We start from the raw sequence: 55,403 nt of genomic DNA, 5'->3' as shown, positions 1-55,403 counted from the left end.
AACCCTCGCCTCTCAGGGGATGATTCACGGCGGCGTTAAATACACTCTGGCGGGCGCGCTCAGCGGCGCCTCCGAGGCCATTGCCGACATGCCTGGCCTGTGGCGTAGCTGCCTGAAAGGCGAGGGCGAAGTGGACCTGCGTCAGACGCGCCTGCTGAGCGATCACTTTTACATGTGGTCGGCATCCGCCGCCGGCCGGCTCACCAGTTTTTTTGCCAGCCGGGCCCTGCGCGGGCGAGTGGAAAAAGTCCCACCCGCCGAGCGCCCGCCGCTGTTTGATACGCCGCAATTTAGTGGCAGCCTGTACAAACTGGTGGACATGGTGGTGGACGTTCCCTCGCTGATCGCCAATTTGGCCGGCAACAACAAAGGTTTGCTGTTTGCCCTTGGCGATCATCAATGGCAGCGCCGGGGCGATAAGGCCGAGCTTCAACTCGCCGACGGCACTCGTGTGTGCGCGCGGCACTTTGTGCTCGCCGCCGGTCGCGGGAATGCCGCTGTGCTGGAAAAACTCGGAGCCGACCAACCGCAGCAGCAACTGCGCCCGCTGCGCCAACTGGTGGTTCGCCACCACCACCCCTATGCGTTCTACGGCCATTGTCTCGGAGCGGACAAGACCCCGCGGCTGACCATCTCCAGCCACCCTGCCGACGATGGCGCCATGATCTGGTACTTGGGCGGCTCGCTCGCCGAGGAGGGCGCGCGAATGAGCGATGATGCCCTGATCGCGGCGGGGCGCCGGGAACTGGCGCAACTGTTTCCCTGGCTTGACTTTAGAGACGCGGATTTCTCTACGTTATATATTGAAAGAGCCGAGCCCCGGCAGCCCGGCCTCACGCGCCCCGACCAGGCCTTTGCCGAGCTGGCCCAGGGTCTCGACAATGTGATCGTCGCCTGGCCTACAAAACTGACCCTGGCACCGAACATGGCGCGTCGGGTAATGGCGCTGCTGCCCGCGCCAATCGAAGCGGAGGCGGGTATCGAGCAATTGCAAGCCAGGCTCGGTACACCGACCCTTGCCCCCCTACCCTGGGAGACACCATGAACCACTTCAGCCAACGGCCACTCGGGCAAACCGGCCTGTGCGTCAGCGCACTGGGGCTGGGAACGGTCAAGCTCGGCCGCAATCAGGGAGTCAAGTACCCCTCGGCCTTTGAGTTGCCCTCGGATGAGGCGGCGGCTGAGCTTATCCGGCTCGCCAACGACTGCGGCATTAACCTGATCGATACCGCACCCGCCTACGGCACCAGCGAGGAGCGCCTGGGCAAACTGCTTGGCGCCGGCGCTCGCAACTGGGTGATCTGCAGTAAAACCGGTGAAGAGTTTGAAAACGGCCAAAGCCGCTTTGATTTCAGCGCCGCTCACACTCGCAAAAGCGTAGAGCGATCGCTCAAGCGACTCAACCGCGACTGGCTGGACTTGGTACTGGTCCACTCCAACGGCGAGGACGTGGACATCATCGAAAACAGCGGCGCCTTTGACGCTCTGGCCCAACTCAAACAGCAGGGACTGATTCGCGCTTTCGGCATGTCCACCAAAACCGTGGAAGGCGGCCTGCTGGCCGCGCGCGAGTCCGACTGCGTTATGGTCACTTATAACCCGCAGCATACTCTCGAGCAGCCGGTACTGGATGAGTGCCAGCGCCTCGGCAAAGGCGTTTTTCTGAAAAAAGCCCTCGCCAGCGGCCATTTGAGCGGCGATGATGCCGACCCGGTGCAACACTGCCTGGATTTTGCCTTTGCTCACCCAGCGGTGACCAGCGCTATTGTCGGCACCATCAACCGCCACCACTTACGTGATAATATCGCCAAAGCCAAACACAGCCTCAGCGGAGCCTAGCATGACAGACCCCCAAGCCAGTGACTGGCTGGATGAGATAAAGTGGGACGATCAGGGCCTGGTGCCCGCCATCGCCCAGGACTACCAGAGCGGCCGAATCCTGATGATGGCCTGGATGAATCGCGAAGCCCTGGCCCTAACCGCCAGCGAAGGGCGTGCGATTTACTGGTCGCGCTCGCGCGGTCAGTTGTGGCGCAAGGGCGAAACTTCCGGTCATGTGCAAAAGTTGCACGACCTGCGCCTGGACTGCGACGCCGACGTGATTCTGCTCAAGGTGGAACAACTGGGAGGCATTGCCTGCCACACCGGGCGCGAAAGCTGCTTTTACCGCAGCCTCGACGACAGCCAGTGGCGCGCGGTGGATAAGGTGCTGAAAGACCCAAACGAGATATACCAATGAGCGAGCAAAACGACATTCTGGCAGAGCTCACACGCATTCTGGAGCAGCGTAAAGGTGCCGGCGCGGGCGAGTCTTACGTCGCCAGCCTGCACCAGAAAGGCCTGAACAAGATTCTCGAAAAAGTGGGTGAAGAGGCCACCGAGACCATTTTGGCCGCCAAGGATGCCGAGCGCTCCGGCGACAAGCGCGAACTGATCGCCGAGACCGCCGATTTGTGGTTTCACTCGCTGGTGATGCTCTCGCACCTGGATGAATCAGCCGAGAGTGTCCTGAACGAACTGGCCCGGCGCTTTGGCGTATCCGGGCACGATGAAAAAGCCGCGCGGTCCAAGTAACACCGCCCACCACATACAAGAGGGTAGACACATGGGTTTTAGTCCCTGGCAACTGTTAATCATTCTGGTCATCGTCGCCTTGTTGTTCGGCACCAAGCGCCTGCGGGGTATGGGGTCGGACTTGGGCGAGGCCATCAAAGGCTTTAAGAACTCCGTCAGCGACGACGACAAATCCGAGCAGCCCAAGCAGATCGACGCAGAGAAATCCGACGCTGTCGATACCAGCAAAAGCGACGATAAAACCGAAAGTCGTTAAGCCCGGAGCCGCGCGTGTTCGACATAGGCTTTTTTGAGCTGCTGCTGATCGCCATCGTCTCGCTGGTGATCATCGGCCCCGAGCGCCTGCCGGAAACGGTGCGCGCGGTCAGCCTGTGGATTGGCCGGCTCAAACGCAGCCTCCGGGAAACCCGCAGCGAAATCGAAAAGCAAATCGGTGCCGATGACATCCGCCGCCAGCTGCACAACGAGGAAATTATGCGCAATCTCGAGGCGACCCGGCGCGATATCGAAGGCGCTATGGAGCCCGAGCGGGCCAAGCGCATGCACGACCACTACCAGGGCCCAGAAGAAGCGCCGGACCACGCGCATCAAGAACACAGCAGCCGCTCAGATGAGCCACCCAAATCATGAGCGACTCCAGCGATAAAGAACTGCCACTGGTGCAACACCTGATTGAGCTGCGCAATCGGCTGTTGCGCGCGCTTCTGGTCACGGGCCTGGTGTGCGCCTGCCTCATGCCCTTTTCCAGCGAGATTTACGACCTGATCTCCGACCCGCTGGTGGCCTATTTACCCGAGAACAGCAGCATGATCGCCACCGAGGTGGCCTCGCCCTTTCTCACGCCCTTTAAGCTGACGCTGTTCGCCGCCTTTGTGCTGAGCGTGCCCTTTATTCTCTATCAGGCCTGGGCGTTTATCGCCCCAGGCCTCTACCGCCATGAAAAGCAGCTGGCACTGCCGATTCTCGCCTCCTCGGTGGTGCTGTTTTACGCGGGCATGGCGTTCGCATACTTTGTCGTCTTTCCGCTGGTGTTTGGCTTTTTTACCTCGGTCGGGCCCGCGAACGTCGCCATAATGACCGACATCAGCCGCTACCTGGATTTTGTCCTCAAGCTGTTCTTCGCCTTTGGCGTCGCCTTTGAAATTCCCATTGCTGCCATCATGCTGATTCTCGCAGGCGTTATCACCCCCGATGGCATGGCACAAAAGCGCCCCTACGTGATCGTTGGCTGCTTCATCGTGGGTATGCTGCTCACCCCGCCCGACGTCATCTCCCAGACACTGCTGGCCGTGCCCATGTGGTTGCTGTTTGAAGCCGGGGTATTTTTTGGTCGCATTCTGCACCGGCGGCGCGCCGAGGACTCAGACGCCGCCTCCTGAGCGCGGGCGGCCAGCTACACCGCCCGCTGCGCAAACACCTCCACTACCGTTTCCTTGTGCGCGCCCCAGCGATTCCAGCCCAGTTCATGGAAGTAAAATGCCACGGTATTGATGGCCGGCTCGATAAGTGCCACAGCGCTGCCAACCAGGATGTCTCCAGTCAGTAAGTAAGTCACCGTAAACGCGACGGTGAAGTGCAATACAGCAAATGTAATTGTCTTGATCATGACCGCCTCCGGTTAATCTTTGACTCCACGTTGATAATAACGATTCTCATGATCACTTATTAGCCAATTAGCTCAATAGTGTCAATTGCCTGAAACTATTAATCGTTTTGACGTAATACTTCCCTAGAATAGCGCCGATAGTCATCGCGGGGCTGGTCTCAATTTGCGCAGTGTAAAGGCTGCTGCTATACCCATTAATAGCGAGAGCGTTATAAAAACGGCCATATTAGAACTGTCCGGGCCCATTGCACCCGCTTTGATCGTATTGCCTGCAGGCTACCGCCCGTCAGGATACCCAGTAAGGGACGTCTAAGTGCTAAAACTGAAAATCTCCCACAAGCTGCTGCTGATTGTTGTGATTGCCCTTGTGGCTTTTGTCGTCAGCCAGGGCTACACCCTTGCCGTAGAGCGGGGCAATGCCAAAAGACTCGAAGACGTACAAGAGCGGCTCTATCCCACCCTGGAGCTGACCACGGTCAATCTCGCCACTTTGCTGCTGATGGAGCAGTACATCAATTCAGCTGTGACCACGGGCGACACTGAACCACTGAACGATGCCAACAAACAGTATCAATTGATTCAAAGCAATTTGGGGCGACTGGAGAGTCTTGGCGAGCGGGACAAGGCCAGAGCGGTGGGCGATATGCTCGACACCTGGTACCAGACGGCCACGGGCATTGCCCGCAGTTTTATCGACGGCACCGTGGACTTTTCCAAGGTTGCTGACGATGCCAGGCGCAACGCCGAGCGCCTTAACCAGCTGCGCGAGCAACTGGACACCATGAAGCAGCAAACCGAAAACAATTTTACCCAATCGATCGGCACCACTTTGCAGGGCTCCGCAACTGCCGGCAAGATTTCGCTGGGTATCTCAATCATCGCCATTATTGTGCTGGTCACTATCAGCCTGCTGATCAGCCGCTCCATTACCCGCAACCTTGAGCAGGTCTCCCACTCGCTTGGGGAAATGGCCTCGGGCGAAGGCGACCTCACCTCCCGGATCCACTATACCGGTTCCGATGAAATCCGCGGCCTGGTGAATAACTTCAACGCGTTTGTCGAAAAGCTGCACGCCTCCTTCGCCGAGGTCCTTAAAGACGTAGCCTCATTGAGCGAGGTATCCGCGCGCCTGACCAACACCAGCGGCGACAATGTGCGGGAAATTGCCGCCCAAGCCAGTGCCATTTCCGCTACGCGCACCGCCATTGAAGAATTGATGACCAGCGTTCAGGAAGTGGCCGAGTTCGCCAGTAACGCCTCGATTCAGGCCGGGGAAATCAACCAGACCGCCGAGCAGGGTCAGATCACCCTGAACACCAACGTCAAAACCATTACCGAACTGGCCGGCGACGTCAAAAATTCCGCTGAGGTGGTCAACAAGTTCGACAGCTTTAGCGCCGATGTCGGCAAGCTGCTCAACACCATTCAAAACGTCGCGGAGCAAACCAACCTGCTGGCCCTTAACGCAGCGATTGAAGCCGCGCGCGCCGGAGAGCACGGCCGCGGCTTTGCGGTGGTAGCGGACGAAGTGCGCGACCTGGCCGTACGCACCCGCCAGGCAACTGAGGAAATCCACACGGTCATCAGCGAGCTGCAACAAGTGTCGCAGAGCGCAGTCACCGCCATGGAGGCCAGTGTGGAAAGAGCCAACTCCGGTGTAGAGGCGACTCAGCAATCAGAGCAGGCTCTGAAAACCATTCTCGCCAGCGTGCGTGAGATCAGCACCTTTAACGATCAGATTGCCGCGGCCACCCACGAACAAAGCGCCACCTTTAACGAGGTGATGTCGCACGTTACCGACATTCATCAAAACACGGAAACCGTTACAGACAGCACCAGTGCCATGAATGGAATCTGCCAGGATATCGATGATATCTCCAAGCGTCTGGGTGCCGTCGCATCACAATTTAAGGTTTAAAAAAACCTACAAGGAGAGCACCATGATTGCCTACCGCCACACCCGAGTACTGAGCTGCGCCAGCATTGCCGCCTTGCTACTGGCCTGTGCCAGTGCCAACGCCGATGACCAGGAGCGCATTGCCGCCCTGGAGCAGCAAGTACAATCCATGCAACAACAGCTGAACAAACCGGTGGATGACAAATTGCGATTTAACGGTTTTTTCAGCGTTGCCTACGGCCTTGCCAGTAACGATGCCGACTACGCGGGCTACTTAGAAGAAGGCACCTTTGAAAACGAAAGCCTGTTTGGCTTGCAGGGTGTTTTCTCTATCAGCGATAAAACCGAAGTCACCATGCAGCTGGTCGGCCGCGGCAACGAGGATTGGGAGCCGGCACTGGAGTGGGCCTACATCAGCCACCAATTTACCCCCAGCTTTAAGGCGCGGGCCGGCAAGATGCGCCTGCCGCTGTTTATGTATTCGGACTCACTGGAAGTGGGTTACGCCCAGCCCTGGTTGCGCCCGCCCGAAGAAGTTTACGGCGCAATACCGGTAACCAGCTATACGGGCATCGACGGTCTCTACGACATCAACTTTGACATGTCGACATTGACCCTGCAGGCCTTTGCCGGAGAGTCAGAGGAAGACATTACTCAATCCGGGCAGGAGGTTCGCCTTGAGGTCAACGACCTGTTCGGTGGCTCGGCGACCTGGACCGATTTCACCTGGACCCTGCGCGGCAACTACGCCACGACCGACATCAGCACCGGCGGCGAGGATTTGGCCACGGATTTTTACGGTCTCGGCTTTGGCTATAACAACGGCAGTCTGCAAATATTGTCGGAGTTTACCCGCCTGGAAATTGAAGGGGCGACACCCGATGCCGACGCGGGCTACCTGACCCTTGCCTACACCTTTGGCTCGCTTACACCTTACGCCACCTACTCTATTCGCGAGACCAAGGACGACGACGAACGCCCTTATACCCGCGCGTTTATTTTTTCGGCGATTTCCAACCCCCAGAGTCCTCTGTTTGGCAACACCGCCGCCATTGCCTTGTCGGATGTGCAAAACACCGAGCGCAGCGCCTACAGCCTCGGGGTACGCTGGGATGTGATGAGCAACGTCGCGCTTAAATTTGATGTCACGCGGGCCTCGGATTTCGGCGATACCGGTGGCGGCCTGGCGGGTAACACGGCACCGGTGGTGCTCTACGATGACGTCGATGTCTATTCCATCAAACTCGACTCGGCATTTTAGGGAGGACGCACGATGAAACATTTACTGCTCGCCCTGCTACTCTGCGCGCCCGCGGCCCTCGCTGACGTGGTGGTCATCACTCACCCCTCAGGCCCGGACAGCATGGATGCCAACCAGGTGCGCGACCTTTTTATCGGTCGCAGCAAACAACTGCCCAATGGCCAGAGCGCCGACCCCATTGATTTAGCCGAGGGCCAACCACTGCGCGAAGAATTTCACACCAAAGTCACCGGTCGCTCGCAGGCCCAGCTCAACGCCTTTTGGTCCAAGCAGGTGTTCACGGGTAAAGGCCAGCCGCCGCGAACGCTGGATTCCACCTCAGCGGTCAAAGCGGCAGTGGCCAGTACGCCCGGGGCTATTGGTTATATCAACTCCGGTGAAGTGGACGGCACGGTCAAGGTTGTACTGACGCCCTGAGACTTCTGTCATTCCCCTAACAAGCCGGCGATAACGCCGGCTTTTTTATTCAAACCACTGCCACAGCAACAAGCCGAGCAGGACCAAAGAAACACACTGCCAGAACAACACCGGGTTGCGCTCGATCAAAGGGGGCCGACTTTTTTGTAAGAACGCCTGATTGGGTTTGCGCAGATCCGTGACAAACTCACTCAGCAATGAATAGCGTTTGTGCGGTTTCACCTGCACGGCTTTGCGCACGGCTTGGTCCACCCAGTCGGGCAGATCGCGGCGTTTTAGGCGCATGGAGCGGTATTGCAGTTTTTGCTGCGCACGGGGATCGCGCGCCTTGGCGACGGCGGTGCCATAGGGTAGGTCGCCGGTGAGCAGCTGATAGCAAATAACCCCCAGAGAGAAAATATCCGATCGTGCACTCGGTTCCTCACCAGAAAAATACTCCGGCGCGGTAAATTGCGCTGTGCCGTGAATGCGGCCATCCAGAGGGCGCGTCTCCGCGACACCGGCCACCCGGGTTGAACCGAAATCAATAATTTTCACCGTGCCGTCGCGCTCGAGCATGATGTTGTTGGGGCGCAGGTCCTGATGAATCATCTCCTGGCGGTGGAAGGCCTGCAGGCCGCGGGCAATCTGCTCCATCAGGTTGCGCACCTGTTCGAGATCCGGAACCGCATGATCGCGCATCCACTGCGCCAGTGTCTGCCCCTCGATGTACTCAGTCACCAGATACAGGTAGCGGCGCTGCCGCTGCAGCGCTGGCGCTTTCAGCACATGCAGGTTATCAATACGCCGGGCGATCCAGTCTTCCATTAAAAACCGCTCCAAATATTCGCGGTTACTGCGCTCCTCCACTGACGGCGTTTTAATGACCAGCTGCTGGCCCGTATGCAGATCCTCGGCAAGGTACACGTGACTACGGCTACTGATGTAAATATCGCGCAAAATTTTATAGCCATCAAACTCCATACGCGGCTGCAGCTTCGGTGGTAACGGCAGACTATCCAACTGCTGCTGAACTTCATGGGCAGACTGGCCGGGCAACTGCTCAATGCGCAGCAGTTGTACACTCAGGTTATCGTCACTGCCATTCGCCAACGCAGTATCGACCAGCTGGCGAGCCGCGGCATCGAGATCGTCACCACACCCGGCAAGGACGCCGAACACTTGCTCGGCGTTGATAAATTCATAGACGCCATCGGTGGCCAGCATAAAACAATCGCCCGGCTCCAGGCCGCACTGGCGATAATCCACCTCGAGCGTCTGATGCACGCCGAGCGCGCGGGTCAGGTAACCCTCATCGGCACTGAGACGATGGCGATGATCCTCAGTCAGAGGCTCCAGAGTCCCATCCAACAGCCGGTAAATGCGGCTGTCCCCACAGTGAAACAGGTGCGCGGTATTGGACTTAATCACCAGTGCGCAGAAGGTGCAGATGTAGCCCTTATCGCGATCAAAACGGTAGGGGCTGGCTCGGGTTTGCGAATACAACCAGGAGTTGGTCGCCTGTAATACTTTGCGCACCGAGTTTTTTACCGACCAGGCATCGCTGGTGCAATAGTAGTCCGCGAGAAAACTGGACACTGCCGTCTCACTGGCCACTTGACTCACACCACTGCTGCTGATGCCATCGGCGAGCGCTAAGGCAACACCCTTGCCGCTGAGCATGGGCTCTTGCGGAATACAGGCACCAACAAAGTCCTGATTGATTTTTTTCAAGCCTTTGTCGGTGCATTGTCCAAGGCGGACTTTTAAACAATCCTTCATTGAGGCCGCAACGGCGCTCAGCGACTCAAGCTGCGCTCGGGGCTGGTGCGCACGTGCGTGTAGTAGAGCGGTAAACCCACCAACAGAAAACCGCCCACCAGGTTACCCAAGGCGGTGGGCAATTCGTTCCATAACAGATAGTCGCTGACGGTAAATTCACCGCCCATGATCATGGAGAAGGGGAACAAGAACATATTGACGATGGAGTGTTCAAAACCCATGTAAAAGAACAGCATGATCGGCATCCACATGGCAAACATTTTACTGGTGGCTGAGGTGGAGATCATAGCGCCGACAACGCCCATGGACACCATCCAGTTACACAACATGCCCCGGATAAAAATGGTCATCCAACCTTCAAATCCATGAGCCTGGTAGCCCACCGTGCGCGACTCACCAATACTGCCAACTTTGGCGGCCAGCTCACCGCCGTCCACGTTGTAGCCATAGGTTAGAATAAACGACATAAAAAACGCGACCGTCAGGGCGCCGGCAAAGTTACCAACAAACACCAGGCCCCAGTTGCGCATCACCTGCCCAAAGGTGACACCCGGGCGCCTGTCGATTAAGGCCAGAGGCACCAGTGTAAAAACGCCGGTGAGCAAATCAAACTTCATCAGGTACAACATGACGAAACCGACGGGGAACAAAATAGCGCCGACCAGCGGGTTTCCGGTATTCACCGTAATGGTGATGGCAAACATCGCGGCCAGAGCCAGGATGGCGCCGGCCATAAAGGCGCGGATCAGGGTATCTTTGGTGGACATATAGACTTTCTGCTCACCGGAATCGACCATCTTGGTCACAAACTCTGCGGGTTCTATATAAGCCATGGCACTCTCTCGTTAAGGGACAACAGTTTACCCAGCCCTTCGCAAGCACTGTGCCATCATCAAAATTTACCACAACCCCATGAAAAATAAGAACATTATTATTTATGCACCACTTTAGGCCGAAACTATCGTTTCATTTTAGTGCCCGACCCGCCCAACGCTGCTCCACATTGGAGCAATCCCCCCTAATTTTGGCAGGAAATCCCGGTCCACCTTCAGCTTGGAAAAATCCAAACCGAGCCATAAATTTTTTATGAGCGAAAAAACTGAGAAAGCCGGGATAATTGCACCAATTAAAGACAGAGACCAAATAGAGCACCAATATAATGCTCGCCAAAGCGCGTCTTTATTTGTGTTTTTGAGATAGGCGCACAACCAAGGAGCGGTCTAACGCTCCATGCGGAAAATAAGATCCGCACTTTGAACCTCGCCGGACTCGGCCTCGAGGCGCAGGTTGTCACTGATAAAGTAGGTCACGCCAACGGTGGAGATGCTGTCAAACAGGCCAATGGCGTAATGTACGTACAAGTCTTCCGTGAGGTATTTGCCGAGCCATAGGCGGCTGTCTTTCACATCGTCTTCGGATTTGATGGTCAGCTCATCCAGACCAAAACGCCCGGCAATGTCATCGGCCAGAAACTGGCCGCGCTTGATACCCAGCTTGGCAATGGCGTTGACCAGCATGGATGCCTCGCCAGAGGAGGCGCCGTCGAGCGGCTTGCCGGTAAAGAGCATGGACATGGCATTACTCTCTGTCTGCTGCGGGCGGGAATAAATTTCCGTCACCGGTTTTTGCAAAGTACCCCCAATGATCAGACCCACCTGCACGTCATCCACTTCACGTGTGGCGGTGACGTTCAGGCCAGGATCATCCAGCGGCCCCTGGAACGATAAGGTACCCCGCTCGATGGTGAGGTCCTGGCCGTAGGCCTGGAAGCGGCCATCGATAATATTAATGCTGCCCACAGCATAGATCGCCCTGCTGGGCGACTTGTCGATGGACAGATCGCCACCCAGACGCGCCTTAAAGCCGGCGGCATCAAAGGTGACCTCGTCGCCCAGCACAATATCCAAATCCATATAGACCGGCAGTCGGCCGTTGCCCGAGGCACTGGTATCGGCGTCAATCACCACCACATCGTCCGAAGTCTGGGTGGCGGAAACCGGCAAGGTATTAATCACCGCATGCGCCTTGGGTACCCGGGTGCTGCCTCTGATCTTAATGCCCGAGGTGCTGGCCTCCACAGTCACATCCGGTGTCACCCATAAATTGAGCGCAGGAATGTTCATCACATGGGCCTGTTCTCCGTCAATCTCCGCTATGACCTGCCAGTTATCGCCCACTAAGTCGGTCGCGTTCACCACCAGGTCCAGATTGCCCTCACCGGCTTTGGCATTGGCGGTCACCTCCAGCGCCTGCTGGTTGCCCTGAGCTCTGGCGTTGAGCCCCGAGAGACTGACCCCCAAAGACGGCAGATCAAAGGCCCCGTCGCTCAGGCGGGCGTCCACCGTCAACTGCGGCTGGGCAAGGCTGCCGGCGATGTCCGCATTGGCCGACAGACTGCCGGTAATATCGCGCACCGCCGGCAGCAGAGCCTCCAGGGGCGAAAGATTATCCAGAGCCGCCACCACCTCACCGCGCAGATTCTCGCCGCCGGCACCGGCCTGCAACTGGGCATTCACCTCGCCGTAGCCCTCAAAGGCCAGGCGCGAGCGGGCTTGCAGCTGCCCGTCCTTCTGACTCATGGACAGGGTGAGTGCGCTGACGGGATAGCGATCACTCTCCTCTTCGCTGACCTGATGAATAAAGGCACCGTCCACGGCCTGTAAATCTGCCGAAATGACCGGCGAGCGGCCGGGTACCCAGGACAACTCGCCGCCGCCTTGCAGATAGCCCTCGACATCCACTTCCTCTTTCAGCCAGCGTCGCAGAAGTGCCAAAGGCAGCCGCTCGACACTAAAGGCCGCCTCGGCGCCGTTTTCACGGTCCCAATGACCCTCGCCGCACAGCTTGGCCTGCAGCTGGGTATCGGTCCGGCGCTGCTCGGTTACCAGGCAGGCGCCACTGAGCGCCACCCGGTCTGCGGCCAGGGTAAGCTCGGCGGCATCGGCCAGGCTCAGAGGGCGTGAGTAGCCCGAGCGCAGCTGTAAGCTGCCCAGGGCACCGTCCCAGCGTTCGCCATCCCAACCACCGGCGGCATCAAGGCTGAGTTGAGTTCGCTCATCCTGCTCCAGCGCCAGACTCACATTGTGCTGACCGGGGTTGCCGTTAAACGTCAGCTCGGCGCTTGCCAGTGCCCGCCCAGCCAGCTGCAGATCGGCGGCCTCGGCGGCCAGCAGCAGCTGGCGGTTGGCGAGATTAACCAGCTCGGACTTCACCGAAAGCTGGGCGGCGCTGTAGTCCTGCCAGCGCAAGTTGGTTCCACTGGCGCTACCGGTTAGCTGTGGATCGTCTCGACTGCCCTTGAGCTGCCCTTCCACCACCAACTGCCCGCCGATAGCGGGGTCAATTTGCTCGAGCAAGGGCGCCCGCACGGACCAGTCAATGTCAAAGCGCTCACCCAGCCGCCCGTCAATGTGTGCTTGATTGGCACCGATGGACAGAGACAGATCGGTAAACCGCATTTCCTCGGGCCGGTAGTTCACCTCACCCGAACCGGCAACGGCGAGCGAGCGCAAGGTGCCATCGAGAGAATGCAGGGCAGTGTCCAACTCGAGCTCACCGTCTTTGAACTGACCACGACTGCGAAATTGCCCACGCAGATTGCCCGGCCAATCCGATACCAGCACCGCCGGGTTCACCCCCTCGGCCTGAGCATCCAGGTGCCAGCTCAACCCTTCGCGCCAAACCAGCTCACCAGTGCCTTCAAGCTCGGCCTGATCGACGCCAAGCAGTATGCGCGACAATTGCAAATGGTCGGTATCACCGCTCGCCTCCAGCTCCAGCGCCAACCCGGGGTAACCCTGAGCTTGATAGTCGCCGACAAAAACGGCCCGGTAGTCGTCAATCCAGCCTTCAAGCGACAGACGCCCGCCCGCGGTCATTCCCGCCACAGCCGGCATATCCAGCCAGTAATTCGCCAGCGCCTGAAGCGGCGCATCTATTTGGGCCTCCAGGGCGGGCTCCCCTTCAACGCCCGTGCTCCAACGGCCCTCGGCCTCAAGCTCAGCCGGCGCCATCAGCGCCAGGGAGAAATCCAGTGCGGTGAGATCCCCTTTTGCCTCCAACTCACCTTTGAGGTCGCGGTCGATCAAAACGTCGGGGATAAAACGCGAAATGTCGTCAGGCGCTGCCGTGTCGGGCCGTGGCACCATGGCCACGGCCAGGGTCGCCTGCAAGTCGTAGGGGTAGGCGAGGGCGATATCACCGCTGAGCTGGGCCGTTTGCCCGGCGCTTTGCGCCTGGACTTCATCGAGCGTCAACGCCCGCGGCCCGTAAGATAAACCACCTGTCAGGGACTCCAGCCGGTAGCGATGATCCCCCTGAACGAGCAGTGCTCGGCGCAGTTTGAGATCACCGACACGCACCACCAGTGGTATCCCAAGATCAGGCCAGGCGAAATCTTCAGCGCTGTCTTGCTCCTTGTCCGCCGCGGGGGTGAGCTCAACCGTCAAGCCATCGAGGTGCAAGTGATCGACCAGCAAAAGCCCCCAGATAGCTCCGGCGGGGTGCCAGCGCACCGAGGCGCTTTGCAACTGAACATCGACGACACCGGCTTGATAATGTAGATCGCTCAATTGCACACCGTTGAGCAGTGTGCCATCGCGGTAAGTAAAACGCGCGCCGGTCAGCGCTTTGGCCTCGTCAAGAAGCCACCGGGTACCAGGCTCGGTGGCAATCAACACCGTGGCCACGCTGATCAGCGACATGATCAGCACCACCACAAACAAAATACCGCGCAGGATCCACCGTTTCATTACAAGTCGGGCCCCACGCTGAAGTGCAGCCGCCAGCCCTCATCACCGTCGAGAGCCTTGGCCACATCGGCGCGCACCGGCCCCACCGGAGACACCCAGCGAATGCCCACACCAACGCCCCGGTAGGGCTCCAGATACCCTTTATTGAAAGCCGTGCCCTCATCGTAAAAAGCCGCCAAGACAAAATCGCCGTAGACCTTGCGGTCGTACTCAATGGAGCCTGTCAGTAACCGCGAGCCACCAATTACAATGTCATCATCGTTTTTCGGGCCCAGGGTTTTGTAGTCGTAGCCGCGCACGCTGGCGTCACCGCCGGCAAAAAAACGCTGGGAGATAGGCAGCTTGTTGAAATCGTCCACTTCAGTGATACCGCCTTCACCACGGAACAAAAGCCGGCCCTCGCCGAGAGGCAGAATCAGTTTGGCCCGACCGTAGACCTGAGCAAAGTCCGTGCTGGAGACAAAGGCGTCGCTGGCGCCTTTTACCCTGAACAGTAAATTCCAGCCCGAGCGAGGGTACTTCACATCCTGCACCGAGGTGTAAGAGGTACTGTACATCGGAATGACCAGTTCAGAGGTGCGGGAAGGGTCCTCGCCAAACGAGTACTCCTCTTCCTCGTAGCTCAACCCCAGGTTATTCAACCAGGAGCTGGTTTCCCAGCGCGAGTAGTTGGCGCCGGTGACCAGCCGGTTGCTGACCGACTTGTTGATGTCTTCCTGGGAGAAACCGGTGTACAGGCGCAATACCTCGTAGGCCGGGCGCTTCATAGGAATGGAATAGCCCACCTGGTAAGTGGTAATCACCTCCGAGGCGTTCACGTTGGCATCCAGACTGTGTCCGGCGCTATTGAGATAGCGGTTCTCGTAGCCGAGCAAAATGCGCGGGCCGGTATCCGAGGCGTAGCCGGCACCGATGGAGTAACTGTGCTTGGGGCCGCCGATCAGCTTGATATTGATCGGCACTTCACCATCGCTGAGCGAATTGAGCTGCGGCTCCACACTCACTGAGCCAAAGTAGTGGCTGGCCTGCAACTCACTTTTGAGTTTGACCAGTTCCTCGGAGCGATACTCCTGGCCGCGCTCGAGGGTAATGTAACGATCGATCAGCTCGTCGCTCAGAATGTCGTGCTCGACACTCACCTCGCCGATGCGATAGCGCTCGCCGGTATCCAGTATCAGATTGACCCGCGCCGTGTTGCGCTCGCGCGACACCAGTACCTCGGCGCGAACATACTCGGCATCGAAATAACCCTGAGTATTGGCCACCTGCAGAAGGCGACTTTTGTAGGCATCGTAGCGGCCGTGGTTAAATTGCCGCCCCTCTCGCAGCGTCTTATCGTCACGTACATTGGTCAACGCCTGATTGTCGGCCCCAGGGCCCTCAAGCACGACATTCACTTGGTCGTAGACCACGGCGGGCCCTGGGTTCAGCACTATGCTCAGGCGCCAACACTCCTCAGTGCGCTCAAAAGACTTTTCCGTACTCAGGTGATAGTAGCCCAGCGCCCGGGCGGCCTCATCGATCTTGCGGTCGAGCTCCTGCCCCAGCGCCCTTACGTGCCAGCGGGCGAGCCGGCAGGATTGACCTTCAATGTCCAGGTAGGCCTTTATATTTTCCCGCAGAGCCGAGGTACCGCCTGTTAACTCCAGCGATGGCACCGCGGCCCCCGCATAGCCGGCAAAAAGACACAGCGAGCACAACAGTAGATGTGCCCGGTATTTTGGTATGAATGATCGGAACAATAACAACACGAATATTTTTAATCCGGACTCTAAGCGCCGGCATCAGCCCCGCGCTTGATGTTCTCCCTGTGCGGCTCGCGTGCAAGGCTCAACGACGTTTACCGCGACGCGCCATGGTACTACGCCACTGCCACAACAGGGCAAAAAATAGTATCCCTGCAAAATACTCACCAGCTGCCACTGTGAACTCACAAAACCCTTATAATCACGCTTTTTCAGGGGCTAATCATTCGGGCCCGGGAGGCTCCATGCTCAGTTACCGTCACGCTTACCACGCCGGCAACCACGCCGATGTACTCAAACACTGCGTGTGGCTGTGTTGCCTGGAGTACTTACAGCGCAAGGAGACAGGGCTGCGTATTATCGACACCCACAGCGGTGCCGGCCTCTATTCACTGACCGCGGAGCGTGAAAAAAATCGCGAATTCGATACCGGAATTGGCAAAATTTACAACCAGCCGAATCTGCCTGAGCCGCTCGCCCACTATCTGGCGAGCGTGCGCGAGAGCAATCGCAAAACGCTGGCACTCTACCCGGGCTCGCCGCTGCTAACCAGTCACCGGCTCAGGCCTCAGGACGAACTTTGGCTGCACGAGCTGCACGGCGCCGACCATGCATTATTGCGGAAGAACCTGCAGGGCAAAAAACGGGTGTACGTTAAGTGCGAGGATGGTTTTGCCGGGCTCAGGGCGCTGGTGCCGCCCCCGACCCGTCGGGCTCTGGTGCTGATTGACCCCTCCTACGAGATCAAAAGCGACTACCAGAAAGTCGCCGAGGCCCTGACGCAGGCCAGCAGGCGTTTTGCCTCGGGCTGCTACCTGCTCTGGTATCCGGTGGTGGACAGAGCCCGGATCGACACGCTGGAAAAACAGCTGCGCCAGAGCGGAATCGGCGGTATCCAGCTATTTGAATTGGGGGTGCGGCCGGACAGCCCCGGCCACGGCATGACCGCCAGCGGGATGATAGTCGTGAATCCTCCGTGGACGCTCTGGTCGCAGATGGAAGAAACCTTGCCCTGGCTTGCCGCTGAGCTCGGCGAGAACGGCCAGGGCTACTATCGCCAAGAAACAATTAGCGAATAGCGCGCGTCAAATGACAAAGTCCTCCTCATCCAGCGCGGTGACCGCCTGATGATGCGAGAGGTAGACGCGGCCTGTGAGCGAATCGAGAAAGTCACTGCGCTGGAGCCGATCCATCACAGGACCCTTTACCTCGGATAGATGCAGGCGCACACCACTGGCGTTCAGTCTCTCGTTAATGGCCTCCAGCGATTCCAGGGCGCTCAGATCAATGGCGTTGACCGCACTGCACTGCAAGATCAGGTGACGCAGGTGCGGCTGCTCGGCCACCAACTGATACAGACGGTCCTCCAGAAAACGGGCGTTGGCGAAGAACAGGCTTTCATCCACTCGCACGGAGAGCACATGTGGCTGGGTCACCACGGGGCGCCGGTCAACGTTGCGGTAGTGCGCCGTACCCGGCACCAGACCCACCACAGCGATGTGCGGTCGCGAGGCTTTAATCAGGTAGATCGCCAGCGAAGCGGCAACCCCCGCGCTTACGCCCCACTCCACCCCGAGCAATAAGGTGACGACAACCGTTGCGCTCACAGCGATAAAGTCGGCCCGCGCGAAGCGCCAGGCGCGCCAGAGAATGGACAGGTCGATCAGCGACAGGACCGCCACCACAATGGTCGCGGCCAAGGTGGCCTTGGGCAAATACGCCAGCGCCGGGGTGAGAAACAGCACGGCCAGAGCCATGCCCATGGCCGTGTAGATGCCCGCAGCCGGGGTGCGCGCACCCGCCTCAAAATTCACCACCGAGCGGGAAAAACCACCGGTCACTGGAAAACCCTGGCTGACACCGGCCGAAAGATTTGCCGCGCCCAAAGCGATTAACTCCTGATCCGGGTCTATCCGCTGGCGCCTTTTTGCCGCCAGTGTCTGCGCTACAGACACAGATTCGACAAAGCCGATCACGGCAATCAGTAGCGCCGGCCCTGCCAATTGCTGCCAGAGACCCATAGGTAACTGCGGTATTGCCAGCGCCGGCAGCGCAGCGGGCACCTCACCCACCAGGGCGACCCCGCGGCCGGCCAGATCCAGCCACCAGGCGAGCCCGGCGCCGACCACCACGGCCACCACGGGCCCGGCTTTGGCCATCAGTGCTGCCGTGCGCTCGGCCATACCCATACGCACCAGAAGCGGCGCCAGGGCTGCGCGCACCCAAAACAAAAACAACAGGGTCGCCCCACCGAGCAATGCCGTCGTCAGGTTGAACTCCGTCTTTAGCTGACCAAGACCGAGCAGCAACTCGGGCAGGGTATCGCCGGCCAGGTTCATACCGGTCAGGTGCCTGAGCTGACTCAAGGCAATAAGAACACCCGAGGCGGTAATAAACCCCGCAATGACCGGATGGGAGAGAAAGTTGGCGAGAAAACCCAGGCGGAGAAAACCGAGCAACAACAGCATGGCGCCACTGACCAGCGCCAGTGCCGCCGCCGCGGCCAGAATATGCGCCGGCTCGGCCAGCCCCAGACCGCCGACCGCGGCCGCCGTCATCAGCGAGACCACCGCCACCGGACCCACCGACATGGTGCGGCTGGTACCCAGCAAACCGTAGAGCAACAGCGGCAACAGCGAGGCGTAGAGCCCCACTTCCGGAGGCAAACCGGCAAGCAGCGCGTAAGCCAGCGACTGCGGAATCAGCATGACAGTGACGATAGCCGCCGCCAGCAGATCATCCACCAGAGCCGCGCGCGAATACTCGCGCGACCAGTCCAGCACCGGCAGATAGCGCGACACCTGTTTTCGGATCATTCGGCTAATGGGTCGACTCCTCCCGGGTGGCCGGCTCACTTTGCGTCAGCCATTCGCGCCCTTTGAGCATAGCCTGCCAGTAGACAGGCGGCAGGATTCTCTCCTTGAGCCACCAGGCCAGGCGGGTCGGGCGGGTACCATCGAGCAGCCAGGGTGGGAAGCTCGGCAGCAGCTTGCCCCCATAGCCGAACTCCGCTAGGACAATTTTGCCCCGCTCTACCGTCAGCGGACAGGAGCCATAGCCGTTGTAGTGGCGCGGCTCACAGTGGTAGCCAATCGCTGCCAGCAGATTGGTTGCGACAATCGGCGCCTGGGCTCTGGCCGCCGCCGCGGTTTTGGCATTGGGCGCATTGATCACATCGCCCAGCGCCCAGACATTGCCATAGCGCTGGTGCTGCAAGGTCGCCGGGTTCACATCCACCCAACCGGCCTTATCGGCCAATGCACTGTGGCGCACAAACGCCGGGGCGCTCTGAGGCGGACACACGTGCAGCATCTCAAAGGGCACCTGTTCCCGATGGCTTTCACCCTCGGCGTTGGTCACGACAAAGGTCGCGATCTGCCGCGGGCCGTCCACAGCCACCAAGTTGTGTTGAAAGTTCAGGTCTATGTTATAGCGACGCACATATTCCATCAGCGCCGGCACATACTCGCTGACGCCAAACAACACAGCGCCGGCATTGTAAAAGCCGACGCTGATGTCACTGAGCAGGCTTTCGCTCAACCAATAGTCCGCAGACAGGTACATGGCTTTTTGCGGCGCACCGGCGCACTTGATGGGCATCGGCGGCTGCGTAAAAACGGCCCGGCCGCCTTTCAACCCTTTCACCAGCGCCCAAGTGTAAGGGGCGAGGTCGTAGCGATAATTGGAGGTGACGCCGTTTTTCCCCAGTGTGTCCTCCAGACCTTCAATGGCCGACCAATTGAGTACCAGCCCTGGCGCAACCACCAGCTGCTGGTACTGCAGCGTGCGACCATCGCTCAGGGTCACGCGGTTATCCTCGGGGGCAAACGCTGTTACCGCCGATTGAATCCACTCCACACCCGGCGGAATGATGCTGGCCATATCCCGTCGTGTTTTTTCCGGGCTGAATACCCCGCCGCCCACCAGAGTCCAGCCGGGCTGGTAAAAATGGTTGCTGGCCGGCTCAACGATAGTAATACCCACAGCGCTCTGACGAGCTTTGATACTCGCAGCCACCGCTATGCCCGCTGCGCCGCCACCGACAACCAGAATGTCGCGCTGCTCGGTTGTGGTAGGGGAAAACCGCTCAAGGGTCGGACCGAGATCAAAACCCAGTGTCTGCACCTGAGACATAAGGCCCGCCTTGTCGGCGCCGCCGAGCCATTGATCGACGGCCCAAAGGCTGGCGCTGCGATTACCAGTGCGGCAATAGGCGAGGGTTTTGCCCGGCGCGCTCGCCAACAGCGCCGCCATACGGGCGGCTTCGGCGCGCCCGAACTGGCCCGGCACCACAGGTAAATAGTGTGCGCGTATCCCCACTGTCTCGGCCGCACGGCGGATTGCCTCGAAAGGCGGCTGCCCTTCGGCCTCGCCATCGGGACGGTTGCAAATCACATCCGTAAAACCCTGCTCGGAGAGAGCGGACACGCGATCCGGCCCTATTTGGGCACTGACCCACAGCGTGGGTGTGAGTTGTTGTTCACTCATGGTTGGGGGCCTCTGTTATGGAATTTTTTATTGTCGGCTACAAGGTGTTGAGCGGTACTTTCAAAAACACCTTGCCATCGTCGTCGGCCGGGGGCAGATGCCCCGCGCGCATATTCACTTGCAAGCTCGGCAGGATAAGCCTGGGCATGCCCAGCGTCTTGTCACGGCTTTCGCGCATGGCAACAAATGCCTGCTCACTGATACCGTCCTTGACGTGAATATTGTGCGCTTTTTCCGCCGCTACCGAGGACTCCCAGGCCACGGCCCGGCCGTTGGGCAAGTAGTCATGACACATAAACAGTCGCGTCTGCTCCGGCAATGCCAGAACCCGCTGGATAGAGCGATAGAGTGTCGCCGCATCACCGCCGGGGAAATCGGCGCGGGCTGTGCCGCCGTCTGGCATAAAAAGTGTGTCCCCGACAAAAGCCGCATCGCCAATCACATGCGTCATACAGGCGGGCGTGTGACCAGGCGTGTGCAGGGCGTAAGCCGTCATGCTGCCAATGGCGTAGCTGTCGCCGTCTGCGAACAGGCGATCGAACTGCGAACCATCGCGGGCAAAGGCCGTACCCTCGTTAAAGATCTTGCCAAAGGTCTCCTGCACCCGGGTGATTTGATCGCCAATACCAAGCTTGCCGCCCAGCTTTTCCTGGATATAGGGCGCCGCCGATAAGTGATCGGCATGGACATGGGTTTCGATAATCCACTCAAGCTGCCAGTCATTGTCGCGAATGTAATCAATGATCTGATCCGCGCCGGTAAAGCTGGTGCGGCCCGAGGCATAGTCAATGTCCATCACCGAGTCGATGACCGCGCAGCTGGCGCTGGCAGGGTCTTTGACCACATAAGAAAAGGTGTTGGTAGGCTCGTCAAAAAAGGCAATTACCACGGGTTTAACGTGAGTTGGCGGATCAAAGGGTAGCGTGCGGCTTGTCATAGGCTTCACCTCCAAGGCTGTTACCTTTGCCTTAGCAACCCACAGGCCAAACATGCCTTGCACGCCAAAGTACCGACAACCCATTGAAATAAAAGTTATTTTTTCTGATTTCGAAAATCGATCAGGCAAATCACCAGCGGCTTTGCCATAATTGACACAACCGCCAGACACAACTGACAGTATGCAACTGATCGCCCGAGACACAGACCATAACGCCGCCCGGATGCTCGACGGCTACGACTGCCCGGCCATTTTGATGAGCGCCGACTACCAGGTGCTGGCCGCTAACGATTTGTACACCGCCACTTTTGGCGCTATCGACCCCAAACGCACGCCTCACTGCTATCAGGTCTCCCACGGTTATGACCGCCCCTGCGACCAGGCGGGCGAATCCTGCCCCTTGGCAGCGTGCAAGCAATCCGGCGCCAAAGAGCGCGTCCTGCACATCCACAACACGCCTCGCGGTCGCGAGCACGTGGATGTGGAGATGCTGCCCATCAAAGGCGAGCAAGGGCAGTTAAAGTACTTTGTCGAGTTGCTCAAGCCAGTGCAGACCGCCAGCGTTGAGGCGTCAGCGCAAAAAATGGTCGGGGCCAGTGCCGCGTTTAACAAAGCGGTGGACCTGATCAATCGGGTGGGCCCGAGTGAGGCCTCGGTGTTGCTGCTGGGCGAATCGGGAACCGGCAAGGAGCTGGCCGCCCGCGCCGTCCACGATGCCAGCGCGCGCCGCGACAACCCCTTTGTCACCGTCGAGTGTGCCGGGTTGACCGACAGCCTGTTTGAAAGCGAGCTCTTCGGTCACCTCAAAGGCGCGTTTACCGGGGCCAGCTTTCGCAAGCAGGGCCTGATTGAGGCCGCCAGGGGCGGTACTCTGTTTCTCGATGAAGTGGGCGATATCCCCCTGCCTCTGCAAGTCAAATTGCTAAGGCTGATTGAGTCCGGCACCTACCGGCCCATCGGCAGTGTGCAGGTGCAAATGGCCGACTTCCGGCTGGTCTGCGCCACCCACAAGAACCTCAAAGCCATGGTGAGCGCCGGCGAATTTCGCCAGGATCTTTACTACCGGATTAACGTGTTTCCGATCTGCTTGCCCGCTCTGCGCGAGCGCACCGAGGACATCCCGCTATTGGCCCGCTCGCTGCTGCAAAAACTTGCGCCCGGCCACCGTCTGAGCCGAGCGGCTGAGCACTGGCTGCAAAGCCAAGCCTTTGCCGGCAACATCCGCGAGCTGCGCAACCTGCTGGAGCGCGCCTGCCTGCTCGAAACCACTGACAGCATCAGCCCGGCTACTTTGACCCTGGCCACCGAAGCGGACCGGGCCTGCGAAAACCACCTGCCCGACAGCGCCAGAGCGAAACAGGAGGGTGACGACCTCAAAAGTCTTCAGGCCCGCCACCTGCAGCAGCTGCTGGCCGAACACCATGGCGACAAGCAGGCCGCCGCCCGCGCCGCCGGCATCAGCCTGCGCACCTTTTACCGTAAACTCAAAGGCGTTTAGCCTCGCGTTTTTCCCAGCCATGCACAACGGCCATGCCCGAGATCATGGCCAGCACAAAGGCCAGGGTTTTTATTTCCAGATACACCAACGCCGAGAGCGCCGGCCCCGGGCAATAGCCGTAGAGCCCCCAGCCGAGGCCGAACACGGCCGCACCGGCCAGTAAGCGACGATCAATACGGCGGTTGGCAGGCAGGTTAAAGCGCTCATCGCACACCGGCCGCGAGCGGCGCAGAACCAGGCGAAACCCTACCAAGGTCACGACCACAGCGCCGCCCATAACAAACATCAGGGCGGGGTCCCAGCGGCCGAACAGATCGAGAAAGCCCAGCACTTTTGCCGTGTCAGTCATGCCCGACATAGCCAAACCGGCCCCAAACAGAAGACCGCAAATCAGCGCGAAAACCGATTTCATAATCGCTCCTAGAGTAAGTGACGAAGGACAAAAACCGTGGCAATTCCCGCGGCCATAAAAGTGAGGGTCGCGACTAGCGAACGCAACGACAGACGAGCAAGACCGCAGACACCGTGACCGCTCGTGCATCCACTGCCAAGCTTGACCCCCACCCCCACCACAAAGCCGGCCAGCAGGGCCTGCCACAGGGGCAAGGCACTGGGCTCTGGGTAGGGGGCACCCGAGAGCAGATGGTAGCCCGCGGCTCCGACGAGCAGACCGGCGACAAACAGCCAGCGCCACTTTGCCTCGGCGCCGCCAGTAAATGCGCCCCAGACAATGCCGCTGATGCCGGCAATGCGCCCGAGCAACAGCAAAAGCCCAACGGCTGCCACGCCAATCAGCAAACCGCCCAGCAGGGCGGGAAGAAACATGGACATAGAACCCCCTGACAATGATCAATACTCGCTAACAGCAAGTTTAGCGCCACAGCCGACAAGCCCCACAGGCATTGGGGTATCATAGCCATGGCCGCGCCATCGCGGACAGCACCGTCACAGTTATGACACAGCTTTTGCCATTAATGACACTGAGGCTTCTATGAACTCACCCACCCCCGTCTACGTTGGCTTCTGGCTACGCTTTCTCGCCTTTTTGGTGGATTCTGTGGTGGTACTGCCCATAGTGGTGGCCATCATCATCGGTCTCTACCAGCACTCGGGCAACTGGCTGTCCATGCTGATGGCCGGCGCGGAAAACTTTTGGGTCAACTACGGTATCCCCGCCGCCTTTACTTTGCTGTTCTGGCTGATCAAATCCGCCACGCCTGGCAAGATGGTGGCCAGCGCCATCATCGTCGATGCCGACACTTTGCAAAAGCCCGAGCCCTGGCAATTGATCGTGCGCTACCTCGGCTACTACATCTCCGCCATCTTCCTCTGCCTGGGCTTTGTCTGGATCGCGCTCGATTCACGCAAGCAGGGCTGGCACGACAAACTGGCGCGCACCGTTGTGATTCGCCGCGGACCATCAACAGCAAACACGCCCTGACGGGGGCACGCCATCAATGTACAATGGCTCTCCCTTTCAGCGTATGAATCAGGCGTGGCTATGAGCGAGAAAAAAACCACTCACTTTGGTTTTGAGCAAGTCGATATCGACCAAAAAGCCGAGCGGGTCGCCGGCGTTTTCCACTCGGTCGCCGGCAAATACGATCTGATGAACGACCTGATGTCCGGTGGTATCCACCGGCTCTGGAAACGCCTGACCATTGAAAAGGCCGCCGTGCGCCGAGGCCACAAAATCCTCGATATTGCCGGCGGCACGGGCGACCTGTCTTATCAGTTTGCCCGCCAGGTCGGCGAACAGGGGCTGGTGGTCCTGGCGGACATCAACGACTCTATGCTCAAAGTCGGGCGCGACAAGCTGCTGGACAAGGGCGTTGCCGGCAACCTGACGGTCGCCCAGGCCGATGCCCAGTACCTGCCCTTTGCCGACAACACGTTTGACCGCATTACCATCGCCTTTGGTCTGCGCAATGTGACCGACAAAGACCTTGCCCTGCGCGCCATGCTCCGAGTCCTCAAGCCAGGTGGCAAACTGCTGGTGCTCGAGTTTTCCAAACCGGGCAACCCTCTGCTGGAAAAGGCCTACGACGCTTACTCTTTCAAGCTATTGCCCACTATGGGCAAACTGGTTACCGGCGATGCCGACAGCTATCGCTATCTGGCCGAATCCATCCGTATGCACCCGGACCAGCAAACCCTCAAGACCATGATGGATGACGCCGGTTTCGTGCTCACCGAATACCACAACATGACCGGCGGCATAGTCGCACTGCACTGCGGAATCAAACCCTGATGCTGGGCGCCACCGCCATTGCCGGGCTGGCCAGTGCCCTGGAGACTCTGATCAACAAGGCCTTGACCTATGATCCGGGCAGCCGCGCCCTCCTGCAATCACTGGAGGGGCAGGTTCTGGCGGTGCACTGTACCTCGCCGGCAATAACGGTTTACTGGCTGCTCGGCGAGCCTGTGCGGCTGCAGCAGTACTACGAGGGAACGCCCACCGCCGCGCTCACCGGCAGTGCGCGCGATTTACTGAAGCTCGCCGCCGCTGGCGACAGCCACAGCTTGCACAGCACCGGCGTCACCCTCGAGGGGCGCGCCGCGCTGCTCGGCGAGCTGCGCACACTGCTCAAGCAGTTGGAAATCGACTGGGAAATGTGGCTGGCGGATACCTTGGGCACCTTGCCGGCCCATGTCCTGGCGCGTCAGTGGCGCGCCTTCGGCGACTGGGCGCAAGCGCGGGGCGCCAGCGCCAGCCGCCTCGGTGAGGAATACCTGAGCGAAGAGTCTGCCGCTGCGCTTGGGCGCCGCGAATTTGAGATCTTTTGTGAAGATATTAGCGACACCCGCCTGGCGCTCGACCGGCTGGAAGCGCGCGTAGCCTCACTGGCCACCAAACACCACGGATAACCCAATACGATGACCAGTCTGCTCCGCCTGCTGACCATTCTCTTTACGTTTGCCCGCTACCGTCTGGACCTGCTGATCGCAAAGGGCAATCTGCCGTGGTGGCTGCGTCTGCTGCTTGCTCCCCTGGCACTGATTCCCGCCGGCAAGCGCTCCCGCGGAGAGCGCCTGCGCCTGGCCTTTGAAGGCCTGGGCCCGATCTTTATCAAGTTCGGCCAGCTGCTCTCTACCCGTCCGGATTTGATGCCGCCGGACATCATCGCCGAACTCAGCGCCCTGCAGGACCGGGTGCCGCCCTTCGATAAAACCAAATTCTGTGCGCTGGTGGAACACTCACTGGGCGACAGCGTCGACAACCTGTTCCAGCAGTTTGACCGCGAACCTCTGGCCTCGGCCTCAGTCGCACAGGTACACGCGGCCGTGCTCCACGATGGACGGGAGGTGGTGGTTAAAGCGATTCGCCCCGGCATCGAAAAAGTGATCGAACAGGACACCCGCCTGCTGCACGTTATTGCACAGGTGGTCGAGCGTTACAGCGCCGATGGCAAGCGCTTGCGCCCGGTGGAAGTGGTGGATGATTACCGCACCACTATTTTTGACGAGCTGGACCTGCAGCGCGAGGCGGCCAATGCCTCGCAGTTGCGGCGCAACTTTCTTCACTCGCCGCTGCTCTACATTCCCGAAGTCATCTGGGATTACACCCGTCATAAGGTGCTGGTGCTGGAGCGCATTTCCGGTATTCCGGTCACGAACATCGAGCAACTCCAGGCGCAGAACACCGACATGAAAAAGCTCGCCGAGCGCGGCGTGGAAATCTTTTTTACCCAGGTGTTCGAGCACAATTTTTTTCACGCAGATATGCACCCCGGGAATATCTTTGTCTCCCGCGCCCACCCCGATCAACCCCAGTATATTGCGGTGGACATGGCCATCGTCGGCTCACTCAACCGCGCCGACCAGTACTATCTCGCGCGCAACATGCTCGCCATGTTCCGTCGCGACTACCGCCAGGTGGCCGAACTGCACGTACAAAGCGGCTGGGTGCCGGAACACACCCGTATCGAAGAGCTGGAAGCGGCCGTGCGCACCGTCTGCGAACCCATCTTCGAAAAGCCACTTAAAGAGATCTCTTTCGGCCATGTGCTCTTGAGCCTGTTTCGCACCGCACGACGCTTTAACATGGAAGTACAGCCGCAACTGGTACTGTTACAGAAAACGCTTTTAAACATCGAAGGACTGGGACGTCAGCTCTATCCGGACCTTAACCTCTGGGCCACTGCCCACCCGTTTTTAGAGCGCTGGCTGAAAAACCGCTTTCACCCGAAAACTCTCTGGCAGGATCTCAAGCGCTACGGCCCCGAGTGGATGGAAAAATTCCCCGAAGTCCCCCATTTGATTTTCAACGGCCTGCAACAAGTGCAGCACTTGGATGGGCTGCGCGATGAGCTGCAGCGCTCCCGGGAGCTGGCGCAAAAACGCGAAAGACGCGCCAGTGTGCGGCGGCGTTTGCTGCTCGCGGCCACCGCGTGTATCGCCGGCTCGGTCCTGCTGGTGTGGCCGGAACTCACCCATCAGGTGGTAAAAAGCGGGCAACACATCCCCCCTGCCGCCTGGGTATTGGGGGGCGCAGGGCTGCTGCTTCTGGCCCTGCGACGCTGACACTGATTTTGCCCCGCACTTCTGGTATTGTCGGGGTAGTAGCCATAACTAAGCGGCAAGGAGACAAGCGCGCGATGAACCGATACCCCCCTTTTAGTGGCACTGTGGCGCCTCTGATGAAAACAGCTGCAGCCGCCACCCTGGCGCTCAGTCTTGCCGCCTGCGGTGGCAGCAGTGGCAGTCCCACCACGTTGGAGCGAGTGCAGGATTACTACGGTGTTTCCAGCTCATCGCCCAGCCAGGGCGGCAATTCCAGCCCATCCAACAGCAGTTCATCGAGTAGCTCAAGTGTCTCCAGTAGCAGTTCCAGCAGCAGCTCTTCGAGTACGTCATCGAGCGGTAACGGAAACTACACCTGGGTAGAGGGCGTCTTCCCGCCGGAGGATAATTTCTGGTCCCAGTGCGCCGACCCACGCCAGGGCATTGCCCCATACAACGGCCAGCCCTACCCGGATGAGCAGGGTAGCTACGTAGACGAGAACGTGTTTTTGCGCTCGTTCAGCAATAATTATTATCTGTGGTACGACGAAATCACCGACCGCAACCCCATGCTCTATACCACCACCGAGTATTTCGATCTGCTGAAGACGACTGCCCGCACTCCCTCGGGCAACCTCAAAGATCAGTTCCACTGGTACGACGATACCGACAGCTATCGCGCGCGCACCGAATCGGGTATTGCGGTGGGCTACGGCGCCCAGTGGGCGCTGCTGGCCAGCACCCCGCCGCGCGAAGCGGTAGTGGTATTCACCGAGCCAGGCTCGTCAGCGGCCAACGCCAACCTGGCCCGTGGTGCACGTATTCTTGAAATCGACGGCGTCGATCTGGTCAACGACAACTCGCAAGCGGGCGTGGACACGCTTAACGCCGGTCTCTTTCCCTCAGAGCTGGGCGAAAGCCATACCTTTGTGGTGCAGGATTTGGGCAGCAGCGCCACCCGCGAGATTACCCTCACCGCCGGCGAGCTGACCGTCAGCGCCGTCAACAAGACCGCGACCATCGACACGGCAACCGGCACCGTGGGCTACCTGCTGTTTAACACCCATATCGCCACGGCCGAGGCCGAGCTGGTGAGCGCCATTACCGCCATGAGCAATGCCGGCATCAGCGATCTGGTGTTGGATTTGCGCTACAACGGTGGCGGCTATCTGGATATCGCCAACGAGCTGTCCTATATGATTGCCGGCAGCAACGCCGCAGGTAAAACCTTTGCCAATACGGAGTTTAATGACAAGCACCCCACATACGATCCCTTTACCGGGGAGCGGCTCGACCCCATCGCCTTTCACACCACCACGCTCGGCTTTTCGCTGACCGAGGGTCAAGCTCTGCCAACGCTCGAGCTCAACCGCTTGTATGTACTGACCGGCGGCAATACCTGCTCAGCCTCTGAGGCAATTATCAACGGCCTGCGCGGTGTGGATGTTGAGATTATCCAGATAGGTGGCGCCACCTGCGGCAAGCCCTACGGGGCCTATGTGATCGATAACTGCGGCCTGTCCTATTTCACCACCCAGTTTAAAGGCACCAACGCCAAGGGCTTTGGCGACTACGCCGACGGCTTCTTCCCCGGCGATGCCGGCAGCAGCAACCAGGCAGAGCTGCCAGGCTGTGCGGTCGAGGACGACTTTGACCACCTGCTGGGCGACCCAGGTGAGGCCCGCCTTGCTGCGGCGCTGCACTATCGCGCTACCGGCAGCTGCCCCTCGGCACCACAAGCCAAGGCCACCACCGCCGCGGCCAGCAAGCTGCAAAAGGCCATCGACGCCGGCGCCTCTGACGGTTACATCCATCAACCGCGCGGTATGGGCGATATGCTGCTGAGGCACCCCCAGTGAAACGCGCAGCGATCTTGGCGGCGGCCACACTCCTCGCCGCCTGCCAATCGGTTGAGACCGGGCCGCGGGCCGCCGTGCTGGTGGCCCCCGATGACACAGTGCGTACCGAACTTGTGAGCGCCGTGTCCGAGGCGCTGGGCACCAAGGTACGGCTGTCCAGCCGCGCCCTGACCGACCAGCCGACCCTGACGATAGATGCGCCCTCACAGGCGCGCATTGAAAACGGCGGTGACCAGGGGTTGTTGATGGGACGGCCGGATCGTTTTTCTCTGTGGCTGACCGGCGATACCTGCGCCGTGCGACACGATCAAACCGATCGGGAATGGGTACTTGAAAACGCCCGCTGCAAACCGGTGAACGCGGCGCGTTAGTTCCGGGCTGGGAGCGCTTAATGCCCTCTCAGCTTATTCACCACGCCCTGCACTGTATCGAGCAAATCTTCGAAGGGATTAAACGCTTCTTCATGGGCGGCAGGCACAGAATCCCCCGCTAGGCGCTCGGCGATCTCGGGTCCGTATAACCTCGCCGTAGCGATCATCACAATCAGTGTGACAAGTGTCAGCCTGAAAAGCATAAAAGTCCTTTTTATCCGGCTCCATTAAAAACGCTCGATATCCACACCTCTGGCCTTCAGCAGCTGTGGTACCCCTTCCGGGCCGACCAGATGCAGGGCGCCGACCATCACCAGCTCAGTTTCAGGCGTATTCAAGTATTGATCCAATTGCGTCAGCCAAGCTTGATTACGGTGGGTAAGAATCGTGTCGTAGAGCGAGCGGGAGTATTCCAGCATCGGCTCGGCGCCCAGTGTGTAAATGGCCTTGTCATCGCCGCGCTTAAACGCCGCCACCATTTCGTCCATCAGCTGGGGCAGCTGCGCCATGTCCTCCAGGGTGTAGCGGATAAAATCGTTGGGCTCGAGCTCGGCCATGGCCAGAATAAACTCGAGCTGCTCATCGGGTGTTTCCAGGGCTTTCAGGGGTTTGCCCTGCTCTTTGGCCAAGCGACTGAAACGCACCTCGACCCCCTCGGCAAAACCGAGCTTCTGCATCTCCAGCACCGACAAGGTCAGTGCGACAAAGGCCGGCTGAAAATTGGCCAGCGCCTGCATCGGCAAGCCTCGCTCACTGGCGAATTCACGCAGCTGGGTGTACACCTCGGGCTTGAGCACACTGGACAAACTCTCTCCGGGTGGCAGGGTCATTTTCTGCGCCATTTTCATGCCAAAAACCGGCGACTGGACCTCGTCCATATCGGTTTCAAGCACCACCACATCGGCCTTGGCAAACACGCTTTGGTAGTCCGCCGGCAGGGGGTAATCCGATGGCTTGAGCATGTGAATGGTGCCGGCAAGGTAGACCTTGTTCTCCCCACGGGACACTTCCCACACCAAGGAGTCGGCCAGAGCCGGCAGGGAGACAATCAGAGACAAAAACAGCAGAGTTCCTTTCATGATGATTCTCACGCAGTCAGTAAAAACGTAACGGGGCCGTCGTTGATCAGAGACACTTGCATATTGGCGGCAAACTCTCCGGTGGCGACGCGCGGGTGACAGGCCTTGAGCTCCCCAACAAAATAGTCGTAAAGTTCGCGCGCCTGCCCGGGGCTCGCCGCCGTGGAAAACCCCGGGCGCAGACCTTTGCTGGTATCGGCCGCCAGAGTGAACTGCGATACGGCGAGCACGCCGCCATCGACTTGGGCGACATTTAGGTTCATCTTGCCTTGCTCATCGGAAAACACCCGATAGGCGAGCACTTTTTTCAGCAGCTTATCCGCACTGGCGCGGTTGTCTTCGCGCTCAACACCGAGTAAGAGCAACAGCCCCTGATCTATCTCGCCAACACACTGGCCGTCTACCGTCACTGAGGCACGACTGACGCGCTGGATCAAGCCTCTCATCAGGCCAGGTGATCGGTTTCGTGGCGCAGCTTGCGCGCCAGATCATCGGTGGCGCGAATCAGGGCATCGACAATACCGGCCTCGCGCGAGGCGTGACCGGCGTCGCGAATAATCTGCAGCTCGGCATCGGGCCAGGCACTTTGCAGCGCAAAAGCGTTATCCAGCGGGCAGACCATGTCGTAGCGGCCGTGGACAATCATGCCCGGGATGCCCGCCAGCTTGTCGGCATTGTTGATAATCTGGTTGTCCTCAAGAAACGCTTTGTGGACAAAGTAGTGGGCCTCAATACGGGCCAGCGCCAGTGCCTTGAAAGGGTTAGAAAAAGCGTCCACTACATCCTGGTTGGGCCGCAAGGTGGCACAGCGCCCCTCCCACAGGGACCAGGTCTTGGCCGCCGACATTTTCTGCAGCTCATTATCACCGGTCAGTCGCTGGTAGTAGGAGCGCATAAGGTCATGGCGCTCATCTTCGGGAATCGGGGCGAGAAAATCCTGCCAGTAATCGGGGAAGATGGCACTGGCGCCATCTTGATAAAACCAGTTGAGGTCGCGCTCGCGACATAGGAAGATGCCACGCAAAATCAAACCCAGCACCCGCTCCGGGTGGGTTTGGGCATAGACCAGCGACAGCGTTGAACCCCAGGAGCCGCCAAACAAGACCCACTTGTCGATCCCCAGAGATTCGCGAATCACCTCTATATCACTCACCAGCGCCTGGGTCGTGTTGTTTTCAAGCTCAGCGTGGGGCGTCGAGCGGCCACAGCCGCGCTGATCAAACAGGATGATGCGGTAGTGTTCGGGATCAAAGAATCGGCGGTCGTACTTGCCACAGCCAGCCCCGGGCCCGCCGTGGACAAACAGCACCGGGATACCCTCTGGGTTGCCGGACTCATCGACATAGAGCTCATGGGGCGATTCAACGGGAATCTGGTGGCGAGCGAAAGGTTTGATTTCCGGGTAAAACATCAACATTTAGGGCGGCCCTGCTAGGCTGAAAGTCAGCAGTTAATGATCAGCCTGCAACTTAGCACACAAAGCCCCTGGGAGGGAGTCCCCGGCGCACTGCGCCGGGGCTTGAAACCGGTTGTTCGGGCCGAAAGGCCCGCTAACGGATTTTAGTTACAGCCCTGTCCGGTAAACGCATCGGCCACACCCTGCAAGGCCGGTTTGGCAGACAAGTCGGCGTTAAACAGCAGCGGCCAGACATCGTCGTAATTCGCCCCTGCCGCATTGGCAAACTGATTCATCAGCCAGCTCTCGTCATCGGTCAGTCCCCAGACGGTCAGGCCACCGCGCAGCTCGGCCGGCACTGTATCCAGATATACCTGCGCAACTTGGCAGAAGCGCTGTTTCTGATCGGCGGCCAGCTCCTCGTCATACTCGGGCAAAGCCGGGGCACCGCCACCACCATAGGGGTTGACCACGGCGATATCCAGCTCAGTGATTTTAACCTTGAGCCCCATATCCACCACTTGCTGGAAGGCGTTTTCAAAATGGCTGAGCGAGGGGTAGTCCATGTAAATGTGCATCTGGAAGCCGACACCATCAATAGTGCCTTCTTCTTTCAACGCCTCGGCAATTTGCAGGGTTTTATTCAGCCGGGTTGTGTTGGCGGTGTTGTCGTAATCGTTGTAGTACAAGTCAATACCGGGCCCGGCATCGCGCGCCGCCTGAAACGCCACTTTGAGGTACTCGGGAATGTCACCCTCAGCCGCCGGGGGCAATTCATTGTAGAAGACCGAACGGCGGAAACCATCTGCCGCGCCCTGATCCACCGCCTCGTTGACCACGTCCCAGCTGGTCACCACCCCAGGGAAGTCGGTTTCAAAGTGCTCGACAACGCCAGTGACGTGCTCGGTCAGCATGGCGGCAAAATCACCTTCGTAGTTATTCATAAAACCGGGCACCTGGTAGCTGGAGTGCCATACCAGGGCGTGGCCGTGAATGGTCATGCCATTGGTTTCGGCAAAGCCCACCAGCTGATCGGCATCGCCAAAGGTAAAAGTGTCTTCCTGTGGGTGCAGGTAGCTCATTTTCATGATGTTGCCGGCTGTCAGCTGGCTGAAGTGGCGGGTAATCACATCCTGGCGGGCACTGGCATCGCTGTGATTAAAAATACTGTAACTTTCATTGGCCGCCGAGACCGCAACACCGACCGGGAAATCCGATGGCGTAACGGCGTAGAGATCGAAGTCAGGCTCAATAGCAATCGGGCCCTCAGAGCTGCTTGATGAGCTGGAGCTTGAGGACTCTGAAGATGAAGACTCGGAGGATTCACTGGACTCGCTGGACTCACTCGACGAGCTGACACTGGAGGAGCTGGACGATGACGACAGGAAATCATCGGACGAGCCACCGGAAGAACCGCCACCGCAGGCGACAAGCACCGCACTGCAGGCACAAATAAGGGCATTTTTCAGTAGAGCAGACATAGTGCACCTTTCTCATTTATTTTGCGTTATTGTAAATGGGTCTTGTGGCATCTGGGCGCCACTTATTGTCATATAGACCATATTAATGCAAACTTTCACCCGATACAAGGAGCGGCCATGAGCCCCAGCCCCGTGCGCTGTCAGTGGTGCAGCGAGGACCCGCTGTACCGGGAATACCACGACACTGAATGGGGCCTGCCCTGCTACGACAAGCAACGCCTGTTTGAGCTGCTGTTGCTCGAAGGGGCCCAGGCGGGACTCTCATGGATTACGGTGCTGAAAAAGCGCGAGCACTACCGCAAGGTCTACGCGGGCTTCGATCCAGCCAAACTCGCGCGCTTCACGCCGGCCAAACAGGAAAAATTACTCAGCGACCCGGGCATTATCCGCAACCGGCTCAAAGTGCAAAGCGCCGTCAAAAACGCCCGGGCCTACCTGGCCATGGAGAAAGCCGGTGAGGACTTCGCCGAGTTTCTCTGGGGTTTTGTCGATGGCAAGCCACGGCAAAACCGCTGGCGCACGCTCAGCGAAGTGCCCGCCAGTACAGCCGAATCGGACGCCATGAGCAAGGCGCTGAAACGGCGCGGCTTTAATTTTGTCGGCAGTACCATATGCTATGCCTTTATGCAGGCCGCCGGTATGGTCAACGACCACACCCTCGACTGCTTTCGTTACAAACCCTGTGCCGCTCACAGGTGAGCACATCACGCCAACAGGAGAACCCTATGCGTTTTACCCGATTACTGCTCTGTCTGGGCCTGGCCGGGCTGCTGACGGCTCCCGCCCTCAGCGCCGAAACCATCGACAGCGAACGCGCCAGCTTTGAGCTTGAAACCGTCGCCGAGGGCCTGAAAAACCCCTGGGGCCTGGCGTTTTTGCCCGATGGCTCCATGATCGTCAGCGAGCGGGCGGGCAACCTGCGCCTGGTCAACCCCAAGGGTAAGCTGGGCGAGCCACTGCAAGGGTTGCCGAATATCGTGGTTAAGGGACAGGGCGGCCTGCTGGATGTGGCCGTAGACCCGGATTACGCCAGCACCGGCTGGATCTTTTTCAGCTACTCAGAACCTGGCGAGCGGGGCAACAGCACCGCCCTGGCGCGGGCGCGCATCGAAGGCAAGGTCCTGGTGGATGTCACCCGCATTTTCAGCCAAAAGCCCAAGGTCGAGAGCAACGCCCACTTCGGCTCGCGCATTGTCTTCAAGGGGGATGGCACTTTGTTCTTGACCCTGGGGGACCGCTACTCCCGCATGGACGATGCACAAACGCTGGACAACCACCACGGTAAAGTCATCCGTATCAATAAAGACGGCAGCGTCCCGGCAGACAACCCCTATGTGAACACCGAGGGCGCCCTACCCGAAATCTGGTCCATCGGCCACCGCAACATGCAGGGGGCCGCCATGCACCCCGAGACGGGCGAACTGTGGAGTGGCGAGCACGGTGCCCAGGGCGGCGACGAAATCAATATTGACCGCGCCGGGGTGAACTACGGCTGGCCTGTCGTCACCTACGGTGAAGACTACGGCGGCGGCAAAATTGGCGAAGGCTTTAAAAAAGAGGGAATGGAAACGCCCATTTACTACTGGCTGCCATCGCTGGCCACCGCCGGCATGACCTTCTACACCGGCGATCAATTCCCCAAGTGGCGCGGCGATCTGTTTGTCGCCAGTCTACGAGCCGAGACCCTCTCGCGGCTGGATATCGAAGGCGAGCGCGTACTGCATGAAGAGCGCCTGCTCGCCGATGAGCTGGGTGAGCGCCTGCGCCATGTGGTGCAGGGGCCGGATGGCTACCTTTACCTGCTAACCGACCAGAGCGATGGAAAAATCATTCGCCTGAAACCGGCGAAGTAAAATCAGACCCCGCGCAGTGACATCACGGCGCGGGGTCAATCACCAATTTCATTTCATCCAGCACAGGCCCTTCTCCGGCGATCATTTCATCGTAGGGCGATTGGGTCACCAGCCAGGCCTCGGTTTTCCCCTGCTCGGCCCACCAGCACTTCACCGCGTAGAGACTGACAAATTTTTTCGGCCGCCCAGAGGGCTCTTTAATCACCTGCCAGTCCGGCATGCCACCGGGAGGCTCGTGCCCGTAAGCGGCCAGGTAGTGGGTGCAGTCGCTATAGGACAAAATCAACGCCCGTTCACCGCTCGCCATAGACGCCTCCCGTGTCGCGCTCGGGCTCAATCCAGTCGCAGCGCCGCGCTCGCCGGCTGGCCCAGCGTTCGTAAGCAGCTTCAGCCAGGCCCCGAAAGCCCGGCCAGAGCAAAGGCTTGAACAAAAAGCCCACGGGCGTAAATGACCAGGCGGCGACATTGGCCTCCAGTCCAATGGCCCAGCTTTTATCGGCAAACTGCAAGTGCAGACGGCGCAGCATGTGCTGGCGCTGGTAGGCCGACACTTGCGCGGTGTGCACATCCATGAGTGTCAGCTCATGGCGCTTCAGACGCTGTAACAGAGTCATTTCGCGGCGGCACAAGGGGCACTTGCCATCAAAGTACAGAATCGCAGGCATGGCTTCGCCTCTGATTTGAGTGATTGTTTTGCTCAATACGTCGTATAGACAAGCGGCGATCAAAACGCACAACCGAACTGATAGAATGCGACAAACCTTTGCGGGACCGAGACATGGCACAGACTTATCGGGCACTGACGGAAAACGCCCACGACATCGTAAAACACCAAACGCGCACCGGCGTGCTGCTCACCAACCTCGGCACACCCGATGCGCCGGATGCCAGCGCACTCAAACGTTACTTGGCCGAGTTTCTTTCGGATCCGCGCATCATCGAAATTCCCCGCCTGCTGTGGAAGCTCATCCTGCACGGGATTATTCTGCGCGTGCGCCCGAAACGCTCGGCCAAACTCTACGCCAGCGTCTGGACTGATGAGGGATCACCGCTGCTGGCCATCAGCCAGCGCCAGTGCAGTGCCATTGCCGCAGCACTGGGAGACAAAGCCCTGGTGAGCCTGGGTATGCGCTACGGTAACCCATCCATCGCCAGCGCGCTGCGCGAGTTGCAGGCGGCGGGAGTGCGCAAAATCATTGTGCTACCGCTCTACCCACAGTACGCCGCCGCCACGGTCGGCTCCACTTTTGATGCACTCGCCCGCGAATTAATGCGCTGGCGCTGGGTGCCGGAGCTGCACTTTGTCAGTGGCTATTGCGACAACGAGCGTTACGTCGAGGCGCTGGCCCAATCATTGAAAGACCATCTGGCCGCCCACGGCCGGCCGGACAAGTGGGTATTCAGTTACCACGGCACCCCGAAGTTCTGCCTGGAAAAGGGCGACCCCTACTACTGCTTTTGCGTCAAAACCACTCGCCTGGCCGCGCAAAAGGCCGGGCTGGCACCGGAGGATTGCCTCACCACCTTTCAGTCGCGCTTCGGCAAAGCCGAGTGGCTCAAGCCCTACACCGACAAAACCCTGGAGTCCTTACCCGAGCAGGGCGTGAAACACATCGCTATTCTCAGCCCCGCCTTCAGCGCAGACTGTCTGGAAACCCTGGAGGAGCTGCAGGTAGAAAACCGGGAAATTTTCACCCAGGCGGGCGGTGAGACTTATCACTACATTCGCGCACTCAACGACCGCGAAGACCACATAGCGGCGCTGGTCGATGTGCTGGAAAAAGCCGGGGTAGGGCAATCAGACGGCACCTGAGTCAGGTGGCTGGCTACCAGAACCCGTGCACCATTTTAACGGCCAGGCCGACCATCATCAGGGCAAACACCTGCTTTAAGCGCTTGACCGGCAGATGATGGGCGAGTCTCGCCCCGAGCGGCGCCGTGAGAAAACTCATCGACGCCATGGCCAGCACAGCGGGCCAGACCACATAGCCCAGGGTCATAGGCCCCTCGGCCTGGGTCCAGCCATTCACCACATAACCCAGGGCGCCGGCGGCGGCAATGGGGATACCCAGCGCTGCCGAGGTGGCAATGGCGCGAGTCGGGCTCTGATTACACCAGATCATAAAAGGTACGGTCAGCGAACCACCGCCGATGGCCACCAGCGCCGAGACACCGCCAATACCGGCACCCACTCCAAACATGCCGGACACAGAGGGCAACTGCCGCTCGGGCCTCGGCGCTCGCCCCCAAATCATATAGGCGGCAATGGCGGTCATAAACACCGCAAAGAACAGTGCCAGGGGTTTCGCCGGTAAGTAAGCGGCAATAAAGGTAGCGGCAAAAGTGCCCAGCAGCACGCCGGGCGTGAGCTGGTAAACGGCTTGCCAATGCACGGCGCTGCGGCGGTTGTGGGCGAGCGTCGAGGCAATCGCCGTGGGGACGATAGCGGCCATGGAGGTGCCCAGGGCAAAGTGCACCAAATGCTCGCTGCCAAAGCCCTGCGCGCCCAAGAGCACGACCAGCACCGGCACCATAATGCCGCCGCCACCAATTCCAAGCAGCCCGGCAAAAAAACCGGTGATGGCACCGAGTGCCAAATAGCCCACCAGCCATGTTTCCATTGATGCCCCCTAGGGCCTGTTGACACTAATTTAGTACAGCCTGTTGCGACTAAAAATTCGCCAATCAAGGCGCGAGGAGAGTGGTTTGGTCACTCCAAATGAACGACGAGCAAGGCTTACCGCCTCCTGCTCTCGCGCCTCACCTGCATCCATGCAGGCGACGCCCAGTGGCGGATTTTTAGCCGCAACCCGAAGGGCAAGAGCCAGTTTTGTCCCCAGCGTTGTTGCCGAGACCCAAAGCACTCGCTGCGCTCATGGGGCCAGCTTTCGCTTATTTGGAATAACCAAACGACGCTCACGGCGCCTAGCTGGAAACAAAACTGGCTTCCAGCAGGCGTATTAAATTAGTGTCAACAGGCCCTAGCTCAAGGCGGCAGATTACCCGCCCAGATGCAGGGGCGCAATCAGTCCTCTGACTTTGGCGCGCCCGGCCCCTCGCGCTCGAGCCGCTCAAGCTCCCGGCGGTAGCGCTCGAGATCCTCCCAATCGTAGGGCGAGCCAACATTCAACCCCTTTTCCAAATGGGCGGCGCGCTCGCGGGCATTGTGCTCCAGCGAGTGCTCCTCGGCCTCTTTTTCCTCTTGCTGCTTTTCGTATTTTTTCAAAAATTCTGATGCTTTCATGATGACCTCCACGGGGCTGCGTTCGATTACCCCTGCTACCTCTTCCGACCCGCTGGCGACGGCTCGGGTTCAGTCCACTATAATGGCGTGCCAATTTACACCCGAATTCCCCCGAGGCAATTGATGAGCCGCGAGCGCTTTGAAAAATTCAAACAGGTATTGCGCCAGCGTCAAGCCGACATGACGGTGCTGACCGACAAAGTGCACAAAGCCCAGAATATTTCGGCCATCCTCCGTACCGCCGAGGCCGCCGGCATAGGCACCATCCACATGGTCAAACCCGAGCGCGGCCACCTTGTCTACCACAATACGGCAGGCGGTATCGGGCGGTTTACTGAGCAGGTGGTGCACGACACCATTGAACAGGGGTATGACCATCTACGCGACCAGGGCATGCAGCTCTACGCGGCACACTGGTCCGATCGCGCCATCGATTACCGGGACGCGGACTTTACCCAGCCCTTTGCCCTGGTCATGGGCGCCGAAAAGCACGGGCTCAGCAACTATGCGGCGCGCGAAGCCGATGCCCACCTGACCATTCCCATCATCGGTCTGGTGGAGAGTTACAACGTCAGCGTCGCTGCCGCGATTATCCTGCAGGAGGCCATGGCTCAGCGGACCGCCGCCGGCCTCTACGAGCGAGAGGTTGCCATAGACGAGCACTACCACCGCACCCTGTTCGAGTGGATGCACCCAAAGATGGTCAAATACTGTCGCAAGCACAAACTGCCCTATCTGCCGCTCGACGAGGACGGCGATATCATGCCCCCCGAGGATGCGCGCTATCGCCGCCCCTTTGACGACTAGCGGCGGCCTGCCGGTGGTATTGCCCGGCCCCGTGTAATAGTATCGGGGCAGAGCTTGGCGGCCGTCGTGGCGCCCGCCTCAAACGTTCACGGACCGACTCAACGGAGTAACCACAATGGCATCAGTTTCAAAGTACCTTCTCTCGCTGTTCCTACTGGTTCTCGGCCTCGCCATCAGCGGCGCCCAGGCCGATGCACTGGACGACATCACCAAGCGTGGTACCCTGCGCGTCGGGGTCTCACTGTTCACGCCCTGGACCATTCAAAATGAGGAGGGCAAGCTCGCCGGCTTTGATGTGGACGTGGCGCGTAAAATAGCCGACGACATGGGCCTGAAAGTTGAACTCAAAGTCTACCCCTGGGAAGACATTATGCCGGCCCTGAACAAAGGCGAAATCGACTTGATTGCCGCCGGTATGGCCATCACGCCGTCGCGCGCTTTAAAGGTGGCCTTTTCTCAGCCCTATTCCGAATCGGGCGTCACCCTCGCCACGCACACCGCCAACACCAAAAACATCAACTCCCTCACCGAGCTGAACAAAAAAGAGATCACCATCACCGCAGTCAAAGACTCCATTGGCGGTGACCTGGCCGCCTCGGTGTTTGACAAGGCAACGCTGACGCTGTTTGAAAAACCCGAGCAGGCAGAAAAAGCCGTTTTGGAAGGCAAGGCCCACGGATATGTGGCCAGCAGCCCCATGGCCAACATTCTCGCACTGACGCACCCGGAGGTTGTTGACCTGCCACTGCCGGAGGCTCTGCTGAGCTACAAAATCGGCTTTGCGGTACGCAAGAACGAGCAGTCACTGCTAAACTTTTTGAATGCGTGGATTGTGTCTCGCACAGCCGATCGCTGGCTGCCGGCGAGCGCAAATTTCTGGTTTGAAAGTCTGGAGTGGCAGGAGGCGCAATAAGATGGCGCTCAAATATTCTCTGGCAATATTCTTGGCAGCGGCTGCGGGCGCTCAGGCGCAAAACAGTGACTCGGGCGCCGACTACTCCGACAGAGTCGTCGAGGAGGTGATTGTCACCGCGCGCGACTGGCGCAAGCCTAAAGCACCCGAGCTGCCCGAGACGCCGCGCTGGCAAATCACCGATGAAACCCGCGAAAAGCTCGGTAGCCGTATGCAATTTGGCTATGACCCGGTACTGGAAGAAATCCGCAACACCGACAACCGCATCAAGGTCCGCGGCAATGTGCGCGAGCCCGAACCGGTTACCATTTTCCGCGCAAATTTTTAAACCCCTGCCGATTCAGGTGCCCGCGGGCACCTGAGTCTTAGCACTCCCCTTCACATTTGGCCACTCGCTCGACCCAGGGCAACCCCAAAGACCCAATTGCCAGGCTGGCACGATAGCGCGGCGCGTCCAGCGCCTGGTCGTAGCGCTTCTGCGACGGGCTCAATTTCAACGCCTCGGATTGACGTCGGCTCAAGTGAAACTGCTGAACCCCCGTGAGCCTGACGTACACCTCCTGATCTTTGCACTGACCGACCGCTGATAGTCGCGCCGGCAAGACCCAGTGGGGCTCGTCATAAGTCGCGGCGCGCTCAAGCAGTGGCTCCTGAGTCAGGGCGGCATCCACCGCAATCAGCCGCGAAGCGCCCTGCTCCTGGCTCAGTAAATTGCGCCTGGCCCGCTCCAGAGCTTGTTCGTTGTCTTTGCTGGCGTTTGCCGCATAGGCAGCTTCGGCGCGCTGCACCAGCGCGCGGTATTGCGCCAATAAATCGGTGTAGGGCTGGCCGCCGTATACCAGCAACACATAGGCGCTCTGGCGCTTAAAATCCGCATCGCACACCACCTCGGCGCCGCCCAGCGCTGCAAACGACGCCTCGCTCAATTTGACGTTGTAGGAGCGGTGGAACAAATACTTATCCCCGGCCACATTGCCCTGCCAGCTGAGGGACAAAGAGCGGGTGCCCTCGTGGTATTGGTAATAGGGCAGGCTCAACTCTCTCTCGGTCAGATCAAGGCGCTGCACCTCTCCCCAGTGGCGATTGATGGCGGCCTTGCCGAGCACTACGCCATTGGCCGCCACCACAAGCACCGCCGCATACCAGAGTTTTTTCATTGCTCACCTCCGGCCTGGGTCTGCGTATAGCGGCGCAAGCGCGAAAACACCATCAGCGCCAAAAGCGCCGTCAGCCCCAGCAACAAAAAGAACAGGGATTTGGGCAGCCACTCCCACCACCAGTCAAAGAACTTGGTGTACAAAAACAAAAAGAAGAACACATTGCCGGTGGCCACCACGGCTGGCCAACCGCGTTGCACGCCCAACCAGATAGCGCCGGCACTGACGGCAAACCCGGCAATTTGATACACCCCTTCAATCACCGCATGGCTCCAGGGCAGGTAACTGCCGCGGCCCCAGTTGGAGAGCACCAACAACACCAGGCACAGCGCCGTCAGGGACAAAACGCGGTAAATCGTGGAAAACCCGGCGTAGGCGTGCTGGCTGATCACTGAGGGCAGGAAAAACAGCGCCAGGGTCGGCAACAAAAAGTGCTCGGGCCGCTCACCCACCGACAGCCAATAAAGACCACTGTAAGTCGCACTCTGTGCCCCGATAAACGCAAACACACAGAGCATGGCCACCGCCAGGAGCAAGCGAACCTCCAGCGCGTAGGCGAGCAAGCCGGCGTAGACCGCAAAAACCGCCAGTGCCGTGGGCGAGGGTGGAAAATTGTACAACTGCCCCAGCAGAGCGATGTTGATCACCAGGCAGGCAAAGCTGATCATGGCGGCGATTTTGGCGTAGTAGCGAGCCGGGCCGTCGAGCTGGGCGATATAGACCACGCCGACCAGGCTCAACAGCGGCGCTGCCACCAGCACCGCCACTTGAAGCCAGGTATCGAGCAGCCCCCAATACTGCTGGAAAAAGAAAAACACACTCGCCGCCAGCGCCCAGGCACCGAGAAAGCTCACCACCTGCATACCCAGGCTCAGGCGTCTGGCGTGATCGGCAAGGTCCACGTCATACCCCTGGCGCAGGCTTTCGAGCTGCTGCTGATGGTAGACGCGTACCCGGCTGAGCTGCTCAGTCTCCAGGCTCAGCACGCCCTCACTTTGCAGCCGCTGCAATTCCTGACCAAACGCCCGGATGCTGTCCGCCCGGCGCTGTGCTTCGGCCCTGTTGTCTTTTTCCATGGCTGGCTCCTGCCCCTTGTGCCCCGCACTTTTAACGGGCAATATTGCCCGCGTTAACCGGTTTCACACAAGTAAAATAACGTTCAAAGGTTCGCCCATGTGCTCGTTAATCAAATGTATCGCTCCCGCCTTGCTCCTCTCTCTCGTCTCGCTCCTGGCCCGCGCCGAGACCTATCAGCTGGAGTCGCCCGATGGCCGCCTCTCGCTCAAAATTGAAGTGGGCGAGTCGATTCACTGGTCCGCCACGCTGGGCGAGACCCGCGTCATTGCCCCGAGCCGCGTGGGGCTGACCCTGAAAGGGACTGGCGATATCGCGCACAAAATCAGCATCGCCGATGCCCAGCGCCGCGAAGTGCAAAACACACTGACGCCAGTAGTCACGGATAAAAACGCGCAGATCAATGAGCATTACCGGGCGCTGTCGCTGCGCTTTGACAATGGTTACGGCCTGGACTTTCGCGCCTATAACGACGGCGCGGCCTATCGCTTTACCGGCAGCAAAGACGGGCCGATTGTCGTTGAAAATGAAATCCTTGAGCTCAATTTCCCCGAACTCACCGAGACCCTCTTCCCCGAAGAGGAGAGCCTGATCTCCCACTACGAGCGCCTTTATGTACCAGCGCGCTTGAGCGAGCTTGAAGCGGGCCGCTTTGCCTCATTGCCGGTGTACTTCTCCGCCAACGACATCAATGTGGTCTTTACCGAGGCCGATTTATCCGACTACCCGGGCCTGTTTGTCAGCGCCACCGGCGGCAACGGCGTCACCGCCAAACACCCCGGAGTGGTTACCGAAGCAACCCCCATGCCCGGCTCGGAAGATCGCAACCAACACCTGAGCTTTGCCAGCCACATTGCCGAAACGACGGGAGCGCGCGATTTTCCCTGGCGCCTCGCCATCATCAGCGATAAAGACGCCGACCTGGTGCAAAGCGAACTGGTGTGGCTGCTCTCGCGCGACAATCAACTGGCCGAGTCGAGCTGGATCAAGCCCGGCCGCATCGCCTGGGACTGGTACAACGCCAACAACCTGTTCGGCGTGAACTTTAAAGCCGGCATCAATACCCAGACCTACAAGTACTACATCGACTTTGCCGCACAGTACGGCCTGGAGTATGTGATTCTCGACGAAGGCTGGACCAAAACCACCACCAATATCGTCGAGTCCAACCCCGAGATGGACGTCCAGGAGTTGATTCGCTACGGCAAGGAAAAAGGCGTGGGCATTATTCTCTGGGCGCTCTGGGGCCCGCTGGATAAAGACTACCAAAACATCCTGAAAACCTACGGCGAGTGGGGCGCGGCGGGCATTAAAGTGGACTTTATGCAGCGCGCCGACCAGTACATGGTGAATTACTACGAAAAGATCGCCAAAGAGGCGGCCAAGCACCAACTACTGGTGGACTACCACGGCGGCTTTAAACCCGCAGGCCTCAGACGCGCCTACCCCAATGTCATGACCTACGAAGGGGTCAAAGGCAACGAGAACAACAAGTGGAGCCAGGATATCACCCCCGAGCACACCGTTACTCTGCCGTTTATCCGCATGGTGGCCGGCCCCATGGACTTCACACCGGGCGCTCTGCGCAACGCCCACCTGGAGCAGCATCACATCAGCCACTTCCGGCCCGTGAGCATGGGCACCCGCGCCCATCAGGTGGCCATGTACGCGGTCTATGAAAGCGCGCTGCAAATGCTCTGTGAATCGCCCTCTACCTATTTGCGCGAGCCCGAGGTCACTGAGTTTATTGCCGCCTTTCCCTCAGTGTGGGATGAAACCCGCGTGCTCGACGCCGCGGTTGCCGATTACATTCTGGTGGCCAGACGCAAAGGCGACACCTGGTACCTGGGCGCCATGACCGACGATACCGCCCGCACCCTCACCGTCGACTTCAGCTTTTTGGGCGAGGGCGACTACCAGCTGGATTTGATTCGCGACGGTCTCAACACCGAGCACTACGCCGAAGATTACAAACGCGAGCAGCGCCCGGTGAACGCCAGCCAATCACTGCCAATCAAGCTTGCCAGTGGTGGCGGCTGGGCGGGTATTGTGCGCAAGCGCTAGAGCGCTGCGCACCGGTCTGATCATCTGCAGTAAAGATCGGGCTATTTGTCACCCAAATACCAGTCATCGCGGTAGGTTTTCACCATATCCGGCCATAGCACGGTGAGCACCGTTGCTATGGCGCCGTTGCAAAACCCCTCTGGGAACATCATCAGTACAAACAGCAGAGCGTTTTGCTGCCACACCGCCAACGCCCCATCACTGCCGGTGATAAAAAACAGCAGATAGCTGGCCGCACCCAGCCAGAGACAACTGAGCATGGCGCCAAAAAAGCCCACACCGAGAAAATAGGTAAACGGGTTTTTAAAGCGCCAGCGGTCCACCAGAAAAATCACCAGCCAGGTCCAGCCCACCGGCACAGCCACCCCCAGTAAAAAGCTCACCGGCAACGCTGCCAGATTCACCTCGGAAAAGGCCACAGCCGCGCCGTCGAGCGCCGCGCCCATCGCAAAGCGATAGATCAGATTGGCTGCCAGCGCCAAGGCACCGACGATCAATGCCAGCGGCGCGCCAAACACCATGGTGGTCACCGCCATCAACATGGGGTGAAAGCCCAACACCTCACGCACCTCCACCTGCAGCAGCCAAAAGAGCCCGAGCGCCAGCACACTGGCGTAAAAGGCGTGCTGGCGAGTACCGCTGGCCAGCAACTGCGACCAGGGCGCCAGACGCAGTGCCACAACCAGTAACGGCAGAGCCAAGGCGATGCTGACCCACAACAAGGCGGGCGAAGGCGCGGTGAGAAAGTGCATAGCGGTATTCTACACAAGCCGCTTGTCCGTCAGGGGTGTGCTCGGTATTCTGCGGAACACGGGTACTTGCCACACCCGGCAAAGACTTATAGTATTAATGACCAAAAGAGGTGCGCACCATGGCTTCGCTGCAAGACCAGCTCAAAAACGCCGGCCTGATCGACGACAAGAAGGCCAAGAAAATCCAAAAAGAAAAGAGCAAGCAGCATAAGCAGGCGGTGAAAACCGGCCAGCAGATCACCAGCGAGAGCAAAGCCGAGGCACAGGCCGCGCGGGCCGCCAAAGCCGAGCGCGACCGCGAACTGAACCGCCAGCGCCAGGCGGAAGCCGAGAAAAAAGCCATAGCCGCGCAAATTCGCCAGCTGATTACCAGCCACCGCCAGCCCAAGTGCAGAGCCGGCGCCCAGGAGCTGGAGTACCACTTCACCGACGGTAAAACCATCAAAAAGCTGGTGCTGGATGCCGATGCCCACAATCGTGTCAGCCGCGGATTGCTGGCCATTGCCAAGCTCGATGAAGGCTACGAACTGGTGCCGCGCGTCACCGCTGAAAAAATCGCCGAGCGCGATGCAGCTCTGGTGGTTGTGGCCAACACACCCAGCGCGCAGGAACAGGAAGACGACGATCCCTACAAAGATTACGTAATCCCCGATGACCTCATGTGGTAGGTAAAAAGGTAAAACGATGACAATAAATCGCAGACAACTGCTTGCACGTTCGCTCTATCTCTCCGGCGCCCTGGCGCTTAGCAAACAGCGCGCCTTTGCCCAGGCCGCTCAAGCCACCGGCCTGAAAGACCTCTACAAAGAGGACTTTTACATTGGCACCGCCATCGGCAACGCCCGCCTGACAAATCCGCCGGCGGGCTTTAACGAGCTGGTGGCGCGCGAGTTCAACGCCATGACCATGGAAAACGACATGAAGTGGGAGCGCCTGCACCCCGAGCCCAACCGCTGGGTGTGGGACTACGCCGACCAGTTCATGGCGTTTGGCGAAAAACACGGCATGTTTATGGTCGGCCATGTGCTGGTGTGGCACTCGCAGACCCCGAGCTGGGTCTTTAACGATGCGGACGGCAAACCCCTGTCGCGCGACGCGCTGCTTGCGCGAATGAAAGACCACATCGACACAGTGGCCGGACGTTACAAAGGTCGCATCCACGCCTGGGATGTGGTGAACGAGGCCGTCGACGAAGACAAAGGCTGGCGCAAAAGCGCCTGGTTTAACCAGATTGGCCCCGACTTTGTCGACCACGCCTTCCGCTACGCCCGCGCGGCCGCGCCCGAAGCCCACCTGATGTACAACGACTACAACATGCACAACCCCGGCAAACGCCAGTTTGTGGTGGACATGATCAAGCGCTTTAAAAACACCGGCGTGCCCATCGATGGCGTTGGCATGCAGGGTCACGTGGGGTTGGGCTACCCCGAGATACAAGAATTTGAAAAGAGTATCGAGGCCTACGCCGCCGCCGGCGTTGCCGTGCACATCACCGAGCTGGATCTGGACGTACTGCCCGTGGCCTGGGATCACATCGGCGCCGAGATCTCCGACAGCTTCGAGTACTCCGACGAGCTCAACCCCTACGCCGATGGCCTGCCGGCCGAGGTAGAGGAGCAACTCGCCGAGCGCTACGCGCAGTGGTTCAAACTCTTTTTAAAACACCGCGACAAGATCGCCCGGGTCACCTTCTGGGGTACCGGCGACAGCGAGTCCTGGAAAAACGACTTCCCGGTACGCGGGCGCACCAACTACCCGCTGCTGTTTGACCGCGACTACCAGCGCAAACCCGCCTATGACGCCGTAGCCGCGTTAAAGCAATAACCACTTCCACCTGCCGCCGATAGGATGCGCCCGCAATATTTGCTATATTGCGGGCCACTTGGCAAAAGCGTGCACCGGGCCTTTTCCAGCAAGCCCGGTGACACTAACCTGCCCACCATACACACATGCCCGCTTTGCGGCGGCATCACCGGATGTATCAGGAAGACTCGATGGCAGACCCCTGCTTTCAAATCAAAGGCACCAGCGTCACCACCATGGTGCTGGACTTGTACCACTACCACTCCGACGAATTTCTCCAAACCCTGAAAAACAAGGTGCAGACCGCGCCGCTGTTTTTCACCGGCTCACCGCTCTACCTGAACCTGGCCTCCTTTGACGGCGAGCTGGGCAAAGCGCAACTGCAAGAGATCATTAACGCCTGCCAAAGCCAGGGCTTTCAGTTGTTTGGCTGCAAGGGCGGCACCGAAGAGCAGGCCCGCCTGGCCCGCGGCCTGGGGCTGATTCACTTGCCCGCCTCGCGCCCGCGCGTGGAAAAGCCCGAGGCCGAAGCGGCCAGCGAACCCCAGGCGGCGCCGAGTGCCGGGTTCGGGACCCGAGTCATCGACAAGCCGGTGCGCTCCGGCCAGCAGGTGTACGCCGAAAACGCCGATTTGATTTTGCTGGCGCCGGTCAGCGAAGGGGCCGAGGTGATTGCCGATGGCAACATCCACGTCTACAGCACCCTGCGCGGGCGCGCCCTGGCCGGGGTTAAAGACAACCCCGCCGCGCGCATTTTCTGCCAGCGGCTGGAGGCCGAGCTGGTGTCCATTGCCGGACACTTTGTGCTCAACGATACCCTGCGCGAGGCTTGCTGGAAAAAACCGGCGCAGATTTTCCTGCACAACGAATCCATTGAAATTGCCGCACTGTAAGGTGCCAACACATTGAGGACACACCGTGGCTAAAATTATTGTCGTTACTTCCGGTAAAGGCGGCGTGGGCAAAACCACCTCCAGTGCCGCCATTTCTACAGGCCTGGCCCTGCGCGGCCACAAGACTGTGGTCATCGACTTCGACGTGGGCCTGCGCAACCTGGACCTGATCATGGGCTGCGAGCGCCGCGTGGTCTACGATTTTGTCAACGTCATCAACAAAGAGGCCAACCTCAAGCAGGCGCTGATCAAAGACAAGCGCACCGAGGGACTCTACATTCTGCCCGCCTCGCAAACCCGCGACAAAGAAGCCCTGACCCACGAGGGCGTAGAGGCAGTACTGAACGAGCTGGCCGAAGACTTTGACTACATCATCTGCGACTCACCCGCCGGTATTGAGCAGGGCGCGCAAATGGCCTTGTATTTTGCCGAAGAGGCGATAGTCGTCACCAACCCGGAAGTGTCGTCGGTGCGCGACTCAGACCGCATTCTCGGCATTCTGCAAAGCAAATCCCGCCTGGCAGAGCAGGGCAAATCGGTCAAAGAGCACCTGCTGCTGACCCGCTATAACCCCGCGCGGGTCGCCAGCGCCGAAATGCTGAGCGTGGCCGACGTGGAAGAAATTCTCGCCATACCCCTCCTTGGTGTTATCCCCGAGTCCGAGGCCGTGCTCAAGGCCTCCAACCAGGGCGCTCCGGTGATTTTGGATGAAGAGTCCGAAGCCGGCCAGGCCTACTCCGATGCCGTCGCCCGCCTGCTGGGTGAAGACGTAGAGCACCGCTTTTTGGAACAACAGAAAAAGGGCTTTTTACAGCGTCTGCTGGGAGGCAAGTAATGGGCATACTGGATTATCTTCTCAAGAAGAACAAACCCGCCTCTTCGGCCTCGGTGGCCAAGGAGCGGCTGCAAATCATCGTCGCCCACGAGCGCAGCACCCGCGGGCAACCGGACTACCTGCCGCTGATGCAGCAGGAAATCCTTGAGGTGATTCGCAAGTACGTGGACATTGAGCAAGACCAGGTGTCCGTGCAACTGGACACCGCCGATGACTGCTCAGTGCTTGAGCTCAACATCACCCTGCCCGAGCGCAAGTGAGGCCGTTGCCGATAGCGTCTCGCGCGCTATCGGCTCCTAGCTACCGCCAACAGGCCGCACCTTAACCCCGGCTTTACACTTATCACGCCGCCCTTCGGGTACAATAGCGCCATCCTAAAAACACCAACAAGTCGGACCGGTCGCGCTCAGCGTGCAACCGGGTAGCGCTTGTTGTTTGCAGCGAGCCTTAACCATGTCAGAGCCCAACACACAGCCCACACTCAGCAAAGGCGCTATGTGGATGATTGAAATCGCCCTCGCCATTGGTGGCTTTGGTATCGGCACCGGCGAGTTTGCCACCATGGGGCTGATGCCGCCCATCGCCGAGGGCCTGGGCGTGAGCGAACCCCAGGTGGGGCATGTGATCAGCGCCTACGCCTTTGGCGTGGTAGTGGGCGCACCGCTGCTGGCCGTGTTTGGGGCCAGGTTGTTTCACCGCAACCTCTTGCTGCTGCTGATGGGTTTTTACGCCATCGCCAATATCGCCAGCGCTCTGGCACCCAACTACGAAACCCTGCTGGCCTTTCGCTTTATCGCCGGCCTGCCCCACGGCACCTACTTTGGTGTGGCCGCACTGGTGGTGGCGAGCCTGGTGCCGCCCAGCCAGCGCGGCAAAGCCGTGAGCCGGGTGATGGTGGGCCTCACCCTTGCCGTGCTGATCGGCAACCCGCTGGCCACCTGGCTCGGGCAATCGGTGAGCTGGCGCTACGCCTTTGCCTTGGTGGGCGTGCTCTCGGTACTCACGGTGGTGCTGATTTACCTGTTTGTGCCGCTCAACCACAACCAGCTGCGCAACAACCCGCTCAATGAGCTCAAGGCCTTTAACCGGCCCGAGGTGTGGCTGGCACTGATGATCGGCGCCACCGGCTTTGCCGGCGTGTTTTGTGTGTTCAGCTACCTGGCGCCCACTTTGTTGAACGTGACTCAGGTGGACAAAAACTGGGTGCCCATCGCCATGGCCACCTTTGGCCTGGGTGGGTTTTCCGGCAATTTTTTGGGTGGCTGGCTGTTCGACAAATTTCAGTTTAAAGCCGTGGGTGGCTTGCTGCTGTGGAGCATTGCCGTACTCATGGTCTATCCACTGACCACCGCCAGCCTGTGGAGCCTGCTACCGGCGGTTTTCTTTGTCGGCACCATCGCCGCCATATCGCCACCGCTGCAAACCCACCTGATGGACGTGGCCGTCGGCGCCCGAACCCTGGGCGCCGCCTCTCACCACGCCGCCTTTAACACCGCCAACGCCATAGGCCCACTGCTCGGCGGCATGGCCATCTCCGCTGGCCTGGGCTGGAGCGCCACAGGTTACGTGGGCGCCGGCACCGCTGTGCTGGGGCTGATGTTTTTTGGGTTGGCTTGGAAAAGAGAGCAAGGAAACCTTTGAGAAAGGTCGCAAACACAAGCAGGTGAGGCGCCACTTGCGCCCCTTTGCTTCAAGGGCAACCAGGCAGTTATTAGCAAAATCAATATCCCGCACTCGCTAGCGCACGGCCTCCATCACCCGCAAGCCACCCCGTACATGAGAGACTCACATAACAACGCAACCCCCTCGAGCTGCTCGAGCACCCCTGTGGCTTCATCGTGACTAAATACGGTGGGTAATGTCTGTGGGCGTCTAGAACGCTGAAAATCAAGAATACCGAGAGGCTGGTATTCACTCTGTCAAAGCCGCTTTTCATAGTACGCGGAGTGGATTTAAGCGCCCCTCCAAAATCACTTCTGATAAATCTCTGCAAAATCAGTAAGTTGGATAAAGCTTGTCCTGTGTGAAAATATCGAATAAAGTCAGAATTACACAGAATCAGGCTTGCTTTCCCCCTGACACGGAGATGTCGAAAATCACTTCTTTTCTTATTAAAACAGACGTCTACGGCGATTTCCTCAATTCAGTTCTAGGGGAGTTACATTGCCGCGGGGAATTTTACTTAGGCTTTTGAATTAGCTGTTAACTGTCTATGCATCCTGCGAAAGTAAATACGATTAATACTCTTCAGTTGATTGCTGACTTAGAAGCTCAAAGAGCGTACGAGGCCAATGTGCCAATAGCAAATGTGCCGAGTGAGCTAGTAAATCAGTGGTTTGATGACTTCTATCATCCAGACTCTGATTGGTACAAGGAGCCATTTACGAACAATGAGCTAGACGTTTTAGGCGAGTTTAGTGCGTTCTATGATGCCCGGGTATCGTCTCTACCAGATTCTTTAGACGAAATGCATGAGTGCTATCAATGGAAAGAGGTTGTTGGGAAAGCCTAGTGGGTACTGAATATGCTAGATTGGCAGGGTGTTGTGGCAACCTATGACAACAGTTAACAAGGGTAGTCAAAATCGCCCGCAAAAGGCGCGGGCTGGACTCGCTAACGCTCGCCTTTGCTACCAGCGTTATGTTTTCGGAGTCCTATGAAATTCTTAGTTCTAGGTTTGCTATTTGGGAGTGCGGTAGTTATCGCTTCTGAGGACGAATATGTTCTTCCTATACATACTCCAGAAGAAGCCGAAACTTTAATAATTGAGTATCTCCGTAGGGATCGCCCACAGATAGATCTCGCCGAGTACAATTATGAGAGTCTTAGCTATACGTATATGCAAGGTTTCTGGACAGCATCTTTCGAGTGCAAAAAGGTTGAGCTAAGTTGCCACTTCGGGGTTCAAATGAGCAATGATAAAAACCCAGAATTTAGGTTTTACCCAGGCATTTAAACATAACAAGCAAAGGCACAATCGCCCGCAAAAAGCGCGGGCTGGACGCTCACTGCGTTCGCGCCTGTGCTTTGGGCGTTAGCTGATAATAAAGGTATTGTGATGGTTCAAGAATTTGGAAAGAAAGCGGGTTATGCTACTACCATTCCAATTATTCTTGTTTGTTATACTTTCTTTGCGGGCCCGATAGCTATTTTTTGTATGTACGTTGCGGTAGATCAGTTTTATTTCGTTTTTCATGCTATTGACTGCGTGTATGGCGATCTATCTACCGTTAACCCATATCGATAGCCTAAGACAGTATACTCCGTTAGAGTTCGATGGAAAATATCTCATCGTTACTCAGCCTTGGCAGCGAAGAAGAATCTATGAATTTACGAAATTACGTTATTTCAAACTATTTAAGAAACGCCTATTTTTTATTCACGGGGCCGCTCCGGTGTTGGTGGTTTTAAGTGGTATTTCTTCAGATGAAAAGGAAAGGTTGCAGTCACTGCTAAGCAGCTAACAAGGTGCTCAAGCCGAACCTTCACCTACGTTCCACCCAGCGCATGGCTTCGCCATTGTATGCGCTGTGTTACACTTTCGGTTCGGCCGGCTTAGCACGGCGTTAAATGCCTAAGGTAATCATGAGCCCTGATCAATTCGTCAGAAACATAAAAGCTGAGATTGAAAGTCTAGTATCTCTTTATGCTCAAGGTGCTGAAGGCCAAACCGCAATCGGTACTAAGCTAGATTCTCTAAATCTTAGCCCTGAACTACAAGCGGAAGTTGTATCGTTAATTGAGCAGGCTATTAAAGAATCTACCTACAACTTAATTGGTGGTCTTGAAGGCTCAGCTTCACTAGCTGGCACTCAAGAAAAATATAAAATCACGGATGAACGCGGCAACGAACTTTCAGGTGAACTTGACGTATTATTCTATGAACAGGTCATGAAATAAGCATTTAACCAGCGCATTAAGAGCAGACGGTTAACAGTTGGCTACCGTTCGTTCCTCACTAATTTTAGCCAACTGTTTCCCGCTGCTTATGCGGGCGTTACAGCTACTGATAGGACGAACAAAAAGTATGAATTGGAAGTCGGTGACAATCATTGCTTTTGCGGCCGCTACCGGCGCAATCGGCGCCCAATACTTCTTTGGCAGCTTAACTATCTCGGGTGCCTTAGCCGCTATAGGCTCTGCACTAGCGGCTGGTATCGCAATGGCCTCGGTTCAGTCCATCCGTAAAGACAAAGGCAGTCGCAACAATGGCAATCTGTAACAAGGCCGGTCAGCATCGCCCACTTCGTGGGCTGGACCTCCGTTACGGCGCTTCGCGCCTTCACTCCGGCCGCTGCCAGCTGCGTTAAGCGCATACGCATGTACGTAACCAAAGACGAGATTAAACGTGGAACAGTGGCCGGATTTGCCTTCACCTTGTTGATGTTGGCGTTCGGTGCTGATGGCTTTCTGCCCGCACCAAAGCCAAGCTCTCTAGTGGTATTCACGGGACAGGTGGAAGAGGTTCAATTCCTAGAGAACGCACGAAGCTGGAAGATAGCGCTGGCCTCTTCCGACGATAGGCGAGTTTTTCATGTCCCGGCGGACTTGTGCCTTTCGTTGGAGCGTGACATCAATATCGGAGAGACGGCGACGGCGAAGCTACATAGGCGCGTGCCACTAGGGAAGATTCGTGCATGGGAGCTGAAGGCATCAGGTAAAGAGATACTTTCTTACGAAGACAGCGTAAAGCAGCAACGCCCTCCACGAAAAATGGCTGGTCTTATTCTAATAATGTTTTTGGGGTTTTCTTTAGGAATGACGTTTATGCAGATAGCTCATCGCCCCAAGAGAAATGCTTAACAAACTGTTGCAGTACATTCCGGCACCTTCGGTGCCTCCATCGGACAGCCTTTACAGCGCTTCGCGCCTCCAAGGCTGCCGCTGAACAAGGGCGTTAGTGCTCTATGAAAATGAAGAATTTCTACGCTATTTTAATCGCATGTTTTTTATTCTCTATTCTTTTTCTTGGAGAAATTGGTATCTCGCTATATTTCTGGACGGAAGAGAATTACGAAGTCATAGGCTATGTTAGCTGGGCGCTTTACCCATTATTTTTAATCACTTGTGGTTTTGTATCGGTTAAATACTCCGCTAAGCGCAGATGGTGGTTTTCACTGGTGTTCGCTGCGGCAGCGTATGTACTTGTTCTAATGCTTCCAGTCATTATTGGCACTGGGCTAAATTTTGCTAATTGGGGTGTATCTGCAGTTGTTACACCTGTCGCTATGCTTATATTTTCAGGTCTTGGTGGGGGTATACATCACTATGTTGCAGTCAAGCACTAACAAGCGACTGTGGTTCAACCCGTAGCTAAAAATAATTAATACGCCCACTCCTGACCATCGCGAATCATGGCATTTATGATGGTCAAAAACTTTCTCATCGCTGCGGTCAACGCCACTTTCTTATGTTTACCCTGCTTGACCAGGTGCTTATAAAAGCCCCCGATAATCGGGTTGCATTGTGTGGCACTGAGTGTGGCCATGTATAAGGTGGTCCGTACGCTGTGACGGCCTCCAAGTATTCGACGTTTACCTTGAGATTTACCACTATCTCGGTTTATGGGTGCCAAGCCGGCGAGCGCTGATATTTGTTTGTGGTTCAGTGTCCCTAGCTCGGGCATTTCGCTTAGCAGCGTCCAGATGAGCGCATTGCCAATACCGGGAACGCTCTTGAGGAGATTTTTTCTGTCGCGCCATGAAGGCTCACCTTCAGTGGCTTTTGACAGTTTCGCCTCTACCCACTCAATATCTTTATTAAGCACTTTGATAATACGAATGCTCGAGCGAGCGGCAACCTTCCCCATCACCTTAGCTCTATTGGCTTCCTGCGTTCTCATGGCTATGAGCTGTCTCCTTCTCGTCACTAAATCCTTGATTAGCTGCAGGTTTTTGCTTCTCTGCTGTGTCAGTCGTGGTTTCATAACGGCGGCGAAGCGCGCAATGATCGCCGCGTCGATCTTATCCGTTTTAGCCAGCTGGTCAGCGGCCCTGGCGAATTGCCTGACAAGCACTGGCCGCACAATGGCGACAGGTAACCCCACTTCGAACGCTGCCGAGGCCAAGCCCATTTCATATCGTCCAGTGGCCTCCATAGCGATTCGCTGTACGTGGTAGCGCTTGATGATCTTGATGGCCTCTTTAATGCCAGCCTCGGTGTTATCCACCGTGAAGTGACGGTCTCGCTCCCAGATGAAGATATCCAGCTGGAACTTGCCGACATCGATACCAATGTTTACGCCCGTATTACCCTTTGTGGTTGTCATAATAGCCCTTACTTGCTAAATTCGGGCTTTGAAGCCCATTCGACTGTTCGAGTTTAAATCGGGTCGGAGAAGCATCCAGGCTTGTTAACGGTATCGAGTACCTGGCATGCATCGGA

At 58.3% G+C, this 55,403-nt stretch carries 59 protein-coding genes (1 of these 59 running past the window's edge); 36 read left to right on the top strand and 23 right to left on the bottom strand.

Annotation, left to right across the window (positions count from 1 at the left end):
• The 7 genes in view from QWI16_RS01720 to tatC are tightly spaced (at most 31 nt apart) and all read left to right on the top strand, a layout consistent with a single transcriptional unit that may run on beyond the window.
• Window positions 1-1,045 carry the 3' portion of an NAD(P)/FAD-dependent oxidoreductase gene (locus QWI16_RS01720; protein ID WP_302710995.1) on the top strand. Its footprint begins 149 nt before the window's first position, so 1,045 of the gene's 1,194 nt are visible here — the last part of the coding sequence; its start codon lies off the left edge, out of view; the stop codon is at window positions 1,043-1,045.
• Window positions 1,042-1,839, top strand: a complete 798-nt coding sequence (locus tag QWI16_RS01715) for an aldo/keto reductase (RefSeq protein WP_302710994.1) — start codon at window positions 1,042-1,044, stop codon at window positions 1,837-1,839. The genes QWI16_RS01720 and QWI16_RS01715 overlap by 4 nt, the downstream gene beginning before the upstream one ends.
• 1 nt (window position 1,840) lies before the next feature.
• Window positions 1,841-2,239, top strand: coding sequence for a phosphoribosyl-AMP cyclohydrolase (hisI, locus tag QWI16_RS01710; RefSeq protein WP_302710993.1), 399 nt, complete (start codon window positions 1,841-1,843; stop codon window positions 2,237-2,239).
• A complete protein-coding gene (locus tag QWI16_RS01705; RefSeq protein ID WP_302710992.1) occupies window positions 2,236-2,574 on the top strand; it encodes a phosphoribosyl-ATP diphosphatase in 339 nt (112 codons plus the stop codon). The genes hisI and QWI16_RS01705 overlap by 4 nt, the downstream gene beginning before the upstream one ends.
• Window positions 2,575-2,605: 31 nt before the next feature.
• Window positions 2,606-2,830, top strand: coding sequence for a twin-arginine translocase TatA/TatE family subunit (tatA, locus tag QWI16_RS01700; protein WP_302710991.1), 225 nt, complete (start codon window positions 2,606-2,608; stop codon window positions 2,828-2,830).
• 14 nt (window positions 2,831-2,844) lie between these two features.
• Window positions 2,845-3,204, top strand: coding sequence for a Sec-independent protein translocase protein TatB (gene tatB, locus QWI16_RS01695; RefSeq protein WP_302710990.1), 360 nt, complete (start codon window positions 2,845-2,847; stop codon window positions 3,202-3,204).
• Window positions 3,201-3,953: a twin-arginine translocase subunit TatC gene (tatC, locus tag QWI16_RS01690; RefSeq protein ID WP_302710989.1), complete on the top strand. Its 753-nt coding sequence runs from the start codon at window positions 3,201-3,203 to the stop codon at window positions 3,951-3,953. Before tatB ends, tatC begins: the two co-directional genes overlap by 4 nt.
• 14 nt (window positions 3,954-3,967) lie before the next feature.
• Here tatC and QWI16_RS01685 read toward each other — a convergent pair whose 3' ends face one another.
• The gene (locus tag QWI16_RS01685) at window positions 3,968-4,180 is read right to left on the bottom strand and encodes a DUF2061 domain-containing protein (protein ID WP_302710988.1); all 213 of its coding nucleotides are present in this window, start codon (window positions 4,178-4,180) and stop codon (window positions 3,968-3,970) included.
• 313 nt (window positions 4,181-4,493) lie between these two features.
• On the opposite strand from QWI16_RS01685, the gene QWI16_RS01680 reads away from it, so the two are divergent.
• The 3 genes from QWI16_RS01680 to QWI16_RS01670 are packed head-to-tail and all read left to right on the top strand — an operon-like array spanning window position 4,494 to window position 7,755.
• On the top strand, window positions 4,494-6,098 hold the full coding sequence (locus QWI16_RS01680; RefSeq protein WP_302710987.1) for a methyl-accepting chemotaxis protein: 1,605 nt from the start codon (window positions 4,494-4,496) through the stop codon (window positions 6,096-6,098).
• 22 nt (window positions 6,099-6,120) lie between these two features.
• Window positions 6,121-7,338: a porin gene (locus QWI16_RS01675; protein ID WP_302710986.1), complete on the top strand. Its 1,218-nt coding sequence runs from the start codon at window positions 6,121-6,123 to the stop codon at window positions 7,336-7,338.
• Window positions 7,339-7,350: 12 nt separating this feature from the next.
• Window positions 7,351-7,755, top strand: a complete 405-nt coding sequence (locus tag QWI16_RS01670; protein WP_302710985.1) for a type 2 periplasmic-binding domain-containing protein — start codon at window positions 7,351-7,353, stop codon at window positions 7,753-7,755.
• A gap of 45 nt (window positions 7,756-7,800) precedes the next feature.
• On the opposite strand, the gene QWI16_RS01665 is transcribed toward QWI16_RS01670, so the two are convergent.
• The 4 genes from QWI16_RS01665 to QWI16_RS01650 form a co-directional block, all read right to left on the bottom strand.
• Window positions 7,801-9,516, bottom strand: coding sequence for a bifunctional protein-serine/threonine kinase/phosphatase (locus tag QWI16_RS01665; protein ID WP_302710984.1), 1,716 nt, complete (start codon window positions 9,514-9,516; stop codon window positions 7,801-7,803).
• A gap of 17 nt (window positions 9,517-9,533) precedes the next feature.
• A complete protein-coding gene (locus QWI16_RS01660) occupies window positions 9,534-10,349 on the bottom strand; it encodes a formate/nitrite transporter family protein (protein ID WP_302710983.1) in 816 nt (271 codons plus the stop codon).
• 387 nt (window positions 10,350-10,736) lie between these two features.
• Window positions 10,737-14,267: a translocation/assembly module TamB domain-containing protein gene (locus QWI16_RS01655; RefSeq protein ID WP_302710982.1), complete on the bottom strand. Its 3,531-nt coding sequence runs from the start codon at window positions 14,265-14,267 to the stop codon at window positions 10,737-10,739.
• Window positions 14,267-15,925, bottom strand: a complete 1,659-nt coding sequence (locus tag QWI16_RS01650) for an autotransporter assembly complex protein TamA (RefSeq protein ID WP_302710981.1) — start codon at window positions 15,923-15,925, stop codon at window positions 14,267-14,269. Before QWI16_RS01650 ends, QWI16_RS01655 begins: the two co-directional genes overlap by 1 nt.
• A gap of 332 nt (window positions 15,926-16,257) precedes the next feature.
• Between QWI16_RS01650 and QWI16_RS01645 the strand changes: the two genes are divergently transcribed.
• Complete coding sequence (locus QWI16_RS01645; RefSeq protein ID WP_302710980.1) at window positions 16,258-17,091, top strand: 23S rRNA (adenine(2030)-N(6))-methyltransferase RlmJ; 834 nt, start codon at window positions 16,258-16,260, stop codon at window positions 17,089-17,091.
• A 6-nt stretch (window positions 17,092-17,097) separates the two neighbouring features.
• Here QWI16_RS01645 and QWI16_RS01640 read toward each other — a convergent pair whose 3' ends face one another.
• Genes QWI16_RS01640 through QWI16_RS01630 form a run of 3 tightly spaced genes read right to left on the bottom strand, consistent with a single transcriptional unit; the run spans window position 17,098 to window position 21,437 of the window.
• Complete coding sequence (locus QWI16_RS01640) at window positions 17,098-18,828, bottom strand: SulP family inorganic anion transporter (RefSeq protein WP_302710979.1); 1,731 nt, start codon at window positions 18,826-18,828, stop codon at window positions 17,098-17,100.
• Window positions 18,829-18,832: 4 nt separating this feature from the next.
• On the bottom strand, window positions 18,833-20,500 hold the full coding sequence (locus tag QWI16_RS01635; protein WP_302710978.1) for a bifunctional protein tyrosine phosphatase family protein/NAD(P)/FAD-dependent oxidoreductase: 1,668 nt from the start codon (window positions 20,498-20,500) through the stop codon (window positions 18,833-18,835).
• A gap of 37 nt (window positions 20,501-20,537) precedes the next feature.
• Window positions 20,538-21,437, bottom strand: a complete 900-nt coding sequence (locus QWI16_RS01630; protein ID WP_302710977.1) for an MBL fold metallo-hydrolase — start codon at window positions 21,435-21,437, stop codon at window positions 20,538-20,540.
• 181 nt (window positions 21,438-21,618) lie between these two features.
• Here QWI16_RS01630 and QWI16_RS01625 point away from each other — a divergent pair, with 181 nt between their 5' ends.
• Window positions 21,619-22,935 carry a sigma-54 interaction domain-containing protein gene (locus tag QWI16_RS01625; protein WP_302710976.1) on the top strand — a complete coding sequence of 439 codons (1,317 nt, stop codon included), beginning with the start codon at window positions 21,619-21,621 and terminating at the stop codon, window positions 22,933-22,935.
• On the opposite strand, the gene QWI16_RS01620 is transcribed toward QWI16_RS01625, so the two are convergent.
• Together QWI16_RS01620 and QWI16_RS01615 are read right to left on the bottom strand one after the other, a co-directional pair.
• Window positions 22,922-23,347, bottom strand: a complete 426-nt coding sequence (locus QWI16_RS01620; protein WP_302710975.1) for a YeeE/YedE family protein — start codon at window positions 23,345-23,347, stop codon at window positions 22,922-22,924. The genes QWI16_RS01625 and QWI16_RS01620 overlap by 14 nt on opposite strands.
• An 8-nt stretch (window positions 23,348-23,355) precedes the next feature.
• Complete coding sequence (locus QWI16_RS01615) at window positions 23,356-23,766, bottom strand: YeeE/YedE family protein (protein ID WP_302710974.1); 411 nt, start codon at window positions 23,764-23,766, stop codon at window positions 23,356-23,358.
• A gap of 160 nt (window positions 23,767-23,926) precedes the next feature.
• Between QWI16_RS01615 and QWI16_RS01610 the strand changes: the two genes are divergently transcribed.
• From QWI16_RS01610 to QWI16_RS01585, 6 genes are all read left to right on the top strand, one after another.
• Window positions 23,927-24,376, top strand: a complete 450-nt coding sequence (locus tag QWI16_RS01610) for an RDD family protein (RefSeq protein ID WP_302710973.1) — start codon at window positions 23,927-23,929, stop codon at window positions 24,374-24,376.
• Between the two features lie 60 nt (window positions 24,377-24,436).
• Window positions 24,437-25,186 (top strand): bifunctional demethylmenaquinone methyltransferase/2-methoxy-6-polyprenyl-1,4-benzoquinol methylase UbiE, encoded by a 750-nt coding sequence (gene ubiE / locus QWI16_RS01605; protein ID WP_302710972.1) that lies wholly within the window; start codon window positions 24,437-24,439, stop codon window positions 25,184-25,186.
• Entirely contained in the window at window positions 25,186-25,803 is a 618-nt protein-coding gene (locus QWI16_RS01600) for a ubiquinone biosynthesis accessory factor UbiJ (protein WP_302710971.1), read from the top strand. The genes ubiE and QWI16_RS01600 overlap by 1 nt, the downstream gene beginning before the upstream one ends.
• A gap of 9 nt (window positions 25,804-25,812) precedes the next feature.
• Window positions 25,813-27,459, top strand: coding sequence for a ubiquinone biosynthesis regulatory protein kinase UbiB (ubiB, locus tag QWI16_RS01595; protein ID WP_302710970.1), 1,647 nt, complete (start codon window positions 25,813-25,815; stop codon window positions 27,457-27,459).
• 74 nt (window positions 27,460-27,533) lie between these two features.
• A complete protein-coding gene (locus QWI16_RS01590; RefSeq protein WP_302710969.1) occupies window positions 27,534-29,297 on the top strand; it encodes a S41 family peptidase in 1,764 nt (587 codons plus the stop codon).
• Entirely contained in the window at window positions 29,294-29,668 is a 375-nt protein-coding gene (locus QWI16_RS01585) for a hypothetical protein (RefSeq protein ID WP_302710967.1), read from the top strand. Before QWI16_RS01590 ends, QWI16_RS01585 begins: the two co-directional genes overlap by 4 nt.
• Before the next feature lie 17 nt (window positions 29,669-29,685).
• On the opposite strand, the gene QWI16_RS01580 is transcribed toward QWI16_RS01585, so the two are convergent.
• The 5 genes from QWI16_RS01580 to QWI16_RS01560 all read right to left on the bottom strand — a co-directional run bounded on the left by QWI16_RS01580 (window position 29,686) and on the right by QWI16_RS01560 (window position 33,624).
• A complete protein-coding gene (locus tag QWI16_RS01580) occupies window positions 29,686-29,871 on the bottom strand; it encodes a hypothetical protein (protein WP_302710965.1) in 186 nt (61 codons plus the stop codon).
• A 24-nt stretch (window positions 29,872-29,895) separates the two neighbouring features.
• Entirely contained in the window at window positions 29,896-30,747 is an 852-nt protein-coding gene (locus QWI16_RS01575; protein ID WP_302710964.1) for a TraB/GumN family protein, read from the bottom strand.
• A gap of 8 nt (window positions 30,748-30,755) precedes the next feature.
• The gene (gene dtd, locus QWI16_RS01570; RefSeq protein WP_302710963.1) at window positions 30,756-31,193 is read right to left on the bottom strand and encodes a D-aminoacyl-tRNA deacylase; all 438 of its coding nucleotides are present in this window, start codon (window positions 31,191-31,193) and stop codon (window positions 30,756-30,758) included.
• Complete coding sequence (gene pip / locus QWI16_RS01565; protein WP_302710962.1) at window positions 31,193-32,164, bottom strand: prolyl aminopeptidase; 972 nt, start codon at window positions 32,162-32,164, stop codon at window positions 31,193-31,195. Before pip ends, dtd begins: the two co-directional genes overlap by 1 nt.
• A gap of 143 nt (window positions 32,165-32,307) precedes the next feature.
• Window positions 32,308-33,624 (bottom strand): endo-1,4-beta-xylanase, encoded by a 1,317-nt coding sequence (locus tag QWI16_RS01560; RefSeq protein WP_302710961.1) that lies wholly within the window; start codon window positions 33,622-33,624, stop codon window positions 32,308-32,310.
• Between the two features lie 117 nt (window positions 33,625-33,741).
• Between QWI16_RS01560 and QWI16_RS01555 the strand changes: the two genes are divergently transcribed.
• Both QWI16_RS01555 and QWI16_RS01550 read left to right on the top strand, forming a co-directional pair.
• Window positions 33,742-34,323, top strand: coding sequence for a DNA-3-methyladenine glycosylase I (locus QWI16_RS01555; protein ID WP_302710960.1), 582 nt, complete (start codon window positions 33,742-33,744; stop codon window positions 34,321-34,323).
• A gap of 26 nt (window positions 34,324-34,349) precedes the next feature.
• A complete protein-coding gene (locus QWI16_RS01550; RefSeq protein ID WP_302710959.1) occupies window positions 34,350-35,477 on the top strand; it encodes a PQQ-dependent sugar dehydrogenase in 1,128 nt (375 codons plus the stop codon).
• A gap of 22 nt (window positions 35,478-35,499) precedes the next feature.
• Here QWI16_RS01550 and QWI16_RS01545 read toward each other — a convergent pair whose 3' ends face one another.
• Together QWI16_RS01545 and QWI16_RS01540 are read right to left on the bottom strand one after the other, a co-directional pair.
• On the bottom strand, window positions 35,500-35,784 hold the full coding sequence (locus QWI16_RS01545) for a DUF6482 family protein (RefSeq protein WP_302710958.1): 285 nt from the start codon (window positions 35,782-35,784) through the stop codon (window positions 35,500-35,502).
• Window positions 35,771-36,142 (bottom strand): thiol-disulfide oxidoreductase DCC family protein, encoded by a 372-nt coding sequence (locus QWI16_RS01540; RefSeq protein WP_302710957.1) that lies wholly within the window; start codon window positions 36,140-36,142, stop codon window positions 35,771-35,773. The genes QWI16_RS01545 and QWI16_RS01540 overlap by 14 nt, the downstream gene beginning before the upstream one ends.
• 113 nt (window positions 36,143-36,255) lie before the next feature.
• Between QWI16_RS01540 and hemH the strand changes: the two genes are divergently transcribed.
• On the top strand, window positions 36,256-37,290 hold the full coding sequence (gene hemH, locus QWI16_RS01535) for a ferrochelatase (RefSeq protein ID WP_302710956.1): 1,035 nt from the start codon (window positions 36,256-36,258) through the stop codon (window positions 37,288-37,290).
• A gap of 13 nt (window positions 37,291-37,303) precedes the next feature.
• Here the strand turns inward: hemH and QWI16_RS01530 are convergent, their stop codons facing one another.
• Complete coding sequence (locus tag QWI16_RS01530) at window positions 37,304-38,098, bottom strand: sulfite exporter TauE/SafE family protein (protein WP_302710955.1); 795 nt, start codon at window positions 38,096-38,098, stop codon at window positions 37,304-37,306.
• A 404-nt stretch (window positions 38,099-38,502) separates the two neighbouring features.
• Window positions 38,503-38,721 (bottom strand): peptidase S14, encoded by a 219-nt coding sequence (locus QWI16_RS01525; RefSeq protein ID WP_302710954.1) that lies wholly within the window; start codon window positions 38,719-38,721, stop codon window positions 38,503-38,505.
• A 123-nt stretch (window positions 38,722-38,844) separates the two neighbouring features.
• On the opposite strand from QWI16_RS01525, the gene trmH reads away from it, so the two are divergent.
• From trmH to QWI16_RS01510, 3 genes are all read left to right on the top strand, one after another.
• Window positions 38,845-39,528 carry a tRNA (guanosine(18)-2'-O)-methyltransferase TrmH gene (gene trmH / locus QWI16_RS01520; protein WP_302710953.1) on the top strand — a complete coding sequence of 228 codons (684 nt, stop codon included), beginning with the start codon at window positions 38,845-38,847 and terminating at the stop codon, window positions 39,526-39,528.
• 115 nt (window positions 39,529-39,643) lie between these two features.
• Window positions 39,644-40,441 (top strand): transporter substrate-binding domain-containing protein, encoded by a 798-nt coding sequence (locus QWI16_RS01515; RefSeq protein ID WP_302710952.1) that lies wholly within the window; start codon window positions 39,644-39,646, stop codon window positions 40,439-40,441.
• Window position 40,442: 1 nt separating this feature from the next.
• A complete protein-coding gene (locus QWI16_RS01510; protein ID WP_302710951.1) occupies window positions 40,443-40,769 on the top strand; it encodes a hypothetical protein in 327 nt (108 codons plus the stop codon).
• 37 nt (window positions 40,770-40,806) lie between these two features.
• On the opposite strand, the gene QWI16_RS01505 is transcribed toward QWI16_RS01510, so the two are convergent.
• Window positions 40,807-41,598 (bottom strand): DUF4824 family protein, encoded by a 792-nt coding sequence (locus tag QWI16_RS01505; protein ID WP_302710950.1) that lies wholly within the window; start codon window positions 41,596-41,598, stop codon window positions 40,807-40,809.
• Entirely contained in the window at window positions 41,595-42,674 is a 1,080-nt protein-coding gene (locus tag QWI16_RS01500; RefSeq protein WP_302710949.1) for a DUF2157 domain-containing protein, read from the bottom strand. The genes QWI16_RS01505 and QWI16_RS01500 overlap by 4 nt, the downstream gene beginning before the upstream one ends.
• A 97-nt stretch (window positions 42,675-42,771) precedes the next feature.
• On the opposite strand from QWI16_RS01500, the gene QWI16_RS01495 reads away from it, so the two are divergent.
• Window positions 42,772-44,736 (top strand): glycoside hydrolase family 97 protein, encoded by a 1,965-nt coding sequence (locus QWI16_RS01495; RefSeq protein WP_302710948.1) that lies wholly within the window; start codon window positions 42,772-42,774, stop codon window positions 44,734-44,736.
• A 41-nt stretch (window positions 44,737-44,777) separates the two neighbouring features.
• Here the strand turns inward: QWI16_RS01495 and QWI16_RS01490 are convergent, their stop codons facing one another.
• Entirely contained in the window at window positions 44,778-45,488 is a 711-nt protein-coding gene (locus QWI16_RS01490; protein WP_302710947.1) for a hypothetical protein, read from the bottom strand.
• A 119-nt stretch (window positions 45,489-45,607) separates the two neighbouring features.
• Here QWI16_RS01490 and QWI16_RS01485 point away from each other — a divergent pair, with 119 nt between their 5' ends.
• The 11 genes from QWI16_RS01485 to QWI16_RS01435 all read left to right on the top strand — a co-directional run bounded on the left by QWI16_RS01485 (window position 45,608) and on the right by QWI16_RS01435 (window position 54,307).
• Entirely contained in the window at window positions 45,608-46,156 is a 549-nt protein-coding gene (locus tag QWI16_RS01485; protein WP_302710946.1) for a DUF2058 domain-containing protein, read from the top strand.
• A 16-nt stretch (window positions 46,157-46,172) separates the two neighbouring features.
• Window positions 46,173-47,312 (top strand): endo-1,4-beta-xylanase, encoded by a 1,140-nt coding sequence (locus tag QWI16_RS01480; RefSeq protein ID WP_302710945.1) that lies wholly within the window; start codon window positions 46,173-46,175, stop codon window positions 47,310-47,312.
• A 170-nt stretch (window positions 47,313-47,482) separates the two neighbouring features.
• Window positions 47,483-48,184 carry a septum site-determining protein MinC gene (minC, locus tag QWI16_RS01475; RefSeq protein WP_302710944.1) on the top strand — a complete coding sequence of 234 codons (702 nt, stop codon included), beginning with the start codon at window positions 47,483-47,485 and terminating at the stop codon, window positions 48,182-48,184.
• Between the two features lie 25 nt (window positions 48,185-48,209).
• Window positions 48,210-49,019 (top strand): septum site-determining protein MinD, encoded by an 810-nt coding sequence (gene minD / locus QWI16_RS01470; RefSeq protein ID WP_302710943.1) that lies wholly within the window; start codon window positions 48,210-48,212, stop codon window positions 49,017-49,019.
• A complete protein-coding gene (minE, locus tag QWI16_RS01465; RefSeq protein ID WP_302710942.1) occupies window positions 49,019-49,279 on the top strand; it encodes a cell division topological specificity factor MinE in 261 nt (86 codons plus the stop codon). The genes minD and minE overlap by 1 nt, the downstream gene beginning before the upstream one ends.
• A 193-nt stretch (window positions 49,280-49,472) precedes the next feature.
• Window positions 49,473-50,660, top strand: a complete 1,188-nt coding sequence (locus tag QWI16_RS01460; protein WP_302710941.1) for an MFS transporter — start codon at window positions 49,473-49,475, stop codon at window positions 50,658-50,660.
• A gap of 571 nt (window positions 50,661-51,231) precedes the next feature.
• Window positions 51,232-51,531, top strand: a complete 300-nt coding sequence (locus QWI16_RS01455) for a hypothetical protein (RefSeq protein ID WP_302710940.1) — start codon at window positions 51,232-51,234, stop codon at window positions 51,529-51,531.
• 1,073 nt (window positions 51,532-52,604) lie between these two features.
• A complete protein-coding gene (locus tag QWI16_RS01450; protein ID WP_302710939.1) occupies window positions 52,605-52,919 on the top strand; it encodes a hypothetical protein in 315 nt (104 codons plus the stop codon).
• 127 nt (window positions 52,920-53,046) lie between these two features.
• Window positions 53,047-53,241 (top strand): hypothetical protein, encoded by a 195-nt coding sequence (locus tag QWI16_RS01445; protein WP_302710938.1) that lies wholly within the window; start codon window positions 53,047-53,049, stop codon window positions 53,239-53,241.
• Window positions 53,242-53,339: 98 nt separating this feature from the next.
• Window positions 53,340-53,822: a hypothetical protein gene (locus QWI16_RS01440; RefSeq protein WP_302710937.1), complete on the top strand. Its 483-nt coding sequence runs from the start codon at window positions 53,340-53,342 to the stop codon at window positions 53,820-53,822.
• Between the two features lie 104 nt (window positions 53,823-53,926).
• Window positions 53,927-54,307: a hypothetical protein gene (locus QWI16_RS01435; protein WP_302710936.1), complete on the top strand. Its 381-nt coding sequence runs from the start codon at window positions 53,927-53,929 to the stop codon at window positions 54,305-54,307.
• Between the two features lie 35 nt (window positions 54,308-54,342).
• Here QWI16_RS01435 and QWI16_RS01430 read toward each other — a convergent pair whose 3' ends face one another.
• Window positions 54,343-55,287, bottom strand: coding sequence for an IS110 family RNA-guided transposase (locus QWI16_RS01430; protein WP_302710935.1), 945 nt, complete (start codon window positions 55,285-55,287; stop codon window positions 54,343-54,345).
• Window positions 55,288-55,403: the final 116 nt, after the last annotated feature.

Source organism: Gilvimarinus algae, from assembly GCF_030518215.1.
GTDB classification, from domain to species: Bacteria; Pseudomonadota; Gammaproteobacteria; order Pseudomonadales; family Cellvibrionaceae; genus Gilvimarinus; species Gilvimarinus algae.
Note: the sequence above shows the minus strand (reverse complement) of the source record. Positions and strands in the feature narration are given on the sequence as shown.

Coding starts and splice junctions, on each gene's coding strand:
- QWI16_RS01505 (WP_302710950.1), bottom strand. CDS start 41,598: ATGAAAAAACTCTGGTATGCGGCGGTGCTTGTGGTGGCGGCCAATGGC.
- QWI16_RS01440 (WP_302710937.1), top strand. CDS start 53,340: ATGTACGTAACCAAAGACGAGATTAAACGTGGAACAGTGGCCGGATTT.
- ubiB (WP_302710970.1), top strand. CDS start 25,813: ATGACCAGTCTGCTCCGCCTGCTGACCATTCTCTTTACGTTTGCCCGC.
- QWI16_RS01645 (WP_302710980.1), top strand. CDS start 16,258: ATGCTCAGTTACCGTCACGCTTACCACGCCGGCAACCACGCCGATGTA.
- QWI16_RS01495 (WP_302710948.1), top strand. CDS start 42,772: ATGTGCTCGTTAATCAAATGTATCGCTCCCGCCTTGCTCCTCTCTCTC.
- QWI16_RS01540 (WP_302710957.1), bottom strand. CDS start 36,142: ATGCCTGCGATTCTGTACTTTGATGGCAAGTGCCCCTTGTGCCGCCGC.
- QWI16_RS01630 (WP_302710977.1), bottom strand. CDS start 21,437: ATGACAAGCCGCACGCTACCCTTTGATCCGCCAACTCACGTTAAACCC.
- QWI16_RS01515 (WP_302710952.1), top strand. CDS start 39,644: ATGGCATCAGTTTCAAAGTACCTTCTCTCGCTGTTCCTACTGGTTCTC.
- dtd (WP_302710963.1), bottom strand. CDS start 31,193: ATGAGAGGCTTGATCCAGCGCGTCAGTCGTGCCTCAGTGACGGTAGAC.
- QWI16_RS01485 (WP_302710946.1), top strand. CDS start 45,608: ATGGCTTCGCTGCAAGACCAGCTCAAAAACGCCGGCCTGATCGACGAC.
- hemH (WP_302710956.1), top strand. CDS start 36,256: ATGGCACAGACTTATCGGGCACTGACGGAAAACGCCCACGACATCGTA.
- QWI16_RS01655 (WP_302710982.1), bottom strand. CDS start 14,267: ATGAAACGGTGGATCCTGCGCGGTATTTTGTTTGTGGTGGTGCTGATC.
- QWI16_RS01580 (WP_302710965.1), bottom strand. CDS start 29,871: ATGCTTTTCAGGCTGACACTTGTCACACTGATTGTGATGATCGCTACG.
- QWI16_RS01620 (WP_302710975.1), bottom strand. CDS start 23,347: ATGAAATCGGTTTTCGCGCTGATTTGCGGTCTTCTGTTTGGGGCCGGT.
- QWI16_RS01625 (WP_302710976.1), top strand. CDS start 21,619: ATGCAACTGATCGCCCGAGACACAGACCATAACGCCGCCCGGATGCTC.
- QWI16_RS01500 (WP_302710949.1), bottom strand. CDS start 42,674: ATGGAAAAAGACAACAGGGCCGAAGCACAGCGCCGGGCGGACAGCATC.
- QWI16_RS01450 (WP_302710939.1), top strand. CDS start 52,605: ATGAGCCCTGATCAATTCGTCAGAAACATAAAAGCTGAGATTGAAAGT.
- QWI16_RS01435 (WP_302710936.1), top strand. CDS start 53,927: ATGAAAATGAAGAATTTCTACGCTATTTTAATCGCATGTTTTTTATTC.
- QWI16_RS01555 (WP_302710960.1), top strand. CDS start 33,742: ATGAGCCCCAGCCCCGTGCGCTGTCAGTGGTGCAGCGAGGACCCGCTG.
- QWI16_RS01685 (WP_302710988.1), bottom strand. CDS start 4,180: ATGATCAAGACAATTACATTTGCTGTATTGCACTTCACCGTCGCGTTT.
- ubiE (WP_302710972.1), top strand. CDS start 24,437: ATGAGCGAGAAAAAAACCACTCACTTTGGTTTTGAGCAAGTCGATATC.
- pip (WP_302710962.1), bottom strand. CDS start 32,164: ATGTTGATGTTTTACCCGGAAATCAAACCTTTCGCTCGCCACCAGATT.
- QWI16_RS01640 (WP_302710979.1), bottom strand. CDS start 18,828: ATGATCCGAAAACAGGTGTCGCGCTATCTGCCGGTGCTGGACTGGTCG.
- minC (WP_302710944.1), top strand. CDS start 47,483: ATGGCAGACCCCTGCTTTCAAATCAAAGGCACCAGCGTCACCACCATG.
- QWI16_RS01635 (WP_302710978.1), bottom strand. CDS start 20,500: ATGAGTGAACAACAACTCACACCCACGCTGTGGGTCAGTGCCCAAATA.
- QWI16_RS01575 (WP_302710964.1), bottom strand. CDS start 30,747: ATGAAAGGAACTCTGCTGTTTTTGTCTCTGATTGTCTCCCTGCCGGCT.
- QWI16_RS01480 (WP_302710945.1), top strand. CDS start 46,173: ATGACAATAAATCGCAGACAACTGCTTGCACGTTCGCTCTATCTCTCC.
- QWI16_RS01530 (WP_302710955.1), bottom strand. CDS start 38,098: ATGGAAACATGGCTGGTGGGCTATTTGGCACTCGGTGCCATCACCGGT.
- QWI16_RS01610 (WP_302710973.1), top strand. CDS start 23,927: ATGAACTCACCCACCCCCGTCTACGTTGGCTTCTGGCTACGCTTTCTC.
- QWI16_RS01705 (WP_302710992.1), top strand. CDS start 2,236: ATGAGCGAGCAAAACGACATTCTGGCAGAGCTCACACGCATTCTGGAG.
- QWI16_RS01455 (WP_302710940.1), top strand. CDS start 51,232: ATGCATCCTGCGAAAGTAAATACGATTAATACTCTTCAGTTGATTGCT.
- QWI16_RS01560 (WP_302710961.1), bottom strand. CDS start 33,624: ATGTCTGCTCTACTGAAAAATGCCCTTATTTGTGCCTGCAGTGCGGTG.
- QWI16_RS01675 (WP_302710986.1), top strand. CDS start 6,121: ATGATTGCCTACCGCCACACCCGAGTACTGAGCTGCGCCAGCATTGCC.
- QWI16_RS01660 (WP_302710983.1), bottom strand. CDS start 10,349: ATGGCTTATATAGAACCCGCAGAGTTTGTGACCAAGATGGTCGATTCC.
- QWI16_RS01460 (WP_302710941.1), top strand. CDS start 49,473: ATGTCAGAGCCCAACACACAGCCCACACTCAGCAAAGGCGCTATGTGG.
- QWI16_RS01600 (WP_302710971.1), top strand. CDS start 25,186: ATGCTGGGCGCCACCGCCATTGCCGGGCTGGCCAGTGCCCTGGAGACT.
- QWI16_RS01615 (WP_302710974.1), bottom strand. CDS start 23,766: ATGTCCATGTTTCTTCCCGCCCTGCTGGGCGGTTTGCTGATTGGCGTG.
- QWI16_RS01445 (WP_302710938.1), top strand. CDS start 53,047: ATGAATTGGAAGTCGGTGACAATCATTGCTTTTGCGGCCGCTACCGGC.
- tatC (WP_302710989.1), top strand. CDS start 3,201: ATGAGCGACTCCAGCGATAAAGAACTGCCACTGGTGCAACACCTGATT.
- QWI16_RS01715 (WP_302710994.1), top strand. CDS start 1,042: ATGAACCACTTCAGCCAACGGCCACTCGGGCAAACCGGCCTGTGCGTC.
- QWI16_RS01510 (WP_302710951.1), top strand. CDS start 40,443: ATGGCGCTCAAATATTCTCTGGCAATATTCTTGGCAGCGGCTGCGGGC.
- QWI16_RS01590 (WP_302710969.1), top strand. CDS start 27,534: ATGAACCGATACCCCCCTTTTAGTGGCACTGTGGCGCCTCTGATGAAA.
- QWI16_RS01550 (WP_302710959.1), top strand. CDS start 34,350: ATGCGTTTTACCCGATTACTGCTCTGTCTGGGCCTGGCCGGGCTGCTG.
- tatA (WP_302710991.1), top strand. CDS start 2,606: ATGGGTTTTAGTCCCTGGCAACTGTTAATCATTCTGGTCATCGTCGCC.
- QWI16_RS01490 (WP_302710947.1), bottom strand. CDS start 45,488: ATGCACTTTCTCACCGCGCCTTCGCCCGCCTTGTTGTGGGTCAGCATC.
- hisI (WP_302710993.1), top strand. CDS start 1,841: ATGACAGACCCCCAAGCCAGTGACTGGCTGGATGAGATAAAGTGGGAC.
- trmH (WP_302710953.1), top strand. CDS start 38,845: ATGAGCCGCGAGCGCTTTGAAAAATTCAAACAGGTATTGCGCCAGCGT.
- QWI16_RS01525 (WP_302710954.1), bottom strand. CDS start 38,721: ATGAAAGCATCAGAATTTTTGAAAAAATACGAAAAGCAGCAAGAGGAA.
- QWI16_RS01430 (WP_302710935.1), bottom strand. CDS start 55,287: ATGACAACCACAAAGGGTAATACGGGCGTAAACATTGGTATCGATGTC.
- minE (WP_302710942.1), top strand. CDS start 49,019: ATGGGCATACTGGATTATCTTCTCAAGAAGAACAAACCCGCCTCTTCG.
- QWI16_RS01665 (WP_302710984.1), bottom strand. CDS start 9,516: ATGAAGGATTGTTTAAAAGTCCGCCTTGGACAATGCACCGACAAAGGC.
- QWI16_RS01670 (WP_302710985.1), top strand. CDS start 7,351: ATGAAACATTTACTGCTCGCCCTGCTACTCTGCGCGCCCGCGGCCCTC.
- QWI16_RS01545 (WP_302710958.1), bottom strand. CDS start 35,784: ATGGCGAGCGGTGAACGGGCGTTGATTTTGTCCTATAGCGACTGCACC.